The organism is Frankia sp. CcI156, assembly GCF_001983015.1.
Taxonomy (GTDB): Bacteria; Actinomycetota; Actinomycetes; order Frankiales; family Frankiaceae; genus Frankia; species Frankia casuarinae.
Genome location: NZ_MOMD01000037.1, coordinates 1 through 57,671, shown reverse-complemented (window position 1 = coordinate 57,671; position 57,671 = coordinate 1). Strand labels below are relative to the sequence as shown.

The 57,671-nt window shown below is 70.8% G+C and carries 49 protein-coding genes and 2 pseudogenes (1 of these 51 running past the window's edge); 24 read left to right on the top strand and 27 right to left on the bottom strand.

Features of this window, described 5'->3' with window-relative positions:
- Positions 1 to 900, top strand: partial view of a glycosyltransferase gene (locus tag CcI156_RS14920; protein WP_254847442.1) — the 3' portion only. The gene continues 573 nt to the left of window position 1, outside the view; only the last 900 of its 1,473 coding nucleotides appear in the window; the start codon falls outside the window, past its left edge; its stop codon occupies positions 898 to 900.
- 279 nt (positions 901 to 1,179) lie between these two features.
- On the opposite strand, the gene CcI156_RS14915 is transcribed toward CcI156_RS14920, so the two are convergent.
- From CcI156_RS14915 to CcI156_RS14895, 5 genes are all read right to left on the bottom strand, one after another.
- The gene (locus CcI156_RS14915; RefSeq protein WP_076806327.1) at positions 1,180 to 2,139 is read right to left on the bottom strand and encodes an urease accessory protein UreD; all 960 of its coding nucleotides are present in this window, start codon (positions 2,137 to 2,139) and stop codon (positions 1,180 to 1,182) included.
- Positions 2,140 to 2,281: 142 nt separating this feature from the next.
- Positions 2,282 to 2,971 carry an urease accessory protein UreF gene (locus CcI156_RS14910; RefSeq protein ID WP_175637595.1) on the bottom strand — a complete coding sequence of 230 codons (690 nt, stop codon included), beginning with the start codon at positions 2,969 to 2,971 and terminating at the stop codon, positions 2,282 to 2,284.
- Between the two features lie 235 nt (positions 2,972 to 3,206).
- Positions 3,207 to 4,934, bottom strand: coding sequence for an urease subunit alpha (locus CcI156_RS14905; RefSeq protein ID WP_076806322.1), 1,728 nt, complete (start codon positions 4,932 to 4,934; stop codon positions 3,207 to 3,209).
- Positions 4,931 to 5,311 carry an urease subunit beta gene (locus CcI156_RS14900; protein ID WP_011435286.1) on the bottom strand — a complete coding sequence of 127 codons (381 nt, stop codon included), beginning with the start codon at positions 5,309 to 5,311 and terminating at the stop codon, positions 4,931 to 4,933. The genes CcI156_RS14905 and CcI156_RS14900 overlap by 4 nt, the downstream gene beginning before the upstream one ends.
- Positions 5,308 to 5,610 (bottom strand): urease subunit gamma, encoded by a 303-nt coding sequence (locus CcI156_RS14895; RefSeq protein ID WP_035732629.1) that lies wholly within the window; start codon positions 5,608 to 5,610, stop codon positions 5,308 to 5,310. Before CcI156_RS14895 ends, CcI156_RS14900 begins: the two co-directional genes overlap by 4 nt.
- Before the next feature lie 381 nt (positions 5,611 to 5,991).
- Here CcI156_RS14895 and CcI156_RS24945 point away from each other — a divergent pair, with 381 nt between their 5' ends.
- The 7 genes from CcI156_RS24945 (at position 5,992) to CcI156_RS14865 (ending at position 15,644) form a co-directional block, all read left to right on the top strand.
- Positions 5,992 to 6,123, top strand: a complete 132-nt coding sequence (locus CcI156_RS24945) for a hypothetical protein (RefSeq protein WP_308726841.1) — start codon at positions 5,992 to 5,994, stop codon at positions 6,121 to 6,123.
- Positions 6,124 to 6,322: 199 nt separating this feature from the next.
- Entirely contained in the window at positions 6,323 to 8,113 is a 1,791-nt protein-coding gene (locus CcI156_RS14890; protein ID WP_254847441.1) for an adenine deaminase C-terminal domain-containing protein, read from the top strand.
- A 517-nt stretch (positions 8,114 to 8,630) separates the two neighbouring features.
- Positions 8,631 to 9,518: a xanthine dehydrogenase family protein subunit M gene (locus CcI156_RS14885; RefSeq protein ID WP_049761047.1), complete on the top strand. Its 888-nt coding sequence runs from the start codon at positions 8,631 to 8,633 to the stop codon at positions 9,516 to 9,518.
- Positions 9,515 to 10,117, top strand: a complete 603-nt coding sequence (locus tag CcI156_RS14880) for a (2Fe-2S)-binding protein (protein WP_076806318.1) — start codon at positions 9,515 to 9,517, stop codon at positions 10,115 to 10,117. Before CcI156_RS14885 ends, CcI156_RS14880 begins: the two co-directional genes overlap by 4 nt.
- Positions 10,114 to 12,489, top strand: a complete 2,376-nt coding sequence (pucD, locus tag CcI156_RS14875; RefSeq protein ID WP_076806316.1) for a xanthine dehydrogenase subunit D — start codon at positions 10,114 to 10,116, stop codon at positions 12,487 to 12,489. Before CcI156_RS14880 ends, pucD begins: the two co-directional genes overlap by 4 nt.
- Positions 12,486 to 13,847 carry an allantoinase AllB gene (gene allB, locus CcI156_RS14870; RefSeq protein WP_076806314.1) on the top strand — a complete coding sequence of 454 codons (1,362 nt, stop codon included), beginning with the start codon at positions 12,486 to 12,488 and terminating at the stop codon, positions 13,845 to 13,847. Before pucD ends, allB begins: the two co-directional genes overlap by 4 nt.
- A gap of 246 nt (positions 13,848 to 14,093) precedes the next feature.
- Positions 14,094 to 15,644, top strand: coding sequence for an allantoicase (locus CcI156_RS14865; protein WP_076806312.1), 1,551 nt, complete (start codon positions 14,094 to 14,096; stop codon positions 15,642 to 15,644).
- A gap of 40 nt (positions 15,645 to 15,684) precedes the next feature.
- Here the strand turns inward: CcI156_RS14865 and CcI156_RS14860 are convergent.
- Positions 15,685 to 15,978: pseudogene (locus tag CcI156_RS14860) on the bottom strand (hypothetical protein); the annotation flags it as partial.
- 113 nt (positions 15,979 to 16,091) lie between these two features.
- On the opposite strand from CcI156_RS14860, the gene uraH reads away from it, so the two are divergent.
- Positions 16,092 to 16,418 (top strand): hydroxyisourate hydrolase, encoded by a 327-nt coding sequence (gene uraH / locus CcI156_RS14855; protein ID WP_023841201.1) that lies wholly within the window; start codon positions 16,092 to 16,094, stop codon positions 16,416 to 16,418.
- A 23-nt stretch (positions 16,419 to 16,441) separates the two neighbouring features.
- Here uraH and CcI156_RS14850 read toward each other — a convergent pair whose 3' ends face one another.
- Together CcI156_RS14850 and CcI156_RS14845 are read right to left on the bottom strand one after the other, a co-directional pair.
- Positions 16,442 to 17,803, bottom strand: a complete 1,362-nt coding sequence (locus CcI156_RS14850; RefSeq protein WP_076806310.1) for an aldolase/citrate lyase family protein — start codon at positions 17,801 to 17,803, stop codon at positions 16,442 to 16,444.
- Between the two features lie 350 nt (positions 17,804 to 18,153).
- Positions 18,154 to 19,665: an 8-oxoguanine deaminase gene (locus tag CcI156_RS14845; protein ID WP_035941668.1), complete on the bottom strand. Its 1,512-nt coding sequence runs from the start codon at positions 19,663 to 19,665 to the stop codon at positions 18,154 to 18,156.
- 197 nt (positions 19,666 to 19,862) lie between these two features.
- Here CcI156_RS14845 and CcI156_RS14840 point away from each other — a divergent pair, with 197 nt between their 5' ends.
- Positions 19,863 to 20,720, top strand: a complete 858-nt coding sequence (locus tag CcI156_RS14840; RefSeq protein WP_035732640.1) for an RNA methyltransferase — start codon at positions 19,863 to 19,865, stop codon at positions 20,718 to 20,720.
- A 10-nt stretch (positions 20,721 to 20,730) separates the two neighbouring features.
- Here the strand turns inward: CcI156_RS14840 and CcI156_RS14835 are convergent, their stop codons facing one another.
- Complete coding sequence (locus CcI156_RS14835; protein WP_083718558.1) at positions 20,731 to 21,234, bottom strand: DUF2752 domain-containing protein; 504 nt, start codon at positions 21,232 to 21,234, stop codon at positions 20,731 to 20,733.
- Between the two features lie 156 nt (positions 21,235 to 21,390).
- On the opposite strand from CcI156_RS14835, the gene speB reads away from it, so the two are divergent.
- Entirely contained in the window at positions 21,391 to 22,413 is a 1,023-nt protein-coding gene (gene speB, locus CcI156_RS14830) for an agmatinase (protein WP_076806308.1), read from the top strand.
- Between the two features lie 117 nt (positions 22,414 to 22,530).
- Here the strand turns inward: speB and CcI156_RS14825 are convergent, their stop codons facing one another.
- On the bottom strand, positions 22,531 to 22,983 hold the full coding sequence (locus tag CcI156_RS14825; RefSeq protein ID WP_076806306.1) for a hypothetical protein: 453 nt from the start codon (positions 22,981 to 22,983) through the stop codon (positions 22,531 to 22,533).
- Between the two features lie 549 nt (positions 22,984 to 23,532).
- Here CcI156_RS14825 and CcI156_RS14815 point away from each other — a divergent pair.
- Positions 23,533 to 24,528 (top strand): hypothetical protein, encoded by a 996-nt coding sequence (locus CcI156_RS14815; RefSeq protein ID WP_023841206.1) that lies wholly within the window; start codon positions 23,533 to 23,535, stop codon positions 24,526 to 24,528.
- Between the two features lie 116 nt (positions 24,529 to 24,644).
- Complete coding sequence (locus tag CcI156_RS14810; protein ID WP_076806350.1) at positions 24,645 to 26,000, top strand: ABC transporter substrate-binding protein; 1,356 nt, start codon at positions 24,645 to 24,647, stop codon at positions 25,998 to 26,000.
- A gap of 124 nt (positions 26,001 to 26,124) precedes the next feature.
- On the opposite strand, the gene CcI156_RS14805 is transcribed toward CcI156_RS14810, so the two are convergent.
- The 7 genes from CcI156_RS14805 to CcI156_RS14775 all read right to left on the bottom strand — a co-directional run bounded on the left by CcI156_RS14805 (position 26,125) and on the right by CcI156_RS14775 (position 33,824).
- The gene (locus CcI156_RS14805) at positions 26,125 to 26,799 is read right to left on the bottom strand and encodes an ABC transporter ATP-binding protein (protein ID WP_076806304.1); all 675 of its coding nucleotides are present in this window, start codon (positions 26,797 to 26,799) and stop codon (positions 26,125 to 26,127) included.
- Complete coding sequence (locus CcI156_RS14800) at positions 26,796 to 27,599, bottom strand: ABC transporter ATP-binding protein (RefSeq protein ID WP_076806302.1); 804 nt, start codon at positions 27,597 to 27,599, stop codon at positions 26,796 to 26,798. Before CcI156_RS14800 ends, CcI156_RS14805 begins: the two co-directional genes overlap by 4 nt.
- A complete protein-coding gene (locus CcI156_RS14795) occupies positions 27,596 to 29,914 on the bottom strand; it encodes an ABC transporter permease (protein ID WP_076806299.1) in 2,319 nt (772 codons plus the stop codon). The genes CcI156_RS14800 and CcI156_RS14795 overlap by 4 nt, the downstream gene beginning before the upstream one ends.
- 120 nt (positions 29,915 to 30,034) lie before the next feature.
- A complete protein-coding gene (locus CcI156_RS14790) occupies positions 30,035 to 30,535 on the bottom strand; it encodes a hypothetical protein (protein WP_011435309.1) in 501 nt (166 codons plus the stop codon).
- A 418-nt stretch (positions 30,536 to 30,953) separates the two neighbouring features.
- Entirely contained in the window at positions 30,954 to 31,958 is a 1,005-nt protein-coding gene (locus CcI156_RS14785) for an NAD-dependent epimerase/dehydratase family protein (RefSeq protein ID WP_011435310.1), read from the bottom strand.
- 8 nt (positions 31,959 to 31,966) lie between these two features.
- Entirely contained in the window at positions 31,967 to 33,460 is a 1,494-nt protein-coding gene (locus CcI156_RS14780) for a helix-turn-helix domain-containing protein (protein WP_076806298.1), read from the bottom strand.
- A 169-nt stretch (positions 33,461 to 33,629) separates the two neighbouring features.
- Positions 33,630 to 33,824, bottom strand: coding sequence for a hypothetical protein (locus CcI156_RS14775; RefSeq protein WP_035732600.1), 195 nt, complete (start codon positions 33,822 to 33,824; stop codon positions 33,630 to 33,632).
- A gap of 382 nt (positions 33,825 to 34,206) precedes the next feature.
- Here CcI156_RS14775 and CcI156_RS14770 point away from each other — a divergent pair, with 382 nt between their 5' ends.
- Entirely contained in the window at positions 34,207 to 35,592 is a 1,386-nt protein-coding gene (locus CcI156_RS14770; protein ID WP_076806348.1) for a nicotinate phosphoribosyltransferase, read from the top strand.
- A 223-nt stretch (positions 35,593 to 35,815) separates the two neighbouring features.
- On the top strand, positions 35,816 to 36,511 hold the full coding sequence (locus CcI156_RS26985) for an NUDIX domain-containing protein (protein ID WP_011435314.1): 696 nt from the start codon (positions 35,816 to 35,818) through the stop codon (positions 36,509 to 36,511).
- Positions 36,512 to 36,597: 86 nt separating this feature from the next.
- On the opposite strand, the pseudogene CcI156_RS14760 reads toward CcI156_RS26985, so the two are convergent.
- Positions 36,598 to 38,070: pseudogene (locus CcI156_RS14760) on the bottom strand (FAD-dependent oxidoreductase); the annotation flags it as partial.
- Between the two features lie 23 nt (positions 38,071 to 38,093).
- The gene (locus CcI156_RS14755; protein ID WP_076806294.1) at positions 38,094 to 40,379 is read right to left on the bottom strand and encodes a molybdopterin oxidoreductase family protein; all 2,286 of its coding nucleotides are present in this window, start codon (positions 40,377 to 40,379) and stop codon (positions 38,094 to 38,096) included.
- A gap of 258 nt (positions 40,380 to 40,637) precedes the next feature.
- On the opposite strand from CcI156_RS14755, the gene clpS reads away from it, so the two are divergent.
- The 5 genes from clpS to CcI156_RS14730 all read left to right on the top strand — a co-directional run bounded on the left by clpS (position 40,638) and on the right by CcI156_RS14730 (position 43,722).
- The gene (clpS, locus tag CcI156_RS14750; protein ID WP_023841213.1) at positions 40,638 to 40,928 is read left to right on the top strand and encodes an ATP-dependent Clp protease adapter ClpS; all 291 of its coding nucleotides are present in this window, start codon (positions 40,638 to 40,640) and stop codon (positions 40,926 to 40,928) included.
- Between the two features lie 197 nt (positions 40,929 to 41,125).
- Positions 41,126 to 41,662, top strand: coding sequence for a DUF2017 domain-containing protein (locus CcI156_RS14745; protein WP_232235102.1), 537 nt, complete (start codon positions 41,126 to 41,128; stop codon positions 41,660 to 41,662).
- A 52-nt stretch (positions 41,663 to 41,714) separates the two neighbouring features.
- Entirely contained in the window at positions 41,715 to 42,119 is a 405-nt protein-coding gene (locus CcI156_RS14740; RefSeq protein ID WP_011435319.1) for a Mov34/MPN/PAD-1 family protein, read from the top strand.
- Positions 42,120 to 42,359: 240 nt separating this feature from the next.
- Positions 42,360 to 42,752, top strand: coding sequence for a MoaD/ThiS family protein (locus CcI156_RS14735; protein WP_023841214.1), 393 nt, complete (start codon positions 42,360 to 42,362; stop codon positions 42,750 to 42,752).
- 22 nt (positions 42,753 to 42,774) lie between these two features.
- On the top strand, positions 42,775 to 43,722 hold the full coding sequence (locus CcI156_RS14730; protein WP_011435321.1) for a PLP-dependent cysteine synthase family protein: 948 nt from the start codon (positions 42,775 to 42,777) through the stop codon (positions 43,720 to 43,722).
- A gap of 266 nt (positions 43,723 to 43,988) precedes the next feature.
- On the opposite strand, the gene rdgB is transcribed toward CcI156_RS14730, so the two are convergent.
- The 4 genes from rdgB to murI all read right to left on the bottom strand — a co-directional run bounded on the left by rdgB (position 43,989) and on the right by murI (position 47,119).
- Positions 43,989 to 44,651: an RdgB/HAM1 family non-canonical purine NTP pyrophosphatase gene (gene rdgB, locus CcI156_RS14725; RefSeq protein WP_023842096.1), complete on the bottom strand. Its 663-nt coding sequence runs from the start codon at positions 44,649 to 44,651 to the stop codon at positions 43,989 to 43,991.
- Positions 44,648 to 45,391 carry a ribonuclease PH gene (gene rph / locus CcI156_RS14720; RefSeq protein ID WP_011435323.1) on the bottom strand — a complete coding sequence of 248 codons (744 nt, stop codon included), beginning with the start codon at positions 45,389 to 45,391 and terminating at the stop codon, positions 44,648 to 44,650. Before rph ends, rdgB begins: the two co-directional genes overlap by 4 nt.
- 79 nt (positions 45,392 to 45,470) lie before the next feature.
- The gene (locus CcI156_RS14715) at positions 45,471 to 46,220 is read right to left on the bottom strand and encodes an MBL fold metallo-hydrolase (protein WP_076806292.1); all 750 of its coding nucleotides are present in this window, start codon (positions 46,218 to 46,220) and stop codon (positions 45,471 to 45,473) included.
- Positions 46,217 to 47,119, bottom strand: a complete 903-nt coding sequence (gene murI / locus CcI156_RS14710; protein ID WP_076806290.1) for a glutamate racemase — start codon at positions 47,117 to 47,119, stop codon at positions 46,217 to 46,219. The genes CcI156_RS14715 and murI overlap by 4 nt, the downstream gene beginning before the upstream one ends.
- 896 nt (positions 47,120 to 48,015) lie before the next feature.
- Here murI and CcI156_RS25715 point away from each other — a divergent pair.
- Complete coding sequence (locus CcI156_RS25715) at positions 48,016 to 48,585, top strand: hypothetical protein (RefSeq protein WP_175637593.1); 570 nt, start codon at positions 48,016 to 48,018, stop codon at positions 48,583 to 48,585.
- Between the two features lie 132 nt (positions 48,586 to 48,717).
- On the opposite strand, the gene CcI156_RS14700 is transcribed toward CcI156_RS25715, so the two are convergent.
- The 3 genes from CcI156_RS14700 to fxsT form a co-directional block, all read right to left on the bottom strand.
- Positions 48,718 to 49,590 carry an NAD(P)-dependent oxidoreductase gene (locus tag CcI156_RS14700; RefSeq protein ID WP_076806286.1) on the bottom strand — a complete coding sequence of 291 codons (873 nt, stop codon included), beginning with the start codon at positions 49,588 to 49,590 and terminating at the stop codon, positions 48,718 to 48,720.
- 130 nt (positions 49,591 to 49,720) lie between these two features.
- Complete coding sequence (locus tag CcI156_RS14695) at positions 49,721 to 50,041, bottom strand: putative quinol monooxygenase (RefSeq protein ID WP_011435328.1); 321 nt, start codon at positions 50,039 to 50,041, stop codon at positions 49,721 to 49,723.
- 654 nt (positions 50,042 to 50,695) lie between these two features.
- Positions 50,696 to 53,473: an FxSxx-COOH system tetratricopeptide repeat protein gene (fxsT, locus tag CcI156_RS14690; protein ID WP_083718554.1), complete on the bottom strand. Its 2,778-nt coding sequence runs from the start codon at positions 53,471 to 53,473 to the stop codon at positions 50,696 to 50,698.
- Positions 53,474 to 53,842: 369 nt separating this feature from the next.
- Between fxsT and CcI156_RS14685 the strand changes: the two genes are divergently transcribed.
- The 3 genes from CcI156_RS14685 to CcI156_RS24125 all read left to right on the top strand — a co-directional run bounded on the left by CcI156_RS14685 (position 53,843) and on the right by CcI156_RS24125 (position 57,185).
- Positions 53,843 to 54,205, top strand: a complete 363-nt coding sequence (locus tag CcI156_RS14685; protein WP_076806282.1) for an Arm DNA-binding domain-containing protein — start codon at positions 53,843 to 53,845, stop codon at positions 54,203 to 54,205.
- Between the two features lie 287 nt (positions 54,206 to 54,492).
- Complete coding sequence (locus CcI156_RS14680) at positions 54,493 to 55,608, top strand: site-specific integrase (protein WP_076806280.1); 1,116 nt, start codon at positions 54,493 to 54,495, stop codon at positions 55,606 to 55,608.
- An 83-nt stretch (positions 55,609 to 55,691) separates the two neighbouring features.
- The gene (locus CcI156_RS24125; protein ID WP_083718550.1) at positions 55,692 to 57,185 is read left to right on the top strand and encodes an antirestriction protein ArdA; all 1,494 of its coding nucleotides are present in this window, start codon (positions 55,692 to 55,694) and stop codon (positions 57,183 to 57,185) included.
- A gap of 116 nt (positions 57,186 to 57,301) precedes the next feature.
- Here CcI156_RS24125 and CcI156_RS14670 read toward each other — a convergent pair.
- Positions 57,302 to 57,671: transposase (locus CcI156_RS14670; RefSeq protein ID WP_139341513.1), on the bottom strand; the 370-nt coding region annotated here is incomplete at its 5' end.

Below are 57,671 nucleotides of genomic sequence, written 5' to 3'. Positions count from 1 at the left end.
TTCGCGATGCTGTACCCGTTCCGGTGGTCGAACCGGCCGGGTTCGCGGGTGGCCGCCGCGGCCGGCGGATGCTCCCTGATCCGCCGGGAGGCCCTTGCGGCGGCCGGTGGACTGGCGGAGGTGCGCGGCGCCGTCATCGACGACGTGGCGATCRCGCGGATCATCAAGCGCTCGGGCGGGCGGACGTGGCTCGGACTCGCCGAGCAGGTCCACAGCCAGCGCCCGTATCCGCGGCTCGCGGATCTGTGGAAGATGGTGTCCCGCAGCGCCTATGCGCAGTTGCGGCACTCCCCGTCGCTGCTGGTCGGGACCGTGTTGGGACTGAGCCTGGTCTTCGTCATCCCAGTGGTCGCGACCATCGTGGGCATCGTGACCGGCGACGTCGCCACGGCTCTCGTCGGTGGGATCGCTTGGTTGATCATGACTGTCACCTATCTGCCGATGACCCGCTACTATTGTCAGCCGCTGCCGCTGGCCCTGCTGCTCCCCGGAGTGGCCGTGCTGTACCTCGCGATGACGGTGGACTCGGCGCGGCTCAAGCGGGCCGGGCGGGGAGCGGCCTGGAAGGGACGTACCTACCAGGATCACGGTGCCCCGGCCGCCGCCCCCGAGTATCCGAACGGCCCGGGTGAACGGCGTGAGGGTTCGGTGGCCGGGCCGCCCGACTCCGGCGGCTCATCGGCCTCCGCCGGCGGCTCATCGGCTTTGCCATCCGCCTCGTCCACGGTGCCCGCAACACCCCTGGTAATGGCGACATCCTCGGCGGTCCCCGCGCCGGCCGTGGCGCCGGCTTCCCCCACGCCTACGTCCATACCGACGCCCACTCCCACGCGGTGGCCCGCATCGTCATCGGCCTCGCCGCCGGTCCGGGGCGGATCGACCGATCAGCCCCGGACCTAGCCGGTGGTCCCGAGCTAGGRCGGGGTGCCGTGGCCGAGTCGGTAGAGGGCGGTGGCTAGGAACGCTCCGTCGCGTGAGTGAGTCATCCATCCCGGCCGGGACAGTCGAACAGGACCGGCTGGCGGTCGGCCTCACCATCCGCGACAGGCAGATCGTCGCCCTGCTGGGTCGSCCTCCGGCTTGGACCGCGACAGTAACCGCCGGGCCCGCGCCGGACAGGCGGTCGCGCTGTTCTATCGGCTCTACGGCACCGCACCCGCGCCTGACTGCCCGTCCGAGTCAGACCGTGGCAGGAGCCSGCCCTTGTTCCAGACGACGTCGGAGAGTAACCGCATTCTCGGCAAGGGCGGAGATGAGATAACCCGGACCAGCCAGGGGAAGCAGCGCCACCCCGYCCGCGACGGCCGCTTGCGCGCCGGATTCCGCCCTCTTTGCCGGCACGGACTCCCGCCGGGCTGCCGGAGAGCCCACCGGATCGGGCCCCGCGACGAGGAGCGACCCGAGGGCACGAGCCGAGCCGAGGAGGGCTGGTCCGGTCAGGCCAGGTATCTCGGGACCGAGGACGAGATCCTGGCGCAGCAGGGGGGTCGGTTCGGATGGCGGATCCACCTCCGCATGGGCGTCCATGTCCACCCGCAGGGTGCTACGTATCGATCCGGTCGTCTCCCCGAATCGGCCCAGCACGATCTCCTCGCGCAGCCGTAGCCAGGCCGTGGTCGCCAAGTGCACATCGGTCACCAGGAGATGGTCCGAGCCCCGCGCCGCGACGGTCGGCTCCGGCGCGAAGTCCAGCGCGCCACCCGGGGCCACCCGTGCCGACACGGTGAAGCGGGACGGCCCGGGCCCGTGACCGGGCAGGGCCACCGTCGCGGCCACCGAACGCACCACCAGGCGCACCCCGCTGCCGACGGAGATGTCGAGTCCCAGATCATCACCCGCCAGCGGTCCGGCGGTCGCGTTGACCAGGTGAACCGTCGCGGTCGGCAGCGCGTCCGCGGATAGCGCGGGCACCGTAGACGGGGCCCTGGTCCGACCAGGGGATGCTCCGGTCTGGCGCAGGACGATCGGCACGTCGGAGCGCAACTCGATGAGCCTCGCCGTGCCGTCCGGAGCCGATTCGACCCGGATGACGGCCCGTGCCCGTACGGCCGTGCGGCCCGTTCGGGCGGCCGTGACGAGGGGGCCCTCCGGCCCGGCCGCGACCCCGCCCAGGATGACCCCCCGTCTCATGGCTGCCATGGTGCCAGCCGGGGGCGACGGGATCGGCCGGCGCCCGCGGGTCCACCCGGCGCCGCGCGATCGCGATCGGYCGAGTAGCCGACCATGCGAGTAGCCGACGGGCCGGGTCTGGGACCGATGACGACGAGTCGGCGGRCACCGGTCAGGATGTGAACATCCGTAGCGCCGTGGTGCGGTGCCGTTCGGCCAGGAGATCGAGGCGGATACCGGTGACGGCGGGCAGCAGCCGGGGCGGGCGTCRGGAAGCCTCCGCGCCGGCCAGCGCGATCGCCTCGACCTCGTCGGCGAGCCGGGCGAGCACGGCGGTGACGGCCAAGGGGTCCAGCCCCATCAGGCGGGTCGCGGCGGTCGCGGGTCCGGTGACCGTGGTGTGGGCGGCGACCAGGGCGGCGTCCGAGGGACGCAGGCCCGCGCCCGCGGCGACCATGCCTAGTGCGCACGGGTGGTGCGGTGCACGTGGACCGGGCGGCACGGGCCAGGCGGCCCGGCCCGCTCGCAGCAGCGTGCGCCCCTGAGCCCGGCTCGCGTCGCGTTGGGCGGGGGAGGGCATCCGGGCGTCGAGCTCGGCGTCCAAGGTGGCGATGGTGGTGGGTGTGACGATGGTGACGGGTGTGACGGATGCGGTGGGGACGTGGTCGGCGTGTGGCGCCCGCGTCGCGGGACCCGGCTGCGTGCCGGCCCGGCAGGCTGCGGCCGCGAAGGCCGCGGCGACCAGGCCGGTCGTGGTGAGCCGTCCGACGAGGAAGGCCGCCAGGTCGGACAGGTTCGCCAGACTCCCGTCCGTCACCGCTGCTTCAACACCGCCCGAGTGGGCGTGACCTCCCGTGGGCATCCGGCCGTCCGCGAGGACCAGCAGCGTCGCCCGYCGTCCGGATCGCCCGGTCGGACCAGCCACGTCCTCGGTCCCGCCGTCCCGTGCGGTATCGCCCTCAATCGTCACCGTAGCCGCTCCCGGCGTTAGTCAGTGTCCGAACCGCTGTGGCGTTTACATTCATCGGGCCCGGAAGCCTCTGGATACGCAGTGACAGCCGTGGTAAGAACCGTCAGAACACTCAGAATCAGAACATTCAGAACAGGAAGTAGCGCTGGGTCATCGGGAGTTCGCTCACCGGATCCGCCTCGATCGCCTCACCGTCCACCGTGACGGTGAACGTGTCGGGGTCCACCCGGATGTCCGGTGTCGCGGTGTTCTCGGGAAGATCCGCCTTGCCGCGGCGGCGCACATCCGCGACCGGCACCACCGGGGTGGCGAGCCCCAGCCGTCCGGGCAGCCCGTCCTCGATCGCCGCCGGGGCAACGAAGATCAACGACGACGCGGCGGCCGGACCACGGGCGGCTCCCCACATCGGCCGGGGCAGCACCGGCTGCGGGGTCGGGATGGAGGCGTTCGCATCGCMCATCGCGGCCCAGGCGATGAACCCGCCCTTGAGGACCAGCGACGGCCGCACCCCGAAGAACRCCGGGTCGTACAGCACCAGGTCGGCGAGCTTGCCGGGCTCCACCGAGCCGATCTCCGCGTCCAGGCCGTGCGCCACCGCCGGGCAGATCGTGTACTTGGCGATGTAGCGTCGGGCCCGGGTGTTGTCGGCCCGATCGTCGCCGGCCAGGGACCCGCGCCGGAGCTTCATCACATGCGCGGTCTGCCAGGTACGCAGGACGACCTCGCCGATCCGGCCCATCGCCTGCGAGTCCGAACCGATCATCGAGATCGCGCCCAGGTCGTGCAGGATGTCCTCGGCGGCGATCGTCGACGGCCGGATCCGGCTCTCGGCGAAGGCCAGGTCCTCGGGCACGCTGGGGTTGAGATGGTGACAGACCATCAGCATGTCGAGGTGCTCGTCGAGGGTGTTGACGGTGTGCGGGCGGGTCGGATTCGTCGATGACGGCAGCACGTTGCCGGCGGCCGCGACCGTGATGATGTCCGGGGCATGCCCGCCGCCGGCCCCCTCGGTGTGGTACGCATGGATCGCCCGGCCGGCGATGGCGGCCAGCGTGTCCTCGACGAAGCCGGCCTCGTTCAGGGTGTCGGAGTGCAGCGCAACCTGGACGCCGGCGGCGTCGGCGACCCGCAGGCAGGCGTCGATTGCGGCCGGCGTCGTCCCCCAGTCCTCGTGCAGCTTGAAGCCGGCCGCCCCGGCGCGCAGCTGTTCCCACATCGACTCGTCGCTGACCGTGTTGCCCTTGCCGAGCAGGACAACGTTGACCGGCCAGTCGTCCAGCGCGGACAGCATCCGCGCCAGGTTCCAGGATCCGGGCGTCACCGTCGTCGCCTTCGTGCCCTCGGCCGGGCCGGTGCCGCCGCCGATCAGCGTGGTGATGCCGGCGCCCAGCGCCTCCGGAACCTGCTGCGGGCAGATCAGATGGACGTGGCAGTCCACCGCGCCGGCGGTGAGGATCTTCCCGTTACCGGCGATGATCTCGGTGCCGGGCCCCATCACCAGCTCGGGATGGACGCCGTCCATTGTGTCCGGGTTGCCGGCCTTACCCAGCGCGACGATCCGGCCATCGCGGATCCCCACGTCGGCCTTGACCAMACCCCAGTGGTCGAGAACGACGGCGCCGGTGATGACGAGGTCGGGCRCACCCTCGGCGCGGGTTGCCAGGGACTGCCCCATCGACTCACGGATGACCTTGCCGCCCCCGAAGACGGCCTCGTCACCGGTCCCGGTGCCCGCCGGCCCGCGGCTGCGGTCCTCCGTCACCTCGATGAACAGGTCGGTGTCCGCGAGCCGGATACGGTCGCCGACCGTGGGGCCGTACAGCGCCGCGTAGCGGGAGCGGTCGAGTCGGCTCACGAACCCTCTCCCTGAAAGCCCGATATATCCTCGATCGTCGCGGTGTCCGCAATCCGGGTGCCGCTCGCGGCGTCCAACGGGCCGGCCGATTCCGGCCGCAGGCCCGGCACGACCCGGGCGCCGGCCAGCGGCACCAGTTCGATCTCGCGTTCCACGCCGGGTTCGAAGCGGACCGCGGTGCCGGCGGGCACCGCGAGCCGGTGGCCCCAGGCACTCGCCCGGTCGAAGTCGAGAGCGGGGTTCGCCGCGGCGAAGTGGTAGTGCGAGCCGACCTGCACCGGCCGGTCGCCCATGTTACGGACCAGCACCGTGCGTACCGGGCGTCCGGCGTTGATCTCGACGGGATCGTCGCCGGTCAGGATCTCCCCGGGGATCACGGGATCGGCCGGTGGACGGTGACCAGCTTGGTGCCGTCCGGGAAGGTGGCTTCGACCTGCACCTCGCCGAGCATCTCCGGCACGCCCTCCATGACGTCGTCCCGGGTGAGCACGGTTCGCCCGGCGCTCATCAGGTCCGCGACGCCGCGACCGTCCCGCGCGCCCTCCAGCAGGAACGAGGTGATGATCGCGGTCGCTTCGGGATGGTTCAGCCGCAGCCCACGGGCTCGCCGTTCACGGGCGAGCCCGGCCGCCACATGGATCAGCAGTCGTTCCTGTTCATGGGGGCTCAGCAGCACGAATGCGAAGCCTAGCAGGTCGGGGAATGCCGCCGGCCTGGTTCGGTTCGGCGCGGTCCACGACATGCCGGCGACGCTCCGGCCCCGATGCTCGTCGGACATATCGGGGCGCAATGTGACGGTCAGGTGAACGGCGACGCTCTCGCAACCCAAGAAAAGTTTCGTCCAGGTTTCTGTCCCGACATTGCCGGGGACGCCGCGGGAGCGTGGTTCCGTCAACAGTAAGAATGGAGTTACTGGTAATTCACCCGGGCGCGATGGGACCGATACGCATCCTTTCTAGCGTCCGGGGAACCGCTCTGGCGTCCGGGGAACCGCTCGGGCCGGTCGGACCGACCGGCAGGTGGGGGTACGCCCGGAATGAGGCTGACAGGGGTTCGGTTGCTCACACTGGTCTTCGGGCGGGGCCGCGCCGCGGTCGGCATGATCGCCGGGATCGTCGTGTTCTTCCCGTCCCTGGTCAACATGGTGTTCCACCCGCGTTACCGRCTGGCTCCGGCGCATGGTGGGTAATGACACGTGGCAAACAACAATCACGCCATCGCCGCCCTCCCGGCGGGTGGTGCCGGTCCGCCGACTCCGGGGACACCCGGCTTGTCTTGGAGTAAAGGAAGTAATGGGGGTGATTTCGCCGTTGGTCATACGTGATCCCGTTCCGGGCGTGCCGCCATCGGATGCAGACTCGGTGCTGACCGGCAGACGAGAGGCCGCCATGAACGCCGAACGCTCCAGCCGGGGACCCCGACTGATGACGGTGTCCGGCGGAGCGTCCCAGCCGACCGTCTCCTCTGCCACGCCCCACCGATCGGCGACCCCGGCCCGCACGGCGGCGTCGGGCACGACCTCCACCACCGCTCCCGCGGTCGACCCGCGTGATCCGGCGGCGGCTCCTGGTCCGACCGGGCAGGCACCCGTGGTCGGCGCGGACCTGCTGCGTCCGTCCGAGGCACAGCTCGCTCGACTGCGTCGGGTGGCCGCGGGTGAGGAGGAAGCCGACCTCGTCATACGCGGTGGGCTTGTCGTCGCCGTCCACAGCGGTGCCGTGGCCGCGCGGGACATCCTGATCGTGGGGTGCTACATCGCCGCGGTCACGAAGCCGGGAACGTTGGCGGGTCGGCGCTCGCTCGACGCCGCCGGCAGATTCGTCCTGCCGGCCTATGTCGACGCCGGCCTGCGTGTCGAGGAGACGCTGCTCACTCCGKGGGAACTGGCTCGCCTGATCGTCCCGCGGGGAACCGTCACCCTGGTGACCGACCCGGCCGTCCTGGTCGCGCTGGGCGGTCTGCGCGGTGTGGATCTGGTGACGGGATCCTCGACCCCGTTGCGGGTGCTGGTCCGAGCGGGGCAGGTGCCCGGGAGGCAGGTCCCCGGGACCGGGGCGCCCGCAGCCCCGGTCGTCGAGGTGCCTCCGATACCGCCCGCCTCCGCGCTGACCGCGCTGTCCTCGGTAGGGGCGGCGCCCGTCAAGTCGTCCGCCACGGAGGCCGGCGGTCTGCTGTGGGCGGCCGGCAGCGGGGCCGAGCCGGTCCGGGGCAGGGCCAGATCGGTCGCGGAGCTTGCCACGGTCGGGCATCTCGATCACGACGTGCGACTCGCGGTCGGTCGGGGGATGGGCCAGATCGACGCCATCCGGCGGTTCTCCCTGCTCCCCGCCCGCAGGCACGATCTGGAACCCACCCTGGGGTCAATCGCGCCCACCCGCTTCGCTGATCTCCAGGTCGTCTCCTCCCTGGCCGGAACCGCGCCGCCCGACGTGGTGGTGGCGGGTGGCCGGATCGCCGCGGAATGCGGCCGACCCCTGTTCGACAACCTCGACATCTCGCCCGCCTGGGCCACCAGCCGGACACGACTCCCGGCGAACCTGCACGCCGGCTCCTTCACATCACTCGGCCTGCGACGGTCCCACCGGCAGGATGCCAGTGTGGTCGTGGTGAGCGTCGATCCCCCCCGCGACCCGGGGACGGCGCCGCCCGTCGGTGGACCAGCGCGGGCGTTGCGGATGACCGGGACGGGCCAGGTCTCCGGCCTCTCCCACCCGCGTGGACTCCGTACCGTGCGGGTGGAACCCACCCTGCGGGACGGCTGGGCGGTAGCCGATCCGTCTCGGGACCTTCTCAAGATCGCAATTTTCGGTCGGGACGGCTCCTCGGACGAGATCGACGTCGGGCTGCTCCGCGGGTGCGGGCTGACCCGGGGCGCGCTCGCGGTCACGACGGCGGAGCCGCCGGGGCATCTGATCGTCGTCGGGGCGCGGGACGACGACATGGTGACCGCCGCTCGGGCCCTCGAGGGCATGGGCGGGGGCTACGTGGTGGTCGACCAGGGCTGGGTGCGGGCGGCGTGCGCGCTGCCCCTGCTCGGGGTGATGAGTGACGCACCCTGGGAGGCGGTGCTGGGAGAGCTGGCCGCGGTGGACACGGCCGCAGCCGATCTCGGCTGCCGGCTGCCGTTCCCGCTGCGCACGCTGGCCGGATGGGGCTGCGCCCTCTACACCCGGCCCTGACCTCCACACCCGACCCTGACCGGCGTCGCTGGATCAGCGGGCGCTCCGGGGCCCAGGGCGGGGAGCGTGGTGCACTCACCCGAGGCCACGAAGCGCCAGCCGTGCCGCAGCGCCGGGTCGATAGACGGCGTGACATGTCCACCTCAAACCTGTCGCATCCCTCTCCACAGTTCGCGCCAGCATCGGTAAGGTAACACTGGGTAACGTTGGGGGTGTTGGTCTGGGTCGGTGCGAGTGGAAGCTGGCGATAACACGGGTGAGATAGCGCAGGTGAGGTGATGAACGCTGCCGCCAAGCAAGATCAGAACTACGTCACTGAGCGTCTGTCTTGATGAACATCCACGTAACCTTCCGCCGTTATGGTCGGTTCTTATGCAGCGTTCGTCCGCCTGCCTGACCCCCGGATCGCCGGCTGGCTTCCCGCGTCATCCCCTCCCGCGCTTCCTTCCACTGGTCGGACCATTGGTCGGATCGGGCGGGGGAGGCCGCTGTGACGACTAGCGGTGCGACGGCCRTCATGTTCCGTCCACGTACGGTAGGGGAGGCAGTGGAGATGCTGGCGACYGCCCATGACGCTGGCAGGGCGGTCGATCTGCTGGGCGGCGGCACCGATCTCGTCCCCGCCCTCCGGTCCGGCGAGCGTCGGCCGGGGGCGGTAGTCGCCCTGCGCCGGGTCCTGGAACTGCGGGTCCGCGGCGCCGGGGCGGATTCGCTCACCGTCGGTGCGGGCGTGACTTACACCGACCTCGCGGGCTGGTCACTGTCGCCCGGCCTCGCCCTCGCCGCCCGGGTGGTCGGTTCCGCGCAGATCCGCAACCTCGGCACGGTCGGTGGCGCGCTGGGCTCGGCACGTCCCACCGGTGACCTGCTCACCTTCCTCACCGCCGCGGACGCCGAGATCCTCGTGGCCTCGCCGCGCGGACCCGGCCGGATGACGCTGCCCGCGTTCCTCGCCGACGGGCTCGCCCCCGACGCCCTGGTCACCGCGGTAAGGCTGCCGCGGCCGGCCGGACCGCAGAGCTATCTCAAGATTGGGGGCAGGCAGGCCGCCTACCAGGCGTTGGTGTCGTGCGCCGTCCTCGTCGACCGGATGCGCCATCGACTGGCCTGCGCGATCGGGGGGGTGGGTCGGCTGCCGATCCGGATGACCGTCGCCGAGCGGTTCGCACACGACGCGGTGGACTGGTCCGCAGGGGCCGCGTCCTCGTCGGCGGCCCGCCGGTTCGGTGAGCTGGTAAGCGAGGCGGTCTCGCGGGTCGGGCCGGAGCTCGCGGCGGGTCCGCGGGTCTCCGCCGACTACCGCCGGCATGCTGCCGGCGTGCTGGCCGCCCGGGCGTTCACCCGATGCCTGGATGCCGCGGGGGCGCCGGTGGACCCCCGAGTCGAGCGGGACGTCCGGCCATGACCGCCCGTTTCGCGAGGGAAGTCCCGGCCGGACCGCCGGCCGGACCGCCGGCCGGGTCGTCCTGGCCGGACGACGGCGTCGTCGCGCCATATCACCTCCATGTCGACGGCTTCCTGCACACGGTGGCCGGCGCCTGGATCGGGGACTCCCTGCTCACCGTCCTGCGGGACGTCATCGGGGTGACCTCGGTGAAGGACGCGTGTGAGCAGGGGCGCTGCGGTGCCTGCTCCGTTCTCCTGGACGGCCGGTTGGTGGCGTCCTGCACGGTGCTCGCCGCGGACGCCAACGACGCCCAGGTGAGCACCGTTGCCGGTCTGAGGACGGCGGGACCCGCCAGGGCCGTGCGGGCGGCGTTCCTTGAGGAGGGTGCCGTGCAGTGCGGCTTCTGCACCCCCGGGTTCGTGGTCGCGGTGACGGACCTGCTCACCCGGCGGCCGGATGCGGACGAGGAGGAGATCAGGGAATCGCTGGCCGGCAACATCTGCCGGTGCACGGGTTACGGCCGGATACTCGCTGCCATCAGAACAGTGCAGGCTGAGCGGGGCACCCTACTTTCGGGGGATGCACCTGCTCCGCYCCACCGGGGGGTGGGGCGATGAGTCTGGGGATCGGTCGTCCGGTGCGTCGTCCGGATGGGCCGGACAAGGTGACCGGTAGCTTCTCCTACGTTGGTGATCTGCGTGTTCCGGGGATGGTGCACGCCCGCACCCTGCGATCGCCCCATGCCCGGGCGCGGATCCGGCGCGTCGACGTCGACGCCGCGCGCCGRCTGCCCGGCGTTGTGGGGATGGTGACCGCCGCCGACGTCCCCGGCATGGCCACCTACGGGCTGATCGTCGCCGACCAGCCGGTGTTCGCCGCGACCGAGATTCGGTACGCAGGGGAGCCGGTCGCCGCCGTGGCCGCGGTTGACGTCCGGACCGCGCGCCGGGCGCTCGCCGCGATCGAGGTGGACTACGAGCCGCTGGCACCTTCGACCGACCCCGACCGGGTATGGCAGCCGGATGCCGAGCCGCTGCATCCGGCGGGCAACCTGTACCGCGAGATCGAGCTGCGCCACGGGGATCCCGACGCGCTCGGCCCGGTGGTGGTCGAGGACCAGTACCTCGTCGGGATGCAGGACCAGGCGTTTCTTGCTCCCGAGGCGGCCCTGGCGATGCCGGCCGCCGATGGTGGGGTGGACCTGCGGGTGGCGACCCAGTGGCTGCATTCGGACCGGGAGCAGATCGCGGCCTGCCTCGGTCTCCCGGAGGAGCTCGTCCGTCTCACCCTGGCCGGTGTGGGGGGTGCCTTCGGCGGCCGGGAGGACGTCACCCTTCAGATCCACGGCGCCCTGCTCGCCCGGGCTACGGGGCTTCCGGTGCGGATCGCCTACGACCGGGTTGAGTCCTTCCTGGGCCATCCGCACCGGCATCCGGCCCGGATGTGGTTCCAGCACAGCGCCACCGCCGACGGAAACCTGGTCAGCGTGCGGGCACGGCTGGTGCTGGATGGCGGTGCCTACGCGTCGTCCTCGCCGGCGGTGCTGGCGAACGCGGTCACCCATGCCGCGGGTCCGTACCGGGTCCCGAACRCCCACCTGCACGGAGTCGTCGTGCGGACCAACAACCCCCCGTGCGGCGCCATGCGGGGGTTCGGGGTGCCGCAGGTGACCATCGGTCACGAGGCCCAGATGGACCGGCTGGCCGACGCCCTCGGCATGGATCCGGTGGACCTGCGCGTCCGCAATGCCGTCCGACCGGGGGATGTGCTGCCCACCGGTCAGGTGATGGGCGCACCGCTGCCGGCGCGGGAGGTCATCGAGGCGGTGGCCTCGCGTCCGCTCCCGCCGGCGATGCCGGCGAACGTCGCGGTGACCGCGTTGCCCGGCGGCCGACCGGCCGCGGCCGAACCGAGCCGGGTCCGTCGGGGGGTCGGCTACGCCCTGGCCTACAAGAACCTGCTCTTCTCGGAGGGCATGGACGACTCCTCCGTCGCCCGTGCCCGCCTGGAGCTGGCTGAGGACGGAACGGTACGGGTCCGGCTGCACAGCGCGTGCGCCGAGGTGGGCCAGGGGTTTGTGACGATCGCGGGGCAGATCGCCCGCACCGAGCTCGGCGTCGAACAGGTCGTGTTGGCGCCCGCGGACACCGCGGTCGGCAGTGCCGGATCGACCAGCGCGTCCCGGCAGACCTGGATGAGCGGAGGCGCCGTGCGCGGAGCCTGCGCCGCGGTCGCCGATCGCCTGCTCGCCCGGGTCGCCCGCACCGCGGGGCTGCCCGCGGAGGTCGTCGAGGCACCTCGACGGACGCTGACCGTCAACGCCGGGGAGATCGTCGGGGTGGAGGCCGGGTTGCGGGTTCCGCTCGCCGAGGCGCTGGCCGACGGGCCGATCGAAGCGGAGTACACCTTCCACCACCGGCGTACCTCCGCGCTGGACGCCGACGGACAGGGCGATCCGCACGTGGCCTTCGCCGCCGCGGCGCACCGCGCGGTTGTCGATGTCGATGTCGACCTCGGTCTCGTGCGGGTCGTGTCGATGGCGCTGGCCCAGGACTGCGGTACGGTGCTCAACCCCCTGGCGCTGCGTGGTCAGGTCGAGGGGGGAACTGCCCAGGGGCTGGGCCTCGCCGTCATGGAGGAGCTGGTCACGGTGGACGGGGTGGTGGTCAATCCCACGTTTCACGACTATCTGCTGCCGACCATCGCCGACGTCCCGGACCTCGATTTCGTCGCCGTCACCCATCCGCAGCCGGATGCGCCCTACGGGGTGAAGGGCGTGGGGGAGGCGCCTACCTGTACCGCGACCCCGGCGATCATCGCGGCGATCCGGGTCGCCGTCGGACGGGATCTGCGGCGCGTTCCGGTGCGACCCGAGGACCTCGTCACCATCTCTCCGACGACCGCGCCTCCGACGACCGCGCCTCCGACGACCGCGCCTCCGACGACCGCGCCTCCGACGACGCCGGGACAAGGTGTTCCGGCGGCATGAACGAGCCCACCGCGGACGTTCTGCCGGAGCGGCCACAGGCGCTACGGTCACGGCGAGTCGTGCTGCCCGGGGGCGAGCGTCCGGCAGCCGTGCACGTCGCGGACGGCCGGATCGCCGCGATCACCGCCGCGGACGAGATCCCTCCCGGGACCCTGGTCACGGACCTCGGCGAGCTGGCTCTGCTTCCCGGCGTGGTCGACTCCCACGTGCACATCAACGAACCGGGGCGGACCGAGTGGGAGGGGTTCGCGACCGCGACCCGGGCCGCCGCGGCCGGTGGTGTCACCACGATCATCGACATGCCGCTGAATTCCGTTCCGCCAACGACCTCGCTCGCCGCCCTGGCCGCCAAACGTGCGGTGGCGGCCGGCCAGGTCGCCGTCGACGTCGGCTTCTGGGGCGGCATCATCGGCGCCGACGCCCGCAACCTCGATGATCTGGCCGCCCTGCACGGCGCCGGGGTCTTCGGATTCAAGGCCTTCCTGGCCCCGTCGGGGGTCGAGGAGTTCCCRCACGTCTCGATGGACGTCCTCGGGGCCGCCGCCCGGCGCACCGCCCGGATGGGGGCCCTCACCGTCGTGCACGCCGAGGCGCCCTCCGTTCTCGCCCTGGCACCTCCCACCGTGGGGCGGGCCTTCGCCAGCTGGTTGGCGTCGCGCCCGCCGGCCGCGGAGACCGAGGCCGTGGCCGCGCTGGCGGCGCTGTCCGCCGCCACCGGTGCCCGCCTGCACGTGCTGCATCTGGCGGCGGCCGATGCCCTCGACGACGTGCTCGCGGCGCGGGACGCGGGGTTGCCGATGACGGTGGAGACGTGCCCGCACTACCTGACCTTCACGGCCGAGGAGGTCCCCGACGGAGCTACCGTCTTCAAGTGCGCACCTCCCATCCGGGACAGCAGGAATCTGGACCGGTTGTGGGACGGGGTGGCCCAGGGCCTGTTCGCCGGGATCGTCACTGATCATTCGCCGTCCACTCCCGCGTTGAAGCAGATCGACGCCGGTGATTTCGCGGCGGCGTGGGGTGGCATCGCGTCTGTCCAGATCGGGCTACCCGCGGTCTGGACTCAGGCCCGGGCGCGGGGGCACACCCTCACCGACGTCGTCGGTTGGATGTGCGCCGGACCGGCCGACCTGGTAGGACTGGCCGGCAAGGGGCGCATCGCGATCGGCGCTGACGCCGATCTGGTGATCTTCGACGCGGATGCGTCGTTCCTGGTGGAGCCCTCGATGCTGCGCCACCGCCACCCGCTCACCCCCTATGYCGGACGCGTGTTGAACGGGGTGGTGCTGGCGACCTATCTGCGGGGGCGGCGAGYGGACGGGGATCGTCCTCCGCGGGGGCGGCTATTAGAGAGGTAGGCATCACCCGGCCGGGCCGCGGGACCGTCCGGCGTACCGGAGCCCTCCCCACGGATGTGATCCGATGCACCCACCGACGCGGACCACTCCCGAGGGAGCAGGCCCGAAGTACGCTTTGCGCCCCGCTAACACGTCGTCCCGTCCTGACCTGATCCGGTCCGCACGGTGGTGACGGGCCGTGCGGCCACCCGACGACACGTGAACAGTCCGGTTTCGTACGGCTGGTTGACCCCGTGAAAGGACCCGATGAGCGACGCGCCCGACCTGACGAATCTTGTCGATCTCGCGGCGGCCCGTTTCGGCGGTACGGTCGTGGCCGTCAACGACGAGTTCTTCGCGTTCGCCGAACGGATGCTGCTGCCCGAACCGCCGATCGTGCGGCCGGGCGTGTTCACCGAACGGGGCCAGTGGACCGACGGTTGGGAGACCCGTCGGCGGCGGGATCTTCCCGGATCCGACTGGGCCATCATCCGGCTGGGCTCACCCGGCATCGCCCACGCGGTGACCGTGGACACCACCCACTTCACCGGCAACGCTCCCGGGGCCGTCGAGGTGCACGGCGCCACCCTGCCCGGGTATCCCTCCGCGGCGGAGGTCGCCGAGGAGTCCGTGGCCTGGGTCCCGCTGGTGCCGCGGACGCCGATCGTGCCGGACGCGGCCAACGTGTTGCCGGTGGCTGACCAGGGCCGGACCCGCATCACCCATCTGCGCCTGACCATCCACCCGGATGGCGGAGTCGCCCGGCTGCGCGTGCATGGCACGGTGGTGCCGGACCCCCGGATGTTCGACCGGGTGACCTCYGATCTCGCCGCCGCCTACCTGGGCGGTGTCGTGGTGGCCGCCAGCGACATGCACTACGGTGACCGCCATAACCTGAACGCCTCGGGTGAGGCCCGGGCGATGGGAGAGGGCTGGGAGACCCGCCGGCGCCGTGGGGACGGCCACGACTGGGCGGTGGTCCGGCTCGCGACGCAGGGCACGATCGTGCGGGCCGAGGTTGACACCCGGCACTTCCGCGGCAACGCGCCCCGGGCGGTGGCCCTCTGGGCGGCGGACAACCCCGACCTTCTCGACCCCGACGACGTCACCGCGATCACCGAGTGGTACCCGATGCTGCCGCGGACCCGGGTGCAGCCGAACACCCGTCACCTTTTCGATCTCGAGGTCCCGATCCAGGCCACCCACGTGCGGGTCGACGCGATACCCGACGGCGGGCTGGCGAGGCTGCGGCTCACCGGCGCTCCGACGCCCGTCGGGCGGGAGGCGCTCGCGATGCGCTGGTTCGACGCGTTGTCCCCGGACGCGGCTCGCGAGGAGCTGCTGGCCTGCTGCGAGTCCGAGGACTGGGCTGCGGCCGTGGCGGCCCGTCGGCCCTTCGGGACCCTCGCGGCCCTGCTGCCGGCAGCCGAGCAGGAATGGTGGAACCTGCCCGCATCGGCCTGGCTGGAGGCGTTCACCGCGCATCCCCGGATCGGGGAGCGCCCGGYCCACACGCCCGCCCCGCCCACCACGGCGAGGGCGACCGTGGTGTCCCTCGACGCCCCCCGACGGGAGCAGGCGGCGATGGACCAGGCGACGGCGGAAGTCAGGGCGGCCTTCGAGCAGGGAAACGCGGCCTACGAGGAGCGCTTCGGCTACATCTTCCTGGTCCGGGCGGCGGGCCGCGACGCGGAGGAGATGCTCGCTCTGCTGCGGGCACGGCTGGACAACGATCCCGCGGACGAGCTGCGCATCGCGGCCGGTCAGCAGGCTGAGATCACGGCCCTGCGCATCAGGCGCCTGATCACCGGCGCCTGATCACCGGCGCCTAGGTCGAACGACCGTGGCACAATACTGTTCATCTTTGCTGCCAGGCGGTGATGAGTTCGGCTGGGCCGTAGGATGCGGCGAGACCGGTGGCCGCAACTCCGCTGCGGCCGATGGCGACCAATGGCAGCGGAAGGTTCGTGAGCGCCGCCCGGTGTTTCCGCAGTGCCGCCAGGTCGTGGTCATCGAACGGTGCGCGTTCCAGCCATGCGACGGAGCCGAGGAAGTACAGCTCCTTGGCGACCGGTTCCCGGTCGGTGCCGACGACGTCGATCTCGACAGTGTTGGAGCGGTTCCAGTAGGCGCCGACAGCCGGGGGTACCGGCGTATCCACCACGGTCGACCAGGAGCGGTGTGGTGCGATGGTCAGCCCGGATGGTGGGATGGTCGAGGCCCGACCCGGGCCGCGGCGACGGAGGACGCGACCGAGGAGGCGTGGTGAGTCTGTCCACCCATGTCCTGGACACGGCCACGGGGCGGCCAGCCGCCGGGCTGCCGCTCCGGTTGGAACGGGCGGTGCGTACCCTTGACGGCACGACCACGGGCTGGATCGCGGTCACCGAGGCCGTCACCGACGACGACGGCCGGGTGGCGGATCTGCCGGCGACCATCCCAGGCCCCTGGCGGCTCGTCTTCGACACCGCGAGCCGCTCGGCGTTCTTTCCCGAGGTGACCATCGCGTTCGTGATCGAGGACCCGGCGGGTCATCATCACGTCCCGCTGCTGCTCGCTCCGTTCGGTTATTCGACCTATCGGGGAAGCTGACCCGCCCTGGATGGCGGGTGTCGTCAACCCGCGGCGACCGGTCTGCCGCCGAAGCGGTTGACCGTCACCCGGTCGAGACCAGCCGCGGTCAGGCTCGCGTCGTCCAGCAGGCCGGCGTCGAGCGCCCGCAGGACGTGCCCGGCGAGCGCGCGGCCGGTGGCCGGCTCGTCGGCGACCGCTCCCGGATGCCGGGCGGTGGCGTACGTGGTGGCGTACGCGGTGGCATAGGAGGAAAGCCGGCCCAGCGCCTCGTCGAGCCCGGCCAGCAGGCAGCCGGCCACCGCCGCGTGCCGGCTCACCAACTKACCCGGATGCAGATCCYAGCCCTGGTAGATGCCCCGGTACCAGGCGCGGCGCACCAGTTCGGCGTGCCGCCGCCAGGCCCGGTGGACACCTCGGCCCGCCGTGTCCTCGACAGTTGCGGTGCCCTCCGTAGTTGCGGTGCCCTCCGTAGTTGCGGTGCCCTCCGTCGYGTCCGTCGGGCTCTCGATCGGCAGCAGGTTCGAGGACCCGTCCGCGACCCGGATTCCGGTGCCGGCGGTGACGAGCTGCATCAGCGTGGTGGCGTACTCCACCGCCGGATGGTCGCTGGCCTGGTGCGCGGCGGTGATGCCGAGAGCCGCCGAGTAGTCGTAGGTGCCGACGTGCAGCCCGACGAGGCGTCCAGGGCCCAGTGCAAGACCGGTCTCGACCAGCGCCGGCAGGGCGAGAACCGCGGCCGGGGTCTCCACCTGCACCTCGAAGGGCACCGGGGCGATGTCGAGGCGTTGCTCTAGTTCGGCGAGCAGATCGGCGAAGACCGCGACCTGCGCGGCGGCGCTCACCTTGGGCAGGGTCAGCACCAACCCGGCGGGTGGGCCGTCGTCGCCGGCCAGCGCCGTGAGGAAGAGGTCCAGGCTGCGCAGTCCCCGGTCCCGGAGGGCCGGGTCCAGCGACTTCATCCGCAGGCCGTAGGACGCGGGCAGGGCGTCCGCCGCCGCGGCGGCGCGCAGGGCGACGGCCGCCGCGACGGCGTCGGCGTCCTCGGTGTCGTCCATCCGGACGCCGTAGCCGTCCTCCAGGTCGATCCGCAGATCCTGCACCGGTTCAACGGTCAGCGCGTGCAGCACGTGTGCGTGGACCGGCTCGGCGATGACCGGGTCCGGGTCGCCCCCGGTGGCGGCGGCGAGCCTGGCCGGGTCGGTGCCGCGGGCGGCCAGGAGCTCCCGGGCTGCCTCCCCCCAGGCCAGCACGATGTCCGGGCRCATCCGGTCGGCGGGCAGGTAGCAGGTGTGCACCGGCTGGCGGGTTCCCGGATCACCGGGATGACGAGCGATGACCGCCGTATCGATCGGTGCGAGCRCGGCGGTCAGACGGGCGACGACATCGGTCGGCAACGTCGGCATGCCCCCAGTGTCGGCCTCACGTACACCGCCGGATACCTCCCCCGGCGGGATGCCCCTGTCCGCTTCTACAGCTGCACGCCCACGCGGACGGCGAAGGCGCGCAGTTCATCCGGCCCGCGGCCGCCCTGGTCCTGGACCGGTCGAGGCCGCCGCCGGTGCGATGCGCACCGATCGGGGGGGTCGATACGCGGCACCGGCGGCGGCTGCTGGGGGGTGACGTCCCGGCGGGTGTCGCCGGAACGCCATCGCCGGGGCCGAACGGGTGACGTCGCCAACCGACCCGGACTGGCCCATTGCTTTGTATCAAACACCTCGCGGAGGTATCCCACCAGGGTCGGTCCCGTCGGCGTTCACCGGGCCCCGGCCGCCCTGGCTCCCGTCGTACCCGCGGCCCGCCCGGCGCCGGGAGCGGTTCCGGCATCAGCGATGCCGGCATCGTCAAAGGCTGCCTGCATGCCGGCGGCGAGCTCGCGGTGGCGGGCGAGCATCGCCGACAGGTCGGGATGCACCGGATGGCCGTCCAGGACGACCGCGCGACCCGCGACCACCGTGTGGCGGGCCGCGACCGGGCCGCAGCGCAGCCACGCCTCGACGGGATCGGACAGCGCCCCGGCGAAGCCGACCCCGTCGAGGGGCCATGCCACCAGATCGCCCACCGCCCCGACGGACAGCTCGCCGATCTTCCCGGCCCGGCCGAGGCAGCCGGCCCCGCCCCGAGTGGCGATCTCCAGCGCGTCCCGGGCCGACATCGCCGCGGCGCCGTGCCGCAGCCGCCCGAGCAGCATCGCCGTGCGGGCCTCCAGCCACAGCGACGCCGAGTCCGCCGACGCCGAGCCGTCACAGCCCAGTCCCACCGGTACCCCCGCCGCACGCAGCTCCGCGACCGGGGCGAGCCCACCGCCGAGGATCATGTTGCTGCTCGGGCAGTGCGCGACCCCGGTGCCCCAGGCGCCCAGCCGGGCCACCTCGGCGGGGTTCGGGCGGATGCAGTGCGCCACCCAGGCCCGGTCGCCGCCCCAGCCGACCTCGGCGAACTGGTCGATGGGACGCCGGCCGAACCGCGCGAGGCAGTACTCGTCCTCCTCGGGGTCCTCGGCGAGATGCGTGTGCAGCCGCACGTCGAGCGACTCGGCGAGCTCCGCCGTGGCCCGCATCAGCTCCGGGCTGACCGAGAACGGTGAGCAGGGCGCCAGGGCGATCCGCACCATGGCGCCCGGCGAGGGGTCGTGATGGCGGGCCACCAGCCGGGCCGACTCGGCGAGGATCTCGTCGTCGTCCTGCACCACCGAGTCGGGCGGCAGTCCGCCGTCCTTCACCGACAGCGACATCGATCCGCGGCTGGGATGGAAGCGCATGCCCAGCGCCGTCGCCGCGGCGATCTCGGCGGAGACGAGGTCTCCGCCCCCGCGCGGATGCACATACAGGTGGTCCGTGGTCGTCGTGCAACCGCCGAGGGCGAGCTCGGTGAGCCCGACGTAGGCGGAGACGTGCACGGCCTCCTCGTCCAGCCGGGACCACAGCGGGTACAGGGTCGACAGCCAGGTGAACAGCGTGCCGTTCAGGGCCGGAGCGAACGCGCGGGTGAGGTTCTGGTACATGTGGTGATGCGTGTTCACCAGGCCGGGAGTGATCAGGCAGCCGTCCGCCCGCAACGTGCGCACGGCGGGAGGCGGTGGCTCGTCGGGACCGCCGAGGGCGCTGACCAGGCCGTTCGTCACTGCGATCCACCCGCCGCGGATCTCCCGGCGGTCGGCGTCCACCGTCGCGACCAGTTCGGCGCCGACGACGACCAGGTCGGCGGGAACGGGAACGGCGACGGGACGGGAGACGGCGGGCGTGGCGGACGTGGGCATGGCGGGCATGGCGGACGTCAGCGTGGGGGCCTTCTGCGGATCGGCCATGGCCGCTGATTCTGCGGCCGGCACGTTACGGTCGGGTGAAGCGTCCGTGCCCGGGAGGTCGTGGCGTGCCAGGTGACGTGAGCAGGTGTGCGGGGTCGGCTGGCGGGCCGGTCGGCGTGACGGTCGGCGTGACGGTCGTGGCCACCCCACCAGTCATCATGATCGACGATTCGGGTGATCCCCGGGTCGACGACTACATCTCGTTGACCGACGTCGCGCTGCGCCGTCGGCGGGAGCCGGCCGACGGGCTGTTCATCGCCGAGGGTGAACGAGTGATAACCAGGGCGCTGCGGGCCGGCTACCGGCCGCGCTCGGTCCTGGTCTCGCCGGCGCGCCTGGCGGCCGTGCCCGCGGACCTCGGCGTTGACGTCCCGGTGTACGTCGCGGGACCCGACGTGCTCGCGGCGATCACCGGCTTCGAGGTGCATCGGGGGGCGCTTGCGGCGATGGGCCGCCAGCCGCCCCGCGCCGCCGCCGACCTCCTGGTCGATGCCCGGCGGGTACTGGTGTGTGAGGACATCGTGAGCCACACCAACCTGGGGGCGATTTTCCGTTCGGCCGCGGGACTCGGGATGGACGCGGTGCTCCTGAGCCCGCGCTGCGCCGATCCGCTCTACCGGCGTTCCGTGCGGGTGTCGATGGGGGAGGTGTTCGCCGTCCCCTACGCCCGGCTCGAACCCTGGCCGGAGGCCCTTGGTCTGCTGCGGGATGCCGGGTTCACGCTGCTGGCGCTGACTCCGGCGGCGGACGCCGAGGATCTTGGCTCCTTCGCGGCCGGACTCACCCCCCGCGCCGCGCCCGCGCTTGCACCTGCGCCCGCACCTGCGCCCGCACCTGCGCCGGTGCCGGCGGCGGCCCGGGTCGCGCTGCTGCTGGGCACGGAGGGCGCCGGGCTGTCGGCGGCGGCACAGGCCGCGGCGACGGCCCGGGTCCGGATTCCGATGGCGCACGGGGTCGACTCGCTGAACGTCGCGGCGACCGCCGCCATCGCCTGCTACCTGCTGGGCCGCCGTTGAGCCGCCGGGTTCAGGATGCGAGCCAGCGGCAGCCGGGCAACGGCAGGTTCCGCAGCACCCAGAAGGCGATGATCAGTATCGGAACGGCGGGAAGCAGGCGGGCCGGTACCCGGGGCAACGGGTGGCGCCAGCCGGCCGCCCGCGCCACCGCCACGATCCAGCCGAACACCAGCATCGGGGCGGCGATGACGAAGTAGACGTTGTAGTCGGCCGCGGCCGCGAGGTGTCCGTGCAGGAGCTGGTGCAGGCCGCGGAGGGTGCCGCAACCAGGGCAGTCCAGGGACGTGGCCCACCGGAACGGGCACATAGGGTAGTGGCCCGGCTGGGCGGGGTCGACGAGGTACACCCGGCCGCAGACGCCGACGGCGGCTACACCGAGCACGGCGAAACCCGCCAACCGGGCCCGCGGTGACCAGACCCGGCCCGCGCCGATAATCGTCCCCGGGGTCCCCGGGGTCCCCGGGGTCCCCGGGGTGCCCGGGGTGCCCGGGGTGCCCGGGGTGCGCAGAGCCATGGCCGCGCCGGTCGGTTCCGACGCCGTGGGTGCCGGGTGGTCTGGGTGCGGTGCCGCGACCTCCACCGGAGAAGCGTAACCGGGGCGCGGACCAGTGGGTGGCGGACCGGGGGTGGCGGACCGTGGGACAGTGGAAGGGCCCGAACGGAGGGACGGATGACGGCACGAAACGGCGATCGTGAGCCGGGTCCGGACGCGCCCGGCTACGCGGGGCTCGCGACCTTCTGCGGACTGCCCTGGCTGCCCGGGACGGAGGCGCTGGCGGCCCGCCGGCCCGACGTTGCCGTCGTCGGTGCTCCGTTCGACATCTCGACGACCCACCGTCCCGGCGCCCGGTTCGGCCCTCGGGCGATGCGGGCCAACGCCTACAACCCCGGCACCTACCATCTCGACCTCGGTATCGAGATCTTCGACTGGCTCGACGTCGTTGACGCTGGCGACGCGCACTGTCCRCATGGGCTCACCGAGGCGTCCCATCGCAACATCCGGGCCAAGGTCGCGCGGATCGCCGGGCTCGGCACGATCCCGCTCGTCATCGGTGGCGACCATTCGATCACCTGGCCGGCCGCAACCGGCGTGGCCGACGCCGTGGGCTGGGGTGAACTCGGTCTGCTGCACTTCGACGCGCATGCCGACACCGCGGACGTCATCGACGGCAACCTCGCCTCGCACGGCACTCCGATGCRACGGCTCATCGAGTCCGGTGCCGTGCGTGGACGCAACTTTGTCCAGGTGGGGCTGCGCGGCTACTGGCCGCCGCCGGACGTTTTCGCCTGGATGCGCGAGCAGGAGATGACCTGGCATCTCATGCACGAGATCTGGGAGCGGGGCAGCCGTGACGTCGTCGTGGACGCGATCGCGCAGGCCACGGACGGGTGCCGGGCCATGTACCTGTCGGTCGACATCGACGTCCTGGATCCGGGGTTCGCGCCGGGCACCGGCACCCCGGAACCCGGGGGGATGACCCCGGCCGACCTGCTGCGGGCGGTCCGTCAGATCGCGCTCGACACGCCGCTTGTGGCCGCCGACATCGTCGAAGTCTCCCCGCCGTACGACCACGCGGAAACGACGGTCAACAGCGCCCATCGCGTCGCCATGGAGGTCTTCGCGGGACTTGCCTACCGCAGGCGGGAAGCCGCCGGTGGCGTTCCGGACCTGCCCGGGTCGGCCCCGGCCTGAGCCGCCCTCCGTGGTAACCGTCCGTGGCAACCGGGAGTCGGTTGGACCGTCGACCGAACCATCGGCGTTTCGTATTCCCGCGAGTGCTTCGTATTCCCGCGAGTACGCAGAGCGCCCTTATTCCAGGTGCAGTGCGCCCTCCTCAGCCGTGCGTGCATCCACGTCCGGCGTGACGATGCTGGGAATGGCGAAGTTCGCGTCGTAATCCTCCGCGAGGGTCGTCGTCCMCTCGCCGTACGCGTCCGCATCGAGAACAGCCCCGGACTCCCGCCGCTCGGCTTCCAGGTAGGGGTCGGCGTCCGGCGTTTCCGCGGCGAGTTGCCGATCGAAGGACGGCCCCGCACGCTCCTCACGCGGTGTGCTCGGATAGCGGACGCCGGCACTCGGTCTGTCGGGCGCGTCCCAACTGTCGTCCAATGGATCTCGGCCGGCATCCGTYGAGCCGAGATCGTCGCTGTCGAGCATMTCCGCGGGTTCCAGGGGAGCATCCTCGCGGTACCACGGCTGTTYGGAGTCGGCTGTGATGGAACCAGGGTCGAACTGCTCGGAACCCGAGGCTGGCTGCGCCATGGCTGTCTCCCTGACCGGCCCACGGACGCGGCGCGGCCTGCTTGGGACATCCCGCAACATTCCGCCCAGCAAAGCGAGTCCGGCCACTGTTGATATCGGTGCGTCCCGGGCCGCTCCCGGCACGCCTCGCCGCATGACCTTCCCGGCGACGGCCGGGCTAAGCCCGCCGCCGTGGTCCTTGCTCGCCGTGGCCCCATGGTTCGACCACCGTCTGGTTCTCGCGGATGATCCTCGTGGACGGCGTGTGCGGATGATCCCGGCGCCGGTCGCGGATCCGGCCGTGGATCCGCGCCACCTTCGCCCGGGCCTTCGTCCGCTTCACCGACCCTGCCGCGTGCGGGACAGCTCCCGCTGCGCCCGGGCGAGGCGCTGCCGGTCGCGGCGTGAACGACGTGGATCAGGCGACCGGGTGGGGGTGTGTGCCGCCGCGGACCGGGTGCCCGCCGAGAGTGGCATTGCGAGTGCCATCGGCAGCGGGACGGACACGGTTACCGCGTGGGGTGACCCCGCTTGTCGGCGAATAGGAGATGGCGTATACCGTCCCGCTTTGTGGCTACTGTTGCTGACCGGATACTCGACCAGCTTGCCAAAGTTCCCGCGGGTTTGGACGACGGCAGGTTGGCGGCGGCGATCGGGGCGAGCCGGGGCACGGTGAACCAGGTCTGCCGGAAGCTCGCGCAGGCGGGGCGGCTGGACCGGGGGCAGGGTCCCGACGGCCTGATTCTCAACCGTCTGACGCTCGCGGCGACCTCGCCGCCCGAGGAGTCGGAATCCGCCGATGTCGTCCCCTCGGCCGATGTCGTCCCCTCAGCGCTCGTCGAGGAGGTCACTTCTCCCGCCGTGGCCGAGCCTGTTCCCGATGCGTCCGCGTCGGTCGAGTTCCCGTCGGCCCAGCCTGTTCCCGACGTCTCCGCGTCGGTTGAACGTGCTTCTGCGGGGTCTGAGCCTGCCGTCGCCGCAGCCGAGGCGGTCACGGCCACAGGCGCCGATGAGCAGGCGGTCGATGGCGAGCCGGTGGACGTGCCCGCCGAGCCGGCCGCCGAGGTCGTCGAGGTCATTGAGGTCGTCGAGCCCGACCCGGTCGCCGAGGCGGGTGCGGCGCCGGCCGTGCCGGCCCCGGGGCGCGCCGAGGATCCGGTCACGGTGATCGGCCAGGCCCTGGCCGCCCTGGACGAGGCGATGTCCGTGTTGGGCAGCACGATCGTCCCGGCCTCACTCGATGCGGTAGGTGGTGCGTCGCATGCCTCTCCGTCGCCGGGCGGTACGGTAACCGAGCTTTCCGGGGAGCAGGGGGCTCCCACGGAGCGCGCCGAGGGCGTCGGGGGTGGCAGCCGGCCGGTAGTCGGTGCGCCCCTGCCCACAGGGACGGCCGCGAGCCGGGAGACCCACGAGCCGGCGAGCGGGGGTACCGCACGCCGGGAAGGCGGGGAAGACGGGGCCGGGGGGAGCACCCCGACTTTGGAGAAGGCACCGGCCGATCGCGCGAGCACCGCACCGGTGCGTCGAAGCTGGTGGCGCCGAATGTTTGTCCGTAACGCCCATTGATGTAACTAGCGGTACATAGTCGGCAGTGGGACCGGCTGTCGTCAGCTGAAGCGTCGACGATGTTGATCGGCAATAACGTTTCGAGCGTCACCGATCTACCAGGGGAGAGCATGTCCATGCGAGCGAGATCGCTCGTCGCCGCCGCCGCCATTGTGCTGTCGTCGCTGGTGCTCGTCGCCTGCGGCAGCCGGGCCAGTAGCAGCGGAACGACCTCGGCCGGCAACAAACCGGCCGGGGTGTCGAACAATACAGCTTCGGATATCGGCGTCACGCCGACCGAGATCAAGATCGGTACAATCGCTGGCCTGAGCAGCGGTTTCGGACCGGACACGTTCTCCGCCTCACTGTACGGGGCGCGGGCCTATTTCAAGGCGCTCAACGCCGCGGGCGGAGTAAACGGGCGCACCGTGAACCTCGTCGAGTGTGACGACAAGGGCAGCGGGGACGGAAATGCGAACTGCGCGCACAAGCTCGTCGACGACGAGAAGGTCTTCGCGCTCGCCGGGGTGACGGCGTTCGACTACACGGGTGCGCAGTACATCAACTCCAAGGGTGTTCCGGATATCGGCGGCCAGCCCGTGTCCGCCGCCTACGATCAGTATCCGCACCTGTACTCGATCTACGGCAGCTATTATCCGCGCACCGGCAGCCGTCCCGGCTACAACGRCACGCTCTACGCGGGGACCGAGATCTACCGCTGGTTCAAGCAGAATCTGAAGACCAACGTCGCCGGGGTTGTGTACTACAACGTCGCCCCGTCGGAGCGGTACGCCAAGTCGATCGCGGACGGCCTGCGCAAGGAGGGCTACACGGTCGTCGAGGAGCAGATCAATCTCGGCGCCCCGAGTTGGGACGCAACGGTCCTCGACCTCAAGCGGCGCGGCGTCCAGATCGTCTTCGACGCGATGGACGACGGCGGTAACGCTCAGCTGTGCAACGCCATCGAGTCCCAGAAACTGCCGATCACGGCGAAGGTGACCCCGCCGCAGGGCTGGGCCAACAACATCCGCCAGGTCTACAGCGCCTCCCCGAACTGCCGGAACACGATCTACTCCACCGGCGGCACCGCCAACTATGCGGACACTCAGATTCCCGCGGTCGCCACGTTCCAGAAGGATCTGCAGGCGGYCGCGCCCGATCGGGTGGCCAAGATGAACCTGTGGATGCTCGAGGGTTACGCCTCGGCCCAGTGGCTGACCGACGCGATCCGCTCCTGCGGCGCCGACGTCACCCGCGCCTGCGTCGAGGCGTACATGAACAGCGGCAAGGACTACGACGGTCACGGCCTGCTCATCCCGACCGGCCGGAACTTCAAGAAGTCGCCTGAACCGCCGTCGCAGGAGGAGAACTGCCTCAACGTCGCCCGTTGGCAGGACTCGGCGAACGGCAACCAGGGTGGCTGGGTGACCCAGGTCAAGGACATGAACACCAACTGCTTCACCGTCCCGGATCTGCCCTACCCGGCCGGCTGATCTCTCGCGGGACCGCCTGCGTGATCCCGGGCCCCGGTCGGGGCAACCCTCCACGGCACCGCGGAGGGAACCTCGACCGGGGCCTTTCACATCGGGGGGCCTTTCACCGAGGCCTTTCGCGGCCCTACGCTCGGAATTCCTCCGGCCCGCCCGCGAAGGACCGCTCGCCCCGGTGCAGGACGTAGACCAGGTCCGCCATCGCCAGGGCCTGCTCGGTGTACTGGTCGGCGAGCACGACGGTGGTGCCCGACGATGCGACCGTCGCAAGCCAGCCGAACAGGTCCGCGGCGACCTTCGGGGATAGTCCGAGCGACAGCTCGTCGACCATCAGGACCGAGGGGCGGRCCAGCAGGGCGCGGGCGAGTGCCAGCATTCGCCGCTCACCGCCCGACATCGATCCGGCCCGCTGCGTCAGCCGCTCCCGCAGCCGGGGGAACGACTCCAGCGCGGGGGTGATGTCGGGGTGCCCGCTGGYCTCCGCGATGATCTGCAGATTGTCCCGGACCGACAGGGTGGCGAAGACGGCCCGTTCGTCCGGCACGAGCATCAGTCCTCGGCGGGCCCGGTCGACGGTGGACACCTTGGTGATGTCCTCGCCGCRCCAGGTCAGACTGCCCGAACGCAGTGGGATCAGCCCGGCCAGCACCCGTAGGGTGGTGCTCTTGCCCGCGCCGTTGACCCCGAGCAGGGCGGTGACCTTGCCGGGGGGGATGGCAAGGTCCAGACCGTGCAGGACCTCCACGGTCCCGTAGCCGGCCCGTGCCCCGGTCAGTTCGAGTTCGGCCGTCGCCGTGGTCACCGTGCCTCCTGCGGCTGCTTCAGGACCGTTTCATCGTGGCGATGGGCAGCCTGGGCCAGGTACACCGACCGCACGGTCGGGTCGTCGCGGACGTGCCCGGGATCGCCGGACGCGACGACCCGACCGCCGACCATGGCGTACACCTGGTCGGCGACGGAGAAGACCAGGTCGACGTCGTGGTCGACGATCAGGATGCCGACCCCGTCGTCGGCGGTCCGGCGCAGCAGCTGCGAGAACCTGGCGGTCTCGTCGTTGTCCAGACCGCTGGCGGGCTCGTCGAGCAGCAGGATGTCCGGCTGGGCGCACAGCGCCCGCGCGAACTCGACCAGCCGCAGGGCACCGGTGGGCAGCGTGCCGGCGATGGTGTCCCGCAGGTCGGACAGGCCGAGGRAGCCGAGGGTTTCCTCGACGAGGCGGCTGACGTGTCCTCGGCCCTTGGACGCCAGGCCCAGCAGGCCGCCGGCATAGTCCCGGTGCCGGTTTTCCGCGCCGACAAGCAGGTTGTCCGCGACCGTGAGGGTGGGGAAGAGCGAGGGAACCTGGAAGGTCTGCACCAGACCACGCCGGGACCGGATGTCCGGCCGCATTTTTGTGATGTCGCTCTTGTCGAGCAGGACCTTGCCCTCGTCGGGCTGCTCGACCCCGGTCAGCAGGCTGAACAGCGTCGACTTCCCGGCACCGTTCGGGCCGATGAGGCCGGTGATCACGCCCTGGGGGGCGACAAGGTCGACGTGGTCGACCGCGGTCAGACCGCCGTAGCGGCGGACCAGGCCAACGGCCTGTAGCACGTGCCGACTCATACCCGACCTCCGTCCCGCAGGGAGGTCGCCGCCGCGGGTCCCGAACCCCCCTGCTCGTGGCCCACGTGACCTGGTGAGGTGGGGTAGACGTCGGCGGGCAGGCCACCGCGCTCGCCGCGGGGCGCGGGGGGCAGCAGCGGTGCGCCGCTCGACCGGGCCGCATACTCCTGCACCAGGGTCAGCAGGCTGGCCCCGAACGGGGTCGGCCGCGGCGAGCCCGGTGGCAGCACGGGCGAGGAGCGGCCCGGAGGCCAGCTCGCGGATGGCCCGGGCTGGGCGGCCCCCAGCGGCGCGCCGATCCCGGGGATCCCGGAGATCCCGGTGACGCCGGTGATGCCAGTGGTCGCTGGCAGGTATCCGACGGCGGAGATGCGCACCGGCACCGGACGCGGTGCCCGATGGTTGGGATCGACGAAGCCGTCCGCGAGGTGGAGGGCGAGCAGCCGCAGCAGACCCCGGACGGCCGAGGCCAGGCCGCCGGGCATCCAGCCGAGGGCGAGGGCGAGGATGCCGATGGCGAGGATCGAGGATCCGGCCGGCGCCAGTACGTCGATCGTGACGATGAACGCCGCGGCGACGATCGCGCCGGCCGCGCTGTCGGCGCCGAAGACGACCACGGCGGTGAACCACAGCAGGCTCTGCAACGGTGCGAAGTCGTCGGCGGAGAACGAGTAGCTGCTGTGCACCAGCAGCGCACCACCCAGCCCGGCGACGACGGAGGAGACGGTGAAGGCCAGCAGCTTGAGGTTGCGGACGTCAACCCCGACCGCCGCCGCACCCTCCGCATGGTCACGCACGGCGAGCAGCGCCCGACCGAGCCGACCGCGATGCAGATTACCCACGAAGAACAGGCCGAGGCCCAGGCAGACCAGTTCAAGGACGTAGAACGCCTCGTCGGGCAGCTCCCAGCCGAAGAACGTCAGCGGGTCGAGGTAGAGGCCGGTCGCGAAGGTGGGCTGTTCGAAGACGAAACGGCTGACCACGGCGCCGACCGCGAAGGTGGTCAGCGCCAGGGTGAGGCCGCGGCGGCGGATCGCTGGGTAGCCGGTGATCAGACCGATCGGGGCGACGAGCAGGGCGCCGATGAACATCGACGCGACGCCCGGCAGCTTCGGCAGTCCGAACAGGTCACCGTTGGCGAGCTTGAGTGACAGCAGCGCCCCGAGGCCCGCGTAGCCGGCCGAGCCCAGGGAGAGCTGGCCGCTGTAGCCGGTGACGATGACCATCGACAGGAAGATGAGGGCGAGCGCCGGGACCATGAACGCCGAACGCAGATCGGACGGGGCGAAGGTGAGCGGTGCGAGCAGCAGCGCGGCACCGCCGAGCTTGCCCAGGAAGTCGCGGCGGGCCTTGGTCTGGCTGGCCGGRCCCGACGGCGGTGCGCCGCGGCTGGAGAAGCTGGCGGTGGTCCCGGAGTCGCCGGTGCCGAGCTCGCGCAGCTTCGGCACCGCGAGCAGCAGGACCAGCAGGGCGACGATGAACAGGTTCGACTGCAGGACGGTGAGGATCTGGCCCGCGTTACCGTCGAGGGTGAACTGCTTGAGTTCGCTCTGCAGGACGGCGATGCCCAGGGCCGTGAGGACGGCCACCGGCATGCTCGACAGCCGGGCCGCCACCACCACCGCAAAGGTCTCCAGCACCAGCAGGGTCAGCCCGTACGGGGTGAGTTGAAAGCGGGGGGCGAGCAGGATGCCGGTGAGGCCGGCGAGCGTCGTCCCCGCCGCCCAGCCAGCCGCGGCGACCTGGTCCGCGGGAACACCGGACAGCTCGGCGAGCTGCCGGTCGTCGACGACCGCGCGGATCTGGCGGCCAAACACCGTGCGGGTGGCGATGACGCCGATGACCGCGCAGAACACCACGACCATCGCGAGCTCGGCCAGCGCGTCGACACCGATCCGGGTGTCACCGAACAGCTTCACCGACGAGTTCGGGAAGATGCTTGGTGCGTCACTACGCGAGCCCAGACCCCAGATGCCCGCCRTCATCCCGAGGGTGAGGACCAGCACACCGAGGCTGGCGACCAGGGATTCGGCCGCCGATGCGCGGCGACGGGCCAGCGGCCGGAAGACCAACCGCTCCAGCAGCAGGCCGATCCCGGGGGACACCACGGCGAGCGCGATGATGGCGGCCAGCCAGATCGGCAGCCCCCACACGACCACCATCTCGCGGAAGACGTACGCCACCAGCGTGGCGATGCCGCCCTGGGCCAGGTTGAGGACCCCGTTGGTGCGGTAGGTGACCAGCAGGCCGATACCGGACAGGGCGGCGATCGCCCCGAGGGAGATCCCCGCCAGTCCCAGGTCGATGCTGGTCACCGGGCACTCCCTGGRAGCCGGTCGCCGCCGGCCGTCCGGTCGTCGCCGTCCGCCGGGTCACATGTGATCACGGAACTGCTCGCCTTCCGCACCGTGGCATCGTTGGAAACGCAGGCTCTGTCAGGCGTGCTGGCCGGGTGTGGTGGCATTCGCGGCGGGTGCCTGGCCGCCCCCGGGGTCCGTCACAGCGAAGCGCGAGTTCTGCTGGTGCGTGGCCGTTGTCTGCTGGTACGAGCCGGTCTGCTGGTACGAGCCCTGGGGGCGGGTGGCCGGCTGACCGGCCTCGGGTGCGGCACCCGCGCCCGCCGCCGCGATGATCAGCGAGTGTAGGTCGTCGACCTGGCCGGCGGTGTGGGCCTGGGCGGCCTGAGCGGCGTCGAAGCGGTCGGCCACCAGCAGCGCACTTCCCACCAGAATGAGTGCTAGGCCCCCAAAACCGCCGGAAACCACGTAGGGTAGTTGGAAAGCGACGTCCGTCTCCTTGGAGACACCCAGGTAGCAGCCGAGCAGAAGTACGCCGCCGGCGGCCATCACCACCCATCCGCGCAGCGCGCGGACCACGTCGACCACCAGGCGCGATGTGGGCCGCGGGTTATCGGTCCCAGCGGTCTGCTCGTCCACTTTCGTCTCCCCCAAGGAGCATGTCGTCGTCGGTCATGCGGCGCGGTCGTGCGGGCGGCGCGGTCGTGCGGCGGAGCCTCCGCGTGGAGCCCGCCCCCGAGATGATCCGGGTCACGACAGGCGTCAGATTAGTGTGCGGAGATGAACAGGTGCTCCGTCGGGTGGCCCACGGCTGTTCCCGGCGAGCTCCGGCGGCACGGGAAGCTCCGTCGCATTAGGTATACGAGGATAAGCCGGCCGATGGAAGGCCTTGCGAAGTATGCCCGTCTGCAACCAGTCTGCTACTCTATGTCGGCTGTCGGCTGTCGGCTGGCTGTCGGGCCAGGGGGAAGGGCCGGGAGGGATGCCAGCCGCAGCCTGCCGCACCGCGGGCCGATGCCTGCCGCATCGCGGGCCACCGCGGGGCCACCGCGGGGCCTCAGGTGATGCTCGGAGCGATCCGCTGGCGTGGCGGCAGGGCGGTGGCCCCGGCCGGTGCCGGCCCCCGGCCCCAGCGCCACGCGTCGGCGACGATGCGGTCGATGCTCGACGCCGGAGAGCTCCAGCCGAGATCGGCGCGGATCCGGGTGCTGTCACCGATCAGCGTCCTCGGTTCGGAGACCGGCGGACAGTGGACGCGGCGGACCGGGCGCCCGGCGACCCGGCCGACCGCGGCGAGCACGTCGGTRACACTCACCCCGACGCCGCTGCCCACGTTGAACACCGCGCAGTGCCCGGGGCGCGCGGCGACCAGCGCCGTCAGGTAGGCCGTCGCCATGTCCACGACGTGGACGTACTCCCGCAGCGCGAGGCCGTCCCCGTTGACCCGGAACACGTCCCGGCACCCGCTCGCCACGGCGATCGCCGCCGGGATGATCCGGCTGCCGTCGCGGTCGATGTGTCCCGCGACGGCACCCGCGACGTTGAAGGAACGTAGGATCACCGCGCCGAGCAGCCCGGTGCCGGCCTGGTGGGACAGCAGCCGCTCGGCGGCGAACTTGGAGGTTCCGTAGGGGTTCGCCGGGTCGGGTGGGCAGGTCTCCGGGATCCGGGCGAGGTCGACGTTGCCGTAGACCGCGCAGGTGGATCCGAAGACGAACGCGGGTGCGACCCCGGTGTGTTCGGCGCCCTCCTCCAGGGCGGCCAGCAGGTTGATGGTGCCGGTCAGGTTTGTCTGGAAGTAGCGCACGGGATCCAGCCGCGACTCCCGCACCCGGGTCAGGGCCGCGAGATGGCACACCCCCTCGAATCCCCGGCTGACCCCCGCCGCGGCCAGCTGGCGGGGATCGAGCAGGTCCGCGGCCACCACCTCGACATCGGGGGCGAACCGCGGCGTGGTCATCGGCTCGCGGACCATCGCCGTAACCTGGTGTCCGGCGGTGGCGAGCATGTCCGTGACCACTCCGCCGATGAAGCCGGCCGCGCCGGTGACAAGGACGCGCATGTCCGGGATCAGGATGCGGCCCGCATGCGCATCCCGAGGAGGGTCTCCCGGTGGCGCCAGGCGAGTTCCAGGCAGGCGGCGGCCGACGGGGCGATGGGCTCGGTGTCGACGAGACGGCGCAGCGCCGAGTGGGTGAACGGGATGCCCTCGGTCACCGACCGGTTCGGACCCGCGGTGACGACCGATCCCTCGGCATTGGTCTGGACCATGCTGCCGAAAAGCTGGTCGAAGGCGTCGGCGTCCACCACGACGACGGTGAGGATCTCGCCGAACAGAGTGAGCGCGTCCAGCCCGATCCCGAAGTACGACACCCGCATGGCGCCGGACCGACGCGCCTGCTCGAACGAACGGAACGGCTCGTCGGTGTCATAGTCGATCGGGCTGGACGAGCTGCCGTCGTGCTCCGGGTTGCCCAGCAGCTCCTCGCTCAGCTCACGCATGATGTTGCGCCACAGGTCGAAGTCGGCCTCATGGTGGAACGGGGTGATGCCCGACGGCTGGAAGACCCCGGCCGGGATGACGTGGTACACCCCGCCCGCGGTCGCGACCGAGCCCGCGCTGCGCCGGTGCAGGAAGAAGCTCGCCTGGCCGCCGCGATCGTGGCKGATCGTGAGCGTGTTGATGGACGGCAGGGCCGCCCGCCGGGTGAAGTCGAACGGATCTCCGATGCGCGCCCGGAAGGGCAGCGCGGGCCAGGACAGTCCGCTGCCGGCCATCGCGGCCGCCGTCTCGTGTGCGACGGTCTCGCAGACGTCGACGGCGTCGAAGTACGTCGTGTGGGCGAAGCTCAGCGACGGATGGTTGTCCGTTGACGGTCCCGCGGTCCCGTCACCGCCGATATCGAGCAGGCGAAAACTGAGCCGGTTCTCGAACAGGGTCGGCCGGTCGAGGTCCCGCATCGCCCGCGTGTAGCGCTGGTAGCGGTTCTGCTGACCGCCTCCACCGAGCAGGGGCCGGCTACCGGCCGTCTCGGGTTCGTCTCCCCTGATCGTGGGGGCCTCGGCGCTATCGTGCCACCCAAGGGTGACATCGTCGATGTCCACCGGGGTGTCCCACACCCAGCCGGGTCGGGCCAGTAGCCCGCTGCCGAGTCGGTCGGTTTCCGGGTAGAGCCGCACCGCCGCGCGGGCGAGGCTGATCCGATGGTGGTTGAGGTGATCGCGGGTGAGCCGCCACGCGCGTTGGCTCGCGGCGGYCTGCTCGGCCGCCGGACTGCGCGGCRCTGTCTCCCGGCGACGGTCCGTCATCGATCCCGGGGCCAGGCCGACGTCCTCGGGGGACAGCGCCAGATTGCGGGCGATGTGACGGAGCGTCGAGATGTCGTGGATAGCCCGCCGGCCGCTCTCCACCTTGGATACGTAGGACTGGTCGAAGCCCAGACGGTCGGCGAGCTGCTGCTGCGTGAGGCCGTGGGCCTGCCGGTACGCGCGTAGGAGTTGGCCCACACCAACGCTGGTGGGAGTAGAACGCGGCGGCGTCCATAGCCAAGTGTGACCGGTCACCCGCAACCCTCTCGTCCGACAATCGTGTTACGCGAAGTGAGCATAACGAGCCGGGCATCTAGGGGTGCAGTGACATAATTCGAACATCTCGTGTGGGTGTAATTTTGCGGCTTCCAGCAACATCCTCGGTGCCATGTGTTATGCGAGGGCGTTCCCGTCGAATGTATGTTCATTGGTTGGGAAGTCCGTCCGCGAGGTCGAGGACGATCACAATGATGATCAGGAGGAGTATCCAGCGGAAGAAGCCGATACGGCTCCAGACCTCGCGCGCGATRCCCCGGCCCGCCCGGCCGCCGAGCACCAGCAGTGCGAACAGCGCCCCGCCGACCGTGACGAGGAAGATCCCGGCATTGCTGTGGTCCACGGTCAAGACGATCGCACGCCGACCCCGGGGATCCCCGGGGATCCCCGGAGAGTGTTTCTGTTCGGGTCGCGACCGAAGGTGACCGACCGTTCTCGCGGTTATCCTCCCCGTGTTCGCCGTCGGGCCGGTCGGGGTTGCGCTGATCGGCCTGGTGCCGATCGTCCTAGCGCTGATCGGCCTAGCGCTGATCAACGTGGTCACGTCGAGGCTCTCTCATGTGCTACTGAAGGTCGATGGAACGTGTAGTGCATGCCGTGTTGGAATCGACGTTCACCCACTGTAAGATCAACGCACCCCGACGGGATGAACTCACTCCCTTTCCTCGCCCGCCAAATCGCCGGTCGGCGCGCATCGGAGCCTGCTCGTCCCTACCGTGTTCCGGATGTCGACGGCACTCCTGACCGATCACTATGAGTTGACCATGTTGCGCGCGGCGCTCCGGTCCGGCGCGGCGGATCGCCGTGTGGTCTTCGAAGTCTTCACCCGATCGTTGCCGCCGGGTCGCCGTTTTGGTGTGTTCGCCGGCACCGGTCGGCTGCTCGATGCGCTGGCGGACTTCCGGTTCGGGCCGCCCGAGCTAGCTGCTCTGCGGGCCGCCGATGTCATCGACGAGGCCACGGCACAGTGGCTGGCGGACTACCACTTCGGCGGCGACATCCATGGCTTCGCCGAGGGCGAGCCGTTCTTCGCCGAGACGCCCGTGCTCGCCGTCGAGGGCACCTTCGCTGAGACCGTGCTGCTCGAGACACTCGTGCTCGCCATCCTCAACCACGACAGCGCGATCGCGGCCGCTGGGGCCCGGATGGTTGGGGCGGCCGGGGACCGGCCCTGTCTCGAGATGGGATCTCGGCGCACCCATGAGGCCGCCGCCGTGGCCGCCGCCCGCGCGGCCTACCTCGTGGGTTTCGCGGCCACGTCGAACCTGGAGGCTGCCCGGACGTACGAGGTCCCCAGCGTCGGTACCAGCGCGCACGCCTTCACACTCGTTCATCCAAGCGAGGCCGAGGCGTTCGCCGCGCAGGTCGCAGCCCTCGGTGTCGGCACGACGCTGCTCGTCGACACGTACGACGTCCCTGCGGGGGTCGCAGCCGCCGTCGCGACGGCGGGCACCGAGCTTGGGGCCGTCCGGATCGACAGCGGGGACCTGGGTCGGGTCGCCGGCGCCGTCCGCGCGCAGCTTGACGGCCTCGGCGCGACCAGAACACGGATCATCGCGACCGGGGATCTGGACGAGCACGCCATAGCCCGGTTGGGCGACGCCCCAGTAGACGGCTACGGTGTCGGCACCAGCCTAGTCACCGGTGCGGGGGCGCCCACCGCGGGGTTCGTCTACAAGCTGGTCGAGGTCGACGGCGAACCCGTGGCGAAGAGGTCGGTCGGCAAGAGCACCCGTGGGGGGCGCAAGCGGGTCGTCCGCCGCCATGACCTCAACGGCCGGGCCGTCGCTGATGTCATCTTTCCGAGCCCGCCGGGCTCGCCGTCGGCCCCGGACCGCTTGTCCGGTCCGTCCGGCCCGGGGGTGGATCCCGCTGGCTCCRGCGACGCGCTCCCCGCGTCGCCGCGACCGCCCGACCCGGCCCGGGACCGGGACCTGTTGCGTCCGCTGGTGAAGGCCGGTGAGCCGGTCGGTGGCCTGACCGGGCCGGCCGGCACCCGGCGCGCCCGCGAGCACCATCGTCTGGCCCTCGCGGCCCTTCCCCCCACCGCTCGGGAGGTGGGCTACGGCCCGCCGTGCCTGCCCGTCGTCCACGCGGAGGGCCGTCCCTGAACCGTCCCGGGCCTCCCTGAGCCGTCCCGGGCCTCCCTGAGCCGTCCCGGGCCGTCGGGCGGCGTCGCCCACTGAGGTGCCGTTTCCGGCGGGAGGCCGAGGAGGGGCCCGTGTGTGCCGGCGCGGGGATGGCCAGACTGGAGGGGTGGCGCCCGCCTCTCCACCGAACCGGATCCGCGGTCCGTTGGACGGCGAGGGCGGGCGGCATGACGGTGACGCTGTCATGCCGCCCGCCCTCGCCGTCAGCGTGGACGTGGTTCTACTGACCCTGCGCGCCGGTCGGCTCTGTGTCCTGGTCATCCGCCGGGACGATCCCCCGTTCGGCGGATGCTGGGCGCTGCCCGGTGGTTTCGTCGACCGCGACGAGGATCTCGACGCCTCGGCCCTGCGGCAGCTCGCGGCCGAGACGGGCGTCACGACGACCGGTCACCTCGAGCAGTTGCGGACCTACGGCGGCGCGCACCGCGACCCGCGTGTCCGGGTGGTCAGCGTGGCCTACCTGGCCCTGCTGCCGAATCTCCCGCAGCCGCAGCCACAGCCCGGCCGGGATGGACCGCGGGCCCGCTGGTGGCCGGTGGAGGACCTGGACTCGACCGACGGCCCGACGCTGGCCTTCGACCATCCGCGGATCGTGGGGGACGGCGTGGAGCGGGCCCGGGCCAAGTTGGAGTACACCCCGCTGGCCGCCGCCTTCTGCGAGGAGCAGTTCACCCTGGCCGACTTGCGCCGCGTCTACGAGGCCGCGTGGGGCGTCGCGTTGGATCCGCCGAACTTCCGCCGCAAGGTGCTGTCCACGCCGGGATTCGTCGTACCGCTGGGCCAGCGCACCTCCCCGCGCGGTGGCGGTCGGCCCGCCGAGCTGTATCGGCGTGGCTCGGCGGTCGCGCTGCACCCGCCGCTGCTGCGCCGGTCGGTCTGAGGAGATTCCTCCAGACCGGCCGCGCAGTTGTCGCCTGCCGCGGCCGACGGGTCCGGGTCGGCCGCGGCCAGCCACTCGACGATGCCCGCGACGGCGTCCCGACAGGTGCCGCATCCGGTCGTCGCCCGGGTGCCGGTGACGATCGCCGGCAGGTCACGTGCCCCGTCCAACCAGCAGCGGGTGATCCCGCCCTTGGTCACGTTGTTGCACCGGCAGATGGTGACCCGGTCGGRCAGGGTCGCCGGACTGTCGGTGACGGTGACCTCGGTCCGGGTCGGGAACAGCAGGCTGCGCCGGTCGGCCGGCACCGGAGCCTGCCGGTCGAACAGCTGCGTCACGGTCCCCACCGTCGGGTTGTCACCGAGCATGATCGCGCCCACCAGTCGGTCCCCGCGGATCACCAGCTTCTTGAAGGTGCCCCGGGTGACATCGACGAACTGCAGCACCTCGGCGTCCTCGTCGAACTCGTCCACGTCGACCTCGCCCATGGTGGCGAGATCCACTCCCGACGCCTTGAGCCTGGTCACGGGTCGGGCGCCGCTGTAGCGCGCGGCGGGGTCGGCGGCGGTGACAACGTCGGCCACCACCCGGACCTGGTCCCACGCCGGCGCCACCAGCCCCTGCACCGTCCCGTCGTGCTGCGCGCAGTCACCGACCGCGAACACGGCCGGATCGGCGGGGGAGCGCATCTGATCGTCCACCACGATCCCGGCTTCGACCGGCAGGCCGGCCGCCGCGGCGAGGTCGGTCACCGCCACGACGCCGGTCGAGACCACCAGCAGATCGGCGTCGAGCACCTCGTCGCCGGCCAGCTCCACGCCGGCGAGCCGCTCGTCGCCATGGATCCGGACGACCCTGGCCTCGAGCCGGGACCGCACCCCGAGCCCGGCCAGCGTCCGGACCAGCACCTGTCCGGCCCGCCGGTCGAGCTGGCGGTTCATCAGGTGACCCGCAGCGTGCAGGACCGTCGTGTCCAGACCGCGGCGGACCAGGCCGCGGGCCGCCTCCAGGCCGAGTAGGCCGCCGCCGAGTACCACCGCGCGGGTGGCCCGTTCGGACTGGGTGAGGATGTGCCGRCAGTCGTCGAGGGTGCGGAACGCCGCCACTCCGGGTAGCAGCGTCCCATCCGGTCGGGTCAGTCCCTCGATTGGTGGCAGCCACGCCCGGCTCCCGGTGGCGAGGATGAGTACGTCGTAGGCGACGACGCTGCCGTCGTCGGCCGTGACGGTGCGACGCGTACGGTCGATGTGGTGCGCCACCACGCCGGCCCGGACGTCGACCAGGGCGCGCGGGGGCGTGCCGTCACCGCTGTCGCCGGACGCCGCATGGTCGACCAGGGTGATGTCGGCCAGATCCGCCTTTCCTGCCAGGACGTTCGACAGCAGGATGCGGTTGTAGGCGGGATGCGGCTCCTCCCCGAACACGGTGATGATCAGGTTGGGATCTCGGGAACGAAGCTCGCTGATCATCCGGGAGCCCGCCATCCCATGCCCCACGATGACTACGCGGCGCGGCCCGGAGGCCCCTGTGGAGTCCGACGCGGGCGCGGCGTCGTGCATCATGGTTCGGGGTCTTGCGGTCATCACCCTTGGTGCCTTCCGCTCGGTTGGCTGCGGCCCGTCAACATGGCTCGGACGGGTTCGGCAGCCCCGACCGTCGCGGTGGGGACGGACCCGGTGGCATGCCGATCGTCGTCCGGGTTGTCGTCCGGGTCGTCGATCGGCTCGACCGCGACCGCGCACACCTTGAACTCGGGCATCCGGGACGTCGGGTCGAGCGCGTCGTTGGTCAGGGAGTTCGCCCGTCCGGCCCCGGCCCAGTGGAAGGGCAGGAAGACGGTGTCGAATCGGAGGGTGTCGGTCAGCCTCGCCGGCACCTCGCAGGTGCCTCGTCGGCTCGTGACCCGCACCGGCGCCCCCTCAGCGATCCCGAGCCGTTCGGCGAGGTCGGGATGGATCTCGACGAAGGGTTCCGGCGCGGCGTCAACGAGGGGTCCGATCCGGCGGGTCTGCGCACCGCTCTGGTAATGAGCCAGCACCCGCCCGGTGGTCAGGTAGTAGGGGTACTCGGGGTCGATGTCCTCCGCCACCGGACGGTGCTCGACCGGCACGAGCCGGGCCCGTCCGTCCGGGGTGGCGAAGCGATCCAGGAACATCCGGGGGGTGCCCGGGTGCGTCTCGTCCGGGCAGGGCCAGAACACCCCGTCCGATGYGGTGATCCGCTCGTAGCTGATGCCCGCGTAGTCGGCGATCCCTCCGGCGCTGGCCCGGCGCAGCTCGTCGAAGACCGCCCGTGGTTCGCCGGGAAAGCGCTCGGCGTGGCCGAGTCGGGCGGCGAGCGCCGCGATGATCTCCAGGTCGGTGCGTACCCCGGCCGGAGGAGGCCGCAGCCGTTCCCGCCGCAGTACCCGACCCTCCAGGTTGGTCATCGTCCCCTCCTCCTCCGCCCACTGGGCGGTCGGCAGGACGATGTCGGCCATGGCCGCCGTCTCGCTGAGCACGAAGTCGGCGACGACGAGCAGGTCCAAGGCGGCCAGCCGCGAGGTGATCCGACCGGCCCGGGGGGCGGAGACGGCGATGTTGCTGCCGAGGATGAGGAGCGCCCTCGGGCCCTGCGGCGTGCCGAGCGCGTCCAGCATCTCGTAGGCGCTGCGGCCCGGACCGGGGATGGTCGTCGGGTCGACGCCCCAGATTCGACCGATGTGCTCCCGGGCCACCGGATCGATGATCTTGCGATAGCCGGGAAGCTGGTCGGCCTTCTGCCCGTGTTCCCGGCCGCCCTGCCYGTTGCCCTGGCCGGTGAGACAGCCGTAGCCCGACCCGGGGGTGCCGGGCAGCCCCAGTACGAGGGCGAGGTTGATGAGCGCCGTGACGGTGTCGGTGCCCTTGCTGTGTTGTTCGGCACCGCGGGCGCTGAGCACCATCGCCCGTTCGGCCTGGGCGAGCAGGTCCACGGCGGCGTACTGGTCTGCCACCGGCACTCCGGTGATGCGCTCCACCCGTTCGGGCCAGTAGGAGGCGAGTACTGCTCGCAGCTCGGCGAGGCCCGTCGTCCGAGCGGCGAGGAAGTCGCGGTTGGCGTACCCCTCCGTTAGGGCGATGTAGGCCAGCCCGTTGGCCAGGGCCAGGTCAGTTCCCGGGGTGATCTGCAGATGTAGGGCCGCGGCGCGGGCGGTGGCCGTCAGCCGCGGGTCGACGACCACGAGCGCCCCGCCGTTCTCCCGCTGGCGGGTCAGATACTGCATGAACGGGGGCATGGTCTCGGCCGCGTTGCTGCCGACCATGATGACGGCCCCGGCGTGCGCGATGTCCTCCAGTGGGAAGGGCAGGCCCCGGTCCAGCCCGAACGAGCGGATGCCCGCGGCGGCCGCCGACGACATGCAGAACCGGCCGTTGTAGTCGATCGCGGAGCTGCRCAGCGCCACCCGAGCGAACTTGCCTAGGGCGTAGGCCTTCTCGTTGGTCAACCCGCCGCCGCCGAAGACGCCGACCGCGTCCGGGCCGTGTTCGCGCTGGAGGCGGATGATCCCCTCGGTGATGCGGTCGAGTGCCCGTTCCCAGCTCACCGGCTCGAGGGGGGCGTCGCGTCGCGGCCGCATCAGCGGGGTGGTGAGCCGGTCCGCGGCGGTCAGCAGCTCGGCGGAGGTCCACCCCTTCTGGCACATCCGGCCCCGGTTGGTGGGGAACTCGCGGGCGAGCACGGTAACCGGCCCCGGAGACCTTCCACCTGCGGGTTCCGGGCCGTCGTCTTTTCCGGTGCCTTCCTTGGCGGCGCTCTCCGGGGTGGCGCGCAGCATCATTCCGCACTGCAGGGCGCAGTACGGGCAGTGTGTCGCAGCCTCGGCAAGGGGCGCGGCCGGCACCGGCATGGTCGTGGTCACGCACCGAGCGTGCGGCGAGGGGGTGTCTCGGCCGGGTCGGAGCCGTTTCGCGGCGGCAAAGTGGTTCTCATCCTGGCCKGCCCCCCGATGTGCGGCCCCCCGATGTGCGGCTGCGGCCCCGACGATGCCACCCTGCGGCGCTCGGTCGTCTCCCGGCGTTGGGCCGCCTGCTGAGAGGTGATTGCCGGCCACGGCACACGACCCGTCGAGGAGAACTGTCGTGGGAATGGCGTAACAATAGGCAGCGTGTCTGTCGCCGCCGTGTCGCCTCTCGATGTCGAGGAAGTCGACGAGACCCTCGATGACGATCGGCCGTGGGTCACCATTGTCTGGAACGACCCGATCAACCTGATGTCATACGTGACGTATGTCTTCCAGAAGCTCTTCGGCTACAGCAAGCCGAAGGCCACCAAGCTGATGCTCGACGTCCATCACAAGGGGCGGGCTTCGGTGGCCGTCGGCACCAGGGAGGAGATGGAAGCCGACGCCGAGCGCCTGCACGCCTACGGCCTGTGGGCGACGATCGCCCAGGACTGACCCGACCGGTGACCCGAGACCGGTGCCCGACCCGGGGCTCTTTCCGTCGCACCGGTGCCCTGCCGCCCGGAGCAGCCCGTGCGGCATGCCCTGGGTAGGCTGGCTGCGTCCGTGGTCGGACGGTTCAGACGGTCATGTGGGGCGGTCGTCCCGGGCGCACCGTCGCCGGGAGCGTGGGAGTGGGGGAACGGAGGGACGTGGCTGACGGCTTCCGCCGCACGCGTGCCGGGATCGAGCTGCGCCTTCCCCGGCTCGAGGCGGCGTTGCTGATCGAGCTCGTCGGCCAGATCGAGTCCCTGCTCGAACCGCCGCCGGTCGAGGACCCGCTGGAGGCGCTGGTGGGGTTGCGTGACACCGCGCCGCCGCCGCCGGACGATCCGGCGATCGCTCGTCTGCTTCCCGACCCCTACCCGGACGATCCGATGGCCTCCGGGGACTTCCGCCGCCGCCGGACGGACGATCTGCTCGCCCGCAAGCGTGACGCCGCTCGGCGGGTGCTGTCCGCTGTGCCGGCGCCTGGGAGGGCGCTCCTGCTCGATGAGGAGGCCGCTCAGGACTGGCTGACGACGCTGAACGACCTCCGGTTGGTGCTGGGAACCCGCCTCGGTCTCACCGACGACGACTCCACCGCGGAACTCGAACACCTCGACCCGGACGATTCCCGCCGCCCGCTCGTCGCGGTCTACGCGTTCCTGACCGAGCTGCTCGACGATCTGACCCGAGCTCTGGGGTAGTCGCGGGCGAAGGCCGACCCGAACCGCCCCTTCGGCGTCGTACGGTGGGCTCGTGCTGCGAATCGACCGTGCCTGCTATGAGGCGATCGTCGCCCATGCCCGTCGAGATCATCCCGACGAGGCCTGTGGCATCGTCGCCGGCTCCCTGGGGTCGGACCGGCCGAAGCGGTTCATCCCGATGGAGAACGCGGAGCGTTCGCCGACCTTTTACCGCTTCGACCCAATGGAGCAGCTCAAGGTGTGGCGGGAGATGGACGACCGGGACGAGGAGCCCGTCATCATCTACCACTCGCACACCGCAACCGAGGCGTACCCGTCCAGAACCGACGTGTCCCTCGCGGCCGAGCCGGGCGCGCACTACGTACTGGCCTCCACCCGGGAGCCGGACGTGACCGAGTTCCGGTCCTACCGGATCGTCGATGGCGTGGTCACCGAGGAGCCGGTGGAAATCGTCTGAGACGACCTGGTGTTGCAGATGACGCGGCGACGGACGATGACGCGGCGACGGACATGGTCCGGGAAGGGACATGGTCCGGGAAGATGGTGGACACGGTCCGGGAAGATGATGACTGCGGAGCCTTGGCACCCACGACTCGTCCGCTTGTCCGCCTGAGGTAGAACCCGCTGACGTGACACCCCGCCCATCCGGGCGGCGCCACCGCCGAGCCCGGCCGGTGGCACCCGCGAAAGGAGCACCATGGCAGTCCAGGTCCGTGTGCCGACGATCCTGCGTACCTACACGGGAGGTTCGAAGCTGGTCGAGGGCACGGGCGACACGGTCGCCGCGCTCTTCCTCGATCTCGACTCCCGGTACGCCGGGCTGCGGGGCCGGCTGGTGACCGGTGACAACGGTTCCGAGCTGCACCGCTTTGTCAACATCTACGTCAACGACGAGGACGTTCGTTTCCTCGGCGGTCTCGACGCCAAGCTCAGCGACGGCGACGAGGTCACCATCCTTCCCGCCGTCGCCGGCGGCTCCGTCGACGTCGGGGAGTTTCCGGGCAGCGCCGAAGTTCCGGGCAGCGCCGAAGTTCCGGGCAGCGAGGGGCTGGCCGTGCTGTCGCCTGGCATGTCGCCCGGGCGGCACTGACGCGAGCGACGGGTCCCGACTCATGCGCTTCTCCTCCCTGGCCGACTCCGTCGGCCGGACCCCGCTGGTCGGGCTTCCGCGACTGTCGCCGTCGCCGGATGCCCGGCTGTGGGCGAAGCTGGAACAGGACAACCCGACCGGTTCGATCAAGGACCGGGCGGCGCTGTGGATGATCGCCGACGGCGAGAAGCGCGGTCTGCTCACTCCGGGCGCGACCGTGCTCGAACCGACGTCCGGTAATACCGGGATCTCGCTGGCCATGGCCTGCCGTCAGCGGGGCTACCGGCTGATCTGTGTGATGCCGGAGAACACCTCGATCGAGCGCCGTCAGCTCCTGCAGATGTGGGGCGCCGAGATCAGGTTCTCGCCCGCCGCCGGCGGATCGAATGAGGCGGTCGCCGTCGCGAAGCGGCTGGCCGCTGAGAATCCCGACTGGGTGATGCTCTACCAGTACGGCAATCCGGCGAACGCCCAGGCGCACTATGAGACGACCGGGCCGGAGATTCTCGAGGACCTGCCCGAAATCACGCACTTCGTGGCGGGCCTCGGCACGACCGGAACCCTCATGGGAACCGGTCGTTACCTCAAGGAACGGGTGCCGGACATCTCGATCGTCGCGGCCGAACCGCGCTACGGCGAGCTGGTGTACGGGCTGCGCAACATCGACGAGGGGTTCGTTCCCGAACTGTACGACCCGTCGGTGCTCACCTCGCGATACTCGGTCGGTCCGCGGGAGGCGCTGCGCCGTACCCGCGAGCTGGTGCAGGAGGAGGGCATCTTCGCCGGGATCTCCACCGGGGCCATCCTGCACGCGGCGCTTGCGCAGGCCGAGCGGGCGGTCAAGGAGGGCAAGTCGGCCGATATAGTCCTGATCGTCTGTGACGGTGGCTGGAAGTATCTGTCCACCGGCGCCTACGCCGGCACCCTCGAAGAAGCCGAAGCCGCCCTKGAAGGGCAGCTGTGGGCCTAGCCCCGCATGGCGGCTTCGCCGCAATGCGGGGACCCCTGGCCTTGGGCGCCGTTCGGGGTTTCCGTCAGCTCGCCTTCGGCGAGCTTCCTGGGGGAGCCGTCGGGGGTGGTTGGCGGCTTCGCCGCAATGCGGGGACCCCTGGCCTTGGGCGCCGTTCGGGGTTTCCGTCAGCTCGCCTTCGGCGAGCTTCCTGGGGGAGCCGTCGGGGGTGGTTGGCGGCTTCGCCGCAATGCGGGGACCCCGGGGCTTCGCCGCGATGCGGCGGTTCAGTCGGTGGCGGGGGTGGGTGGGGCGGCGAGGACCTCGCCGAGGACCAGGGCCAGTTCGCCGAAGGCTCGGCCGCGGTGGCTGATCGCATCCTTCTCCGCCGCGGACAGTTCGGCGTTCGTCCGGGTCTGACCGTCGGCCAGGAACAGTGGGTCGTAGCCGAAGCCGCCCACGCCGCGAGGTTCGGTCAGCAGGGTGCCACGTAGCTCGCCGTGGGCGACCTGTTCGACGCCGTCCGGGGTGACCAGGGCCGCCGCGCAGACGAAGGCGGCGCCGCGCCGGTCGGCCGGGACGTCGTCAAGCTGCGCGAGCAGCAGGGTGTTGTTGGCGGTGTCCCGTTCGACCCGGGTGCCGTCGCGCCAGCCCGACCATCGAGCCGAGCGCACCCCCGGCATCCCGGCCAGCTCGTCGACGGCGAGCCCGGAGTCGTCGGCGACCGCGGGCAGCCCGGTCTCCGCGACCGCCGCCCGCGCCTTGATCAGAGCGTTCTCGGCGAAGGTCGTCCCGGTCTCGGGCACCTCCTCGCCTGGCGGCAGGCCCACCAGCTCCACGGCCAGGCCGCTGGCCGCCAGGATGCGGCGCAGCTCCGCGAGCTTCGCCTCGTTGCGACTGGCGAGGACCACCTTCGTCGTCCGGGCCGATCCGTGGTGTTCGGCGCTCATCGAGCACCTCCCGGGCGGGGAGGCCCCGCCGGGACCGGGCCGCGCAACGCCTCGGTCTGGATCGCGGTGAGCTGAGCGCATCCACGCACTGCGAGGTCGAGCAGGCTGTCGAGCATCGTCCGGTCGAACGGGGTGCCCTCGGCGGTGCCCTGGACCTCGACGAAACCGTCCGCCCCGGTGCACACCACGTTCATGTCGGTGTCCGCGGTGGAATCCTCGCTGTAGGCCAGGTCGAGCATCGCCTCACCCTTGACCACGCCGACGCTGACCGCACTGACGCTCGTGATGATCGCATCGGGCCGGCCGAGCCAGCGGGCGGCGTCGACCAGCGCGACGTAGGCGCCGGTGATCGCGGCGGTGCGCGTGCCGCCGTCGGCGAGCAGCACGTCGCAGTCGATCGCAATGGTGTTCTCGCCGAGGGCCTTCAGGTCGATGCAGGCACGCAGGCTGCGGCCAATCAGTCGGGAGATCTCATGGGTCCGCCCGGAGATGCGGCCGCGCACGGACTCGCGATCGTTACGGGTGTCGGTGGCCCGTGGAAGCATGGAGTACTCGGCGGTCACCCAGCCCAGGCCGCTGCCCTTGCGCCAGCGCGGGACCCCCGTGGTCACCGAGGCCGCGCACAGCACCCTGGTCCGGCCCGCACTGATCAGCGCGGATCCCTCCGCGTGCTCCTGCCATCCCCGCAGGATCGTCACCTGCCGGAGTTCGTCCGGTCTCCTGCCATCCGCTCGTATCACGTCGCGACACTATCGGCCCAGGGTGACCCGGCCGCGCGCCGAGGTGCGGAGGTGCGGTCCGTCAGAGCTCCCAGAGCTCTCAGAGTTCATAGACGGTGCCGGGGCTCGCGAGGGTCAGCGGGCCGTCGTAGACGCCAGCCGCCTCCTCCTCGGAACGGGCGGCGTTCCCCCACGGGACAAGATGCGTGAGCACGAGCTGACCCACGCCGGCTCGCCGGGCGTGCTCGCCGGCCTCCCGGCCGGTCAGATGCAGGTCAGGGGGGTTGTCCTCCTCATCGAGGAACGACGCCTCGCAGAGGAAGAGATCGCTGTCGGTAGCGAGGCGGACCAGCCGGTCACACGCCCCGGTGTCGCCCGAGTAGGTCAGTACCCGATCGTCGGCGGTGAGGCGGATGCCATAGGCCTCCACCGGATGGGCCACCCGGGTGAGATCGATCCGGAACGGCCCGATGTGCAGGCGGCCGGCGCCGATGGTCCGGAAGTCGTAGATGTCGGCCAGGCTGTCGTCCGGCCATTTCTCGAACGCTCCGCACAGCCGTTCCTGGGTGTTGATCGGGCCGTAGACCGGGAGCTTGGGCGGCATGCCCTCCGGGTGGTACCGCCGCGCGTAGGAGTTGGCCACCAGGTCCAGGCAGTGGTCGCCGTGCAGGTGGCTGAGCAGCACCGCGTCGATCTCACGCAGGTCGCAGTGCCGTTGCAGTTCGCCCATGGACCMGTTGCCCGCGTCGAGGACGAGCCGGAACCCGTCGTCCGACTCGACGAGGTAGGACGAACAGGCCGACGTCGGGCCGGGATACGTGCCTGAACAGCCGAGGATCGTCAGTTTCACCGTGGCACCACCGGGCTCTGCTGGGAGGAGGGTTCCTGGTCCGCCCCGGTTCGGGCGGCCCATACGGCTGGAGGCGTGACTGTGGCCCGCGCGGCGGGAACGGGCGGGGACACCGCCGCGACGCCGACGAGTTCGGGGCCGAGGAACCTGCGTCCCACCCGGCTGAACAAGGTTGGATCACCCGTGGTGAGGAACCGGTGGGTGGGCGGCGGAAGGTCCGGATCGCGGAAGAGTCCATGCCGGACAAGTACCCGGTAGGTGTCCTTGGCCGTCTCCTCGGCACTACTCACCAGAGTGACGCCCTCTCCCATCACGAGGCCGATGACCCCCGTCAGCAGTGGGTAATGTGTACATCCGAGTATCACCGTGTCCACGTTGGCTTCCTGCAATGGTGCGAGGTACGCCTCGGTCAGACCGAGCAACTGCCGCCCGCAGGTGATACCCCGCTCAACGAAGTCCACGAACGCCGGGCAGGCCGCACCGGTCAACTCCACGCCCGCGGCGGCGGTGAACGCGTCGTCGTAGGCGCGGCTGGCAATCGTCGCCAGCGTGCCGATGACGCCTACCCGCCCGCTGCGGGTCGCCGCGGCCGCTCGGCGGGTCGCCGGCATGATCACTTCGATGACTGGTATGTCGTAACGCTCCCGGGCGTCGCRCAGACAGGCGGCACTTGCCGTGTTGCAGGCGATGACCAGCAGCTTCACGCCCTCGTCCACGAGCCGGTCGAGGGCATCGAGGGCGTAGCGACGCACCTCGGCGATCCGCCGCGGACCGTAGGGTGCCCGAGCGGTGTCCCCGAGATACATCAGGGGCTCATGCGGAAGCTGGTCCAAAATGGCGCGCGCCACAGTCAGACCGCCCACCCCGCTGTCGAACACCCCGATCGGCGCGCCGCTCATGAGCGATCAGACTAAGCCGGAAACCCGATGCTCACCCTGTGGCTGTTGTCACGGAACCATTGTCCGGTCCCGGACAGTCCTCGCGCGTCCGACATAGGACCATCTCGCCTCGCTGAGCTGGGCGCATCGCTGTGCGTCATACCTCGTTGTTTACCCAGGTGAAGGCGTMCGCGTGCCGCGAGGGGCCGAGGTGTGGCCGGCTCGACATCCGGGGATCGTCCCGGTCTGCTGGATCATCCGATGACCTTCGCCTGGTCCGGAACGCGATCTTTCATCGATGTATCGCGKGAAATGCGTGGTCCGTCTGTCGATCGTCCACGAGGAGCCGTGCCCGGGTGGGTATGCCATACGGGTACAGGCACGCCAAACGGAGTGTAGGCTAGAACTGCCTGTAATCGATCAGTGACTACTAGCTATCGAACAGGTATGTTGAGGACGCGGCTGAGGTGTCCGGGTCGTTCCCATCCGTCCCCGATTCGAGGCACCCCAGTCGCATCCTCGATGTCTCCGGGCGTCTTCCGGGCGTCTCCAGCCCGTCTCCAGTCCGCCTCCAGTCCGCCTCCAGTCCGTCTCCAGTCGTCTTCCAGGCCGCCTCCAGGCCGTCCCCGGGGTATCGACGCAACGTGGTTCCCGACGTCTCCCCGCGCTTCTACGATGACGTCACGCGGTGGTCTTGCCATCGTCCGGCCGTGCAGTCATCCAGGGAGATCAGGGGACGTCAGCACGTGACCACGCACGGAGGGTCGCGGTCGGGTGGCTCTTCGAGCAATCAAGATCGTCCCATGGCGTGAGGACGGACGGTGTAAGCGGGATACACGGCACCAAACTGTCCTCTGCCTTGTCGGGTTGACGTCGATCGGGGGCATCGCTGGCCGTACGGCGATAGGAACATGTCCATGGCCCGGCTCCTCGCGGCGATCTCCACGGGCGTCGCCCTCCTGGTGGGAGGGTTGACGGCGCTTRCCGTCATGCTGCCGCCCGAGTACGGCTRTCTGGTTCCGATTGTCATTATCCTCGTTGTCGTGGGGGTCAACATCACTGCCTGGCTTGTGATCCCGCGTGTCGTCGGCCCGGCGTCGGCGTCGGCGTCGGCGTCCGTGCACCGCTCGATACCGGAGAATCGTCCGATGGGTGGCTCGTTCGTGTTCGGTCGTGGTGAGTTCGACTGGGCGCGTTCGGACGCATCCGATGCCTCCGTCGAGTCCTCGTCGGACAACTGGTCGTCGAGCTGGGACTACGCCGGCGGGGACGGTCCGGACGGCAGCGACGACGAGAGCGGTYTCGACGACGACCGCTGGTATGGCTCCGCGGTCCGCCGTGGCGCGGGTTTCCCGCCGCCCGCTCTTACCGGAGTATCCATGTCCGGCCTGCTGTCYGCCGACACCGGACAGCATCACCGGGCCACGCAGTCCGGCCCGGTGCCGGCGGAGCCAGAGAAGCACCACGACGACAGCCGCCAGCCGTAGCGATGCCCAGTGGGGACTGACCGGCCAGGGCGGCGTTCCTCCGGCCGGGCACATCCCGTCCGTGCTGTGCTCGGTACGGTCGTTGAGGTCGGTACGGTGCAGCGCGGTGCGGTGGCGGCCCGGCACCGTGGATCAGGCGAGCCCGGCGCGCCGGCGGGCCGTCTCGGTCACCGCGGCCCAGTCCTGGTCGGTCTGGCCATGCGCCAGCGCGTCGACGAAGGCGTCCCGCAGCACGCCGCCGAAGGGCAGCGGAACGTTCCGTTCCAGCCCTGAGGCCAGCGCGAGCTGGACGTCCTTCAACCCGAGCGGGAGACGGAAGTTGACGGGCTCGTAGTCCCGGTTTCCGATCATGCGGCCATAGCCGGTGAAGACCGGGCCGGTAAACAGGTTGTCGGTGAGCACTTCGATGAACGTGGCCGGGTTCATCCCGCCGGCCTCGATGACGGCGCTCGCCTCCGCCATCGCCTCGATGCTGCAGGCGATCAGATAGTTACCCAGGATCTTCACCAGGTTGGCGTGCTCCGGCGCATCGCCGACCGTCCAGGTTCRCCGGCCGAGGACGTCGAACAGGGGCTGAACCTCGGCGATCGTGTCCGGATCGCCGCTGGTCACGATGGTGAGGTTGCCGGCGCGGGCGGCGTCGGTCCGGCCGAAGACGGGAGCCGCGAGGTAGCGCAGCCCGTGCTCGGCGTGCTCACGCCGGGCCTGGATCGCCAGCGCGGTGCTGACGGTGGCCATATTCACATGCAGTGCTCCGGCCGGCGCGGCGGTCAGTACCCGCGGATCGAGCAGGYGGTCGGTGACGGCCTGGTCGTCCGCCAACATGCTGAGGACGATTCCGGTGGCGAACRCCTCGGAGATGCTGGCGGGCACCGCACCGGCRGCGGCCAGCTCGGTGACGGGATCCGGTGAGCGGTTCCAGGCCAGTACGGTGTGGCCGGCGTCGATCAGATTGCGCGCCATGGCGCTGCCCATTCCGCCAAGTCCGATGAAACCGATTTTCATGCGTCACCCTCCTGGCCTGGTCGGCGGACGGTCCGCCGACGCGGGTTTCCTGCCCGGCTGGGCTGGGCCAAGTGGCATCGGCCGCTCCAGCCCAGGGCGGGTGAAGAACGGACCGGCAGGTGCCGGGTCCTCAGGCGCCTGTCATCGTAGGAAGCCCGGTGCCCGAGGTCAGTGTGATGAACTCGATACGCGGGGGACCGGTGAGCAGATCCTGCCGCTCGGCGACGAAATGGTGGATGTGCGGCTGGTTCTCATGATCCTCGAACGCCTCGCGGTCGCGGTAGAGCTCGTAGAAGAGCCGGGCATTGTCGTCGCCGACCACCCGATGGGTAGTGTAGATCAAGGTCCCGGGTTCGTGGGCGGCGATCAGCGGCACCGTCTCGGCCACCAACGCGTCGAACGCGTCCGCCGTGTCCGGGCGTACCTCGAACCGCACCGTCAGACCGAACATGGATCTCCTCCTCAGGGTGTTGCGACAGGGACATGGCGGGGCGCTGTCGCTTCGCGACGTACTGTCACCGTATCCGGGAGATCACTCTAATGGTGGCCTGAGAGCCCGGCCACATCGATGCGGCCTGAGATCGGCCGCCTTGTGTAGTCCGGGACGGGCCATCCGGACCTTGAAGGCAGGAGGCCGATGTACAGCAGATTCTGTCGACCAAAGACGATATGGACGTCATGAACGGTACCCGATGGTATTCCTTCAAGGCTGGATCTGGTGGATGACGGGCATGGTCTCCCGGCCGGCCTAGCGATTCGCGGCCGGCGGGCCACAGCCTGATTTCTTCCATCGACTCGTGGTTCAAATTCGAGACGACTCGTGTTCACCGACCTGTGAATGGAAATCCCTTGACGGCTGGMCGCTGCACCGCACTCCGGCGGGATGTAGGCAAGGTCGGCGCCCTGTTGCTCTGATGATTCAGGAGACTTGCATGGTCTACGTCCAGCCGTATGCTGTCGACTCCGCCGGGCGTGGTCTCTTCGCGGTTCGATACGGCGTCGGACCGACAATGCGGAATCGAGGATGGCGCGGAGTGAAATCTCGTCTCACATGGTCCCGTTCGGCTGCGCTTGTGGCCGCGACAGCCCTGACCGTCGGGCTTGGCTACGGCCTTCCGGCGGTCGCGGATCCGGGTGGCGCGGCAGCCCAGTCGGGTGCGGCGGCCGTCCAGACGGCGAGCTCGGTGCGGGCGGCCACGGTCTCGCGGTGCTCGGGTCCCAACGCCCGTTCGAACAGCGCCAGTACCGCGGCAAACTGGTCTCGGGCACCCGCGGGATCCCCCGCCTCCCCGGTCCAGTGGGCGAGGTTGCGCTGGTCGAGCAACGTGTCCGGATGGTCGGGGCCGAGGACCCGCCGGTGGATCAGGAGCAGGGCGGCGTACTGGTCACGGGCCATCGCGGGGTCTCCCGCCTGACCCACCCAGTAGGCGAAGTTACCCCGGGCGACCAAGGTCGCGGGATGCTCGGGACCCGAGACCCGCTCACGGATCGGCAGTAACTGTGCGTACTGGTCGCGGGCGGCGGCCGGGTCACCCGCCTTGCCGGTCCACCAGGCGAGGTTGGTGCGGACCCACAGCGTGCCGTGATGCTCCGCGCCGGACACCCGCTCATGGACGGTGAGCAGCGCCGAGCACAGGTCGCGCGCGGCCGCGGGATCCCCGGCCTCCCCGATCCAACGGGCGTACTGGTCACGGGATTCGAGAACATCCGGGTGTTCCGGTCCCAGCACCCGTTCCCTGATCGGCAGAAACGMGGCGTAGTGAGCGCACGCGCCCGCCACGTCGCCGGCCTGCCCGGTCCAGAACCCGAGATTCGCCCAGACATACAGGGTCTCCGGATCATCCTCACCCGCGACGCGTCGCCACCGGGGCAGGATGGACAGGCACAGGTCGCGCGCGCCGGGCCAGTCGCCGGCCTGCCCGGTCCAGTCCGCGAGACGGGCCGCGACCAGCAGGGTCTGCCGGTCGTCGGCGCCCAGGGCTCGGTCGCAGACGGGCAGCAACGCCGCGAGCATGTCGCGCGCGCCTCCCGGATCCCCCGCCTCCCCGGTCCAGTTGGCGACGGCGGCACGCGTACGCAGAGCCGCGGGATGCTCGGCGCCCAGCCGTGCCACGGTGTCGTTGTGGACGTCCTCCTGCACGATCTTCGCCGTCCGGTAGTCACCACTGGCGTCGAGATACTCGAGCAGTTTCAGGACGCCGGGACGGTCCGGACGGAACACGATACGTGCGTGGGGGACCAGCATGGCGTAGACAGGCCACGTCCCGGACCGGTGGGGTTCATCCGGCAGTGCGGCCTCCACCAGGGCCACCACCACGCCGCGCAGGACGTCGCGACGTTCCTCGGGCAGCTGACCGGCGATGACTGCCCCGACGAGGCGGTGCAGCTGAATCGTGTTCCCGCTCCGGCGGGCCAGGGAGTAGGCCAGCGCGTCACCGACCACATCGTCGAGGTCGAGCCGGGGATGGGTACCGGCGCACGCCTGCGCCAACGGGCCGTCGAGAAGATCGGGATGGTCATCGAACAGGGCCAACGGGATCGGTTCGGGAGCCAGCAGCGCGCACAGCGTCAGCAGCTGCACGGTGGCCGGGGCGTCGGCCCGCAGCCGTTCCAGAGCCATGGACCAAGCGGTGGCGATGGTGCCGGCATAGAGGGGATCGCCCCCTTTGCCCAGCAGCGTCGTACGCCGGGTACGGAACTTCGCAAGGTAACTGGCCGGATCCGTCCGGGTCGTGGTGAGGTAGCCGGCGGCCTGCGCCAACGCCAGAGGCAGGTCACCCAACTCGGCAGCCAGCGCGTCGGCTACCGCCGCGTTCAGGCCGGGAAGACGGCGGGTCAGGAACGCCACCGCCYCAGCCCGTTCAAACACGTCCACGTCGACCGCAGCGGCGAGTGCCTCCCARCCCGGATTCCGGGACGTGATCAGCACATGGCCCGGTCCGCTTGGCAGYCAGTCCCGCAAGGCGACGGGATCCTCGGCGTTGTCGAACACCACCAGCCACCCCACCCGACGGCCTAGGGCTGCGAGCACGATGGCCGCGATGTCGGATACCGCTCCATCGGTCGACAGACCCAGCGGGCCCGCGAGCGCGGCGAACTTCTCGCCGACCAGGAGGGTCTGTTCCGCGTCGATCCACCAGACCAATGTGTACTCGGCGGCGTGCCGATGGGCGTACTCGACGGCCAACTGGGTCTTGCCCACCCCGCCCATGCCGTGCAGGGTGGTCACCGCCACCGGCCCCGACCCCAGCTCGGTGCGGATCTGGTCGAGCTGGGACTGGCGGCCGGTGAAATGCCGGTTGCGACTCGGCACGTTCCACACATCGGGCAGCCGCCCGGGGAACGTCGGCTCCATCCCCGTCGCGGTGACCATCGGTTGGGCGGGCCCGCCGGGAAAGACCGGCTCCACCGCCGGCTTACTCCGCTCCCCACGTGCCGCGGCCACCAGCCGCCCGGCCGCGATGTCCCGGTCGAGGCCGAACAGGTCCACGCTGACCAGCTGACCCAGCAGCCCGGGCCGATCACATTCCTCCACTCGGAACACCAGCAGCTTGCGCGCCCGCCCGGACGGGTCGGCGGCCCAGGCGGCCTGCCACTCCGCCTCCGCGAACGCCGAGGACAGGTACGCCGTCGACAGCACCGCGATCGTGCGGGCCGCGACCTGTGCCGCCTGATGCATCTCGGTGACGAAATGACTACCCGCGTTGAAGTCCCAGGTCTGGATCCGCACCCGGTAGCCGGCGTCCTCCAACACCCAGGCGATCCACTCCGCCCATCCCTGATCGGCCCCGGTGTAGGAGACGAAGAAATCCACCCCCGACGATGGCGACCTTGCCGCACCCTGCACCGCGCCGCCGCCTGACGCCGGGACCCTCGTGCCCATAGCCGCACAGCCTGCCACAGTAGCCACGGATCGTCACAACCCAGGCGCGTACCGGACAGCCGAACGGGCTGACACCCGGGGTGTGTAAGAACAACGGTGTAACCCCGATCAAGGAGTGACACCTGATGACGATCACCACAGACGCAGCGGACACTGCTGTGGTGTCCCTGGAGGAGTCGGCCGCTGGACGGCCCCGCGCGTCGAAGGCGAAGGCTGCGCCAGCGGGGATCGATCCCGCGTTGGTCGCGCAGCTGGTGACCCAGGCCCGTGAGCAGGGGGTGCGGCTGTCCGGCGAGGGTGGCCTGCTCCAGCAGCTGACGAAGGTCGTGCTGGAGTCCGCCCTCGAGGGCGAGATCACCGGGCGGCCTCGTGAGTGCCGGCCGTCAGGGCAGCGTCCGGAAGGACGCTTCCGGCAGGTGGTTCTTCGTCGTCGACATCACCGCAGCGGGTGGGCCGCGTCGGCAGGCGAGACGGCGTGGGTTCGCGACCAAGAAGGCGGCACAGGCGGCGCTGACGGGGTTTCTCGGCAAGCTCGCGGCCGGCACGTACGTCGAGCCGTCCCGGCTGACCGTTCGGGAGTTCATCGAGACGCGCTGGCTCCCGGCAGTGGAAGGTGAGCTGCGGCCGTCGACCCTGGCGTCATGCCGGCGGAACCTGCGGCTGCATGTCCTGTCCCGGCTCGGCGGGGTGYGGCTCCAGCTCCTTGACACGGCTACCCTGCAAGCCCTCTAGGCCGAGTTGCTCCGGGCTGGCCGGGCTGACCATGCCCGGGGGCACGGACTGTCGCCGCGGACCGTGCTCTACATCCACACGATCCTTCGGGATGCGCTGAAGACGGCAGTCGAATGGGACCTGATCCCACGCAACCCGGCGGACCGGACCAAGCCGCCGCAGCGGAAGGCCCAGGCCGAGCGGCACACGAAGATCCGCACCTGGACGAACGCCGAACTCCGGACCTTCCTCGACGCCACCCGCGACGAACCGACCTACGCCCAGCGCCTCACCTCGCCACCACCGGCGTGCGGCGAGGTGAGGCGCTGGGGCTCGCCTGGTCGGCGGTGGATCTGGACGCGGGGCGCATCTCGATCCGCCGGACGCTCGTCAACGTCACCACGTCTGACACCGGCCGGGTGCCGGTGTTCAGCGACCCGAAGACCGTACGCGRCACGCGGGTCATCGCCCTGGACACGGCCACCGTAACGGCGCTGCGTGACCTGCGCGAGAGCAAGCTGAAGGAGCTGGCGTTGCTCGGCAGGGAGCCAGAGGCCGATCTTGTCTTCACCCACTGGGACGGCCGGGCCATGCACCCGGAACGGAACTCCCGCGCGTTCCTCCGGCGGGTGAGGCGCCTCGGCCTGCCGGTCATCCGGCTGCACAACCTGCGGCACACCTGGGCAACCCTCGCGCTCGCGAGCAACGTGCATCCCAAGGTCGTCTCCGAGCGGCTGGGGCACGCCAGCATCACGATCACCTGGAGATCTACAGCCACGTTCTGCCCGGCATGCACTCCGATGCCGCGGAAGTCGTCGCCGGGCTCATCCTCGGCACTGGCGGGCAGGCCGACGAGGACCAGGCGGACCGGCCCGACGGYGGTGGCGACGCGACCGACTCGGACGACTCCGATGGCCTGGGTGATGACGATGYGGAACCGGGTGCGCCTGCGTCAGACTGCCCGGCCACCGGCCCGCGGACTCCTCGTCCGTCCACTTCGGTCACGGCCCGGTCGTGACCAATCTGTGACCAAACGGGCCCAAACGATCAGAGGAGGAACGGTGGGCGAGCATCTGACCTGCGAGAACGCTGCCGTTCAACGGGTGCACCTCCTTGGGCGCTACTCGAACACGCCAGAGGTACTGACCGATCTTCAAACCGTCTGGGCCGTCGTAGCTGAAACCCCTGGTCAGGGGGAGACACAGGAGCTTCCGGGCCTCACAGGTTCCGGTCAKGTGCCCCGACGACACGCCATCGTTGACCGCCTCCCGGCCTCGGACATCGAGACCTTGATCAGCCTGTACCTGGCCGGCAGCACCGCTCGCGCCTTGGCGGCCAGGTACTCGATCAGTCTCACGGCGGTCAAGACGCTGCTGCGCAAGCGTGGCATCCGCCGCAACCGGCGATCAGCTGAACCCTCGTGACCGTGTCAGAAGACCGGCCGCCTTCCTGGTGGCCGGGCTTCTTGGTCATACCCATCAAGATTATGTAAGCAGGAACCATACCCATGGAACACGCACCATCTCACGAAAGGATCATCAACCAGGCAGACGTTCTACCCGCCGAGCTGTCGCACGACGAACGCCTGATCAAGCAAGGCATTGAGGCCGCCGCCCAAGAGGAGCGGCCCATCGACGACCRCACCGCGCGCTACATCGCCGGACAGCTGCACGGCGGTCAGGTCAGCGCCCTCTACAGTCTGGCCAGCACCGGCAACATCATCGAGGACACTGTCTACCACGAGCTGTACGAAGACCTCGAATCCCACACGCCGGAGGTCGCCTCCTGGGTCGAAGCGCTTCGGGCCTACTGCCAGGCTCGGCCGGACAAGGGACCAGTGAGAGGCTGGACCGAGCACGCCGCCATCCTGGACCGCATCGACGCCACCCGGGAACGGGCGCGCATGCTCGGCGGGATCGCCATCGCACCGGAACTGGCCGAAGCCAACGAGGCGCCCGGGAAAGATCATGCTCTAAACCCGGACCGGCTGGACGAACTGTTCGGCGAACCGCCGGACGAGGAGGTCGGCCGCGCAGATGAGCTGGRCTGGTTCGGCCTGATCGTCGATCACGGCACCGGCGGCGGCACGATCATCTCCCAGGACGAGCAGGGCTTCCGTTACGTCTGGGAGACGGCCAACGGCGAAGCACTCGACCAGCGGTGGCAGGCCATCCTCCGGGAGTACGGCACCTACGAAGACTCACTTGTTGACCTAGAACGACGTGGCCTGGATGCTCGCCATGAACGGGTCGGCTATGCCTGTCTGGCATGCGAAGAGCCGATCGTTGAGYAGGCAAACGGGCTCGATCGATCCACCTGGACGCACCAAGACGGCGAACCGCTCTGCCCTGTCGTCGATGGCACCGGCTACGAACCGGCCAAGCCGGGTGTCTGGCGGGACGGTGAGGTGGTGCCGCTGGCTGACGAGGCTGACGGCGACGACGCACACGGCGACGGACCGCGAGTCTATGTGGCCAGCTTGGCTGACTACAGTAACGGCTACCTACACGGCCGCTGGGTCGCCGCCGATCGGGACACCGAAGATCTGCAAGCGGCCGTGGACCGTATCTTGGCAACCTCGCCGGCCCGGCAGCACGGTGAGGCGGCCGAAGAGTGGGCTATCCACGACTACGAGGGCTTCGAGGACGACGTCACGTCCACGCTGGGCGAGTGGCCGTCGCTGCAAGACCTGAGCAAGGTCGCCAAAGGTATCGCGGAACACGGCCTGGCGTTCGGCGCATGGGTGGCGCACCTGGGCCGGGCAGACGATGAGCTGGTGGATCGGTTCGAGGAATTCTACCGCGGTGAGTGGGGCTCGCTCACGGACTATGCCGAGGACTACCTGCAGAACATTGACTTCTACCGGTTCCTTGACGACCTGCCGGAAGACATACGGCACTATGTCAGTGTCGATGTGGAGCAGTACGCCGAGGACATAGCGTGCGATCTGCACGTTGCAGATACGCCGGAAGGTGGAGTGTGGGTGTTCAGCGTATCGTAGCGTGATCGACGGCTAAATTTAGCGCTGTCGACATGTACGTATTCGGAAATCCCGTTGGGGCATGATCGTGGGCGGCGTGACCGTGGGGCACTCCGCTGGGGTCTCGGGGGTCGGGGTCAGCCGGGAGGCTGTTGCCAGGTGGTGAGGTCCTCGGGGCTGGCGGCCCAGGGCAGGAACCGGTCGAGGTCGGCGCCGGTCGGCGGCTTGCCGCCGGCCCGGCCGCAGGCGTCGAGGTAGTTCTCCAGGTAGGTCAGCAGGTTCAGGTTGTGCATCGCGGCGGTCGCGGTGACCGTGAAGATCGTGGCGGCGTGGCGGGCGGTGTCCTCGGTGCGGGAGCCGCCGGCGTTGCGCCGGGTCACGACCGGGCCCCTGATCGCCCTTTCCGCCGGGTTGTTGTCCATGCCGATCATGGGGTAGTCGCGGTGGGCGACCAGCCCGTCCCATTCCCGGTCCAGGGTCGCGAGCGCCTTGCGCGCGGGTTCCTGC

Coding starts and splice junctions, on each gene's coding strand:
- CcI156_RS14840 (WP_035732640.1), top strand. CDS start 19,863: ATGATCGACGATTCGGGTGATCCCCGGGTCGACGACTACATCTCGTTG.
- rdgB (WP_023842096.1), bottom strand. CDS start 44,651: ATGAGCGCCGAACACCACGGATCGGCCCGGACGACGAAGGTGGTCCTC.
- CcI156_RS14835 (WP_083718558.1), bottom strand. CDS start 21,234: ATGGCTCTGCGCACCCCGGGCACCCCGGGCACCCCGGGCACCCCGGGG.
- CcI156_RS14695 (WP_011435328.1), bottom strand. CDS start 50,041: ATGTTCGGTCTGACGGTGCGGTTCGAGGTACGCCCGGACACGGCGGAC.
- CcI156_RS14735 (WP_023841214.1), top strand. CDS start 42,360: ATGGCAGTCCAGGTCCGTGTGCCGACGATCCTGCGTACCTACACGGGA.
- CcI156_RS14845 (WP_035941668.1), bottom strand. CDS start 19,665: ATGCCCGCCATGCCCACGTCCGCCACGCCCGCCGTCTCCCGTCCCGTC.
- CcI156_RS26985 (WP_011435314.1), top strand. CDS start 35,816: ATGCCGCCCGCCCTCGCCGTCAGCGTGGACGTGGTTCTACTGACCCTG.